This is a genomic window from Acidovorax sp. SUPP950 (assembly GCF_030158935.1).
Lineage (GTDB): Bacteria > Pseudomonadota > Gammaproteobacteria > Burkholderiales > Burkholderiaceae_C > Paracidovorax.
The window spans coordinates 443,937-499,871 of sequence record NZ_BQXE01000003.1 but is presented as its reverse complement, the minus strand read 5'-3'; the positions used below and the strand labels follow the sequence as shown (position 1 = coordinate 499,871).

Genomic DNA, 55,935 nt, shown 5'->3' with positions numbered 1-55,935 from the left:
CCACGGCCGCATCGCCCTGCGCAGCCACTACGGCGTGCACCTTCAGCGATTGCACCGCCACCCCAGCGCGCGCCAGGTGCTCCGACACCACCCCGATGGCATCCGCCCGCCCCGCCGCCACCGGCACGCGCAGGTAATGCCGCGTGCGCACATCCCCGATGGACTTCACCGCCCGGTCCTGCTGCGCATGCGGATGGAACGCCAGGTGCGGCACGCGGTGCGCGGCGCTGCCGTCGGCCGCCAAGCGCGCCACGTCCACCAGATCGGCCACCACAGCCGACGCGGTGGGCTCGGACCCTGCGCCCGCGCCGTAGTACATCGTCACGCCGCAGGCATCGCCCTTGACCAGCACCGCGTTCATCGAGCCGTCCACCTGCGCCAGCAGGTGCCGTGCGGGCACCAGGGCGGGGTGCACACGCAGCTCCACGCCCTGGTCGTCGCCCTCGCCCGCCTCCAGATTCCGGCGCGCCATGCCCAGCAGCTTGATGCGAAAGCCCAGCGCTTCGGCGCACGCCACGTCGATCGCCTGCAGCCCGCGGATGCCCTCCACGTGCGCCCGCTCGAAGCGCACCGGCATGCCGAACGCGTTGGCCGCCAGCAGCGTGGCCTTGTGCGCGGCGTCCACGCCGTCCACGTCGAACGACGGGTCGGCCTCGGCATAGCCCAGCGCCTGCGCCTGGCCGAGCGCCGCCGCGAAGTCCAGCCCCTCGTCGCGCATCTGGGTCAGGATGAAATTGGTGGTGCCGTTGATGATGCCGGCCACCCACTCGATGCGGTTGGCCGTGAGGCCCTCTCGCAGCGCCTTGACGATGGGGATGCTCACCGCCACCGCGCCCTCGTAGGCCACCGCCACGCCGCGCTGCTGCGCCGCCGCGAAGATCTCGTTGCCGTGCACCGCCAGCAGCGCCTTGTTGGCCGTCACCACGTGCTTGCCGTGCGCGATGGCCGCCAGCACCCAGTCGCGCGCCGGGCCGGTGCCGCCAGCGGCCTCCACCACCACGTCCACGCCGGGGTGGGTCGCCACGCGCAGCGGGTCGTCCGTCAACTCCACGCCCTCGGCGCCGTCCAGCACGGCCGCGGCCCGCGCCAGGTTGCGCGCCGCCACGGCCACGATCTCGATGCCCCGGCCCGCGCGCCCCGCAATGGCGGCCTGGTTGCGGCGCAGCACCCGCCAGGTGCCGGCGCCCACCGTGCCGATGCCGATCATGCCCACGCGCAGCGGACGCTGCGTGGGGATGGGCGCGCGGGCCTCGCCGGGGCCGGCGGACCAGGGACTCAGGTGGGGGTCGTTGAACATGCTCACTCTCTCCAGAAACGGGCCACAAAACGGCCAACAAAAAACCCAGCTGCCAGGCTGGGTTCGTTCGGGGAGGGAATGACACCAGGTGGCCGCCGGGACGGCCACCCTGCACCAGGGCTAGGTCGCCGCGGTGGTAATGGTGGTAATCATTCGTGCGTTCATCCGGGCCCGCGCGGTGGCGGGCGTCACCGCGGCGCGACCCGGGCGGGCAACGCGAGCGACGGTGGCAAAGGAAGAACGGCACGACATGGGCGGCAAGTGTACAGGACGCGACGCACGCCCCACAACCACCGCCTCGATGCTATTTAATTGATAGCACAATGCCCTAGTATCGATTGCGCTGGAGGCCATTTCGGCTCCAATGCGCGGCGCCGGCCGCGCGGGCGGCACGGCGCCTGCCGTCAGGCCTGGAGCGTGGCGGTCAGGGTGATCTCGGGCACGCTCGCCAGGGCCTTGGACAGCGGGCAGTTCGCCTTGGCCTCGGCGGCGATCTTCTGGAACTGCGCCTCGTCCACGCCCGGCACCTTGGCCGTCAGCGCGAGGGCGATGCGGTCGATCTTGAAGCCCTCGCCCTCCTTGGCCAGCCGCACCTTGGCGGTGGTGTCGAGGGTCTCAGTGGAAATGCCGGCCTTCTCGCAGGCGAACGCGAAGGCCATCGTGAAGCAGGCCGCGTGCGCCGCGCCCACGATCTCTTCCGGATTGGTGCCCTTGCGGTCGTCGCCGAAGCGGCTGCCGAAGCCATAGGGGTGCTGCTTGAGCGCGCCGGTCTCGGTGCTGATCTGGCCCTGGCCGGTCTTGCCAGCGCCTTCCCAATGGACGGATGCGGATTTTTCGGACATGCGGTGCTCCTTGTGCGTGAACAACTAAACAAACAAGACGCGATCACAACATGCAAGGAACCGATCGCGGGTGGGTCCAGCGCCCCGACGCCTGACGCGATTTGTCCTACAGCACCCGCGGGCAGCCCTCAGCCGGTGCGCACCATGCCGATCGCATCGAACGGACAGCGCACCGCACACAGCGCGCACCCCGTGCAGGCCGGCGCATCGTGCAGCACCGACTGCTTGCGCCCCCACGGCTGCGGGCCCGGCACCTGCAGCGACAGGACATGCGGCGGGCACACGGCCACGCACCAGCCGCAGCCGGTGCAGCGGGCGGGGTCGATGCGGGGCAGGGCCTTGCGCGGGGCGTTCATCGCAAAACGAAGAAGAAAAGAAAACGGAGAAGAAGCGGAAGGAACGCGCAGGATCTTGCCGCTTCCTACCGTGCAGGCACAAGCAGGTAGCCCCCTTCGAATCTGGGAGACTGGGCATCCACGCGCACGCAGGTCCTCTGCCGACCCTGGTGAGTGCACTGCGCGACCTCCAGGCCCGCGCCCGCCTTTCTGAGCCGATCCATGTCGGCCAACAGCATCTGCCGCTCGGCGCGCAGTGCCTTCAGCTCTCTTTCGGTCGGAGACAGGTAGGCCATCGCCGCCGCGATCAGGACCACCACGGCCAGTGCCCCCGTGCAGGCATACGCCAGCATCTTCCACTGCAGCGTTTCCTGCGCCGCTGCGAAGGTCCTCGTGGCCTCGGCGGCCGCCGCGTTCGCCTGGGCCCAGGTGGCGGTCATCTTCGCCGCGGCTTTTTCCGCGGCCGGCTCGAGCACCGTTTCGATGGCGGTGCCCACCGTCACAGGCAGCCGGTCGCTGGCCCGCTTCAGCGCGTCCGAGGCCTGGCGCGACTGGACCACGGAGGCATCGGCCTTTTGCTGCAGCACCGCCGCCTGTTGCATCAGCGACTGCAGCATGTCGGACAGCTGGTGGATGCGCTCCACGCTGCGTTGTGCATCGTTCATCACAGAGACAGGCCTTTCCCCTGGGGCTTGTGCTCCAGGGCGCGCTCCTGCGCGATGCTGGCGCTCCGCTCGTCCGCCTGCTGCCGGTGGACCTGCAGTTCCTGGCGCAGCTCCCGGATGCTTTCGAGCGCGATGTAGTGCAGCGTCCCGTCCTGGCCCACAGACACCAGCAGCCCCGATGAGGACGTGCCCGACTTGCCGGAGAAAGCGGCCACCGCGTCCAGATAGCGCTGGATGAGGGCATCGGGAAACTCCTCGGCCTGCGCCTTTCCCACGGTCTCCGCCAGCGATTGCGTGAATGCTTGAAAGTCGAGTGGAGGGCTCTGGCCCCCCGCGAAGTCCAGGTAGGGGCAGACCCGGGTGCGCCAATCCAAGGGCCCCTTGGAGGACTCCACGTACCAATGGATGGCGCGGGACACCTGCTGCAGCGCCGGCTCGTTTTCAAGCGACAGCTTGAGGGTGTCGAGCTTGTCCGACTCCTTGTCGCTGTTGTTGGACGCCCGCTTGAACTCGATCAGCCGGACGACGCCTGGATAGCGGAGCAGCACATCCCCCAAGGGACCGTCGAGCGGCGTCTGCTGGAGCAGGTTCACCACCCCTGGCAACGGCTTGTCCGGAAACCGCCGCCCGATCACGAGCCCCAGGCTGTAGAGGAAATTGCCGATCAGGATGTTTTCGTAGGGGTCTTTCATTTCGTCTACCTCCCTGTGTTTTTTGGTCATTCAATTGACGCGGACTTTAACCAACGCGTCATACAACTTTTGATCAACTCGTTTCTTGGAATAACCTTCTAGCTCGGGTAAAAGCAGTCCTTCGGCCCACCACATGCCCACTCGATGCTTCCCATCACATCGCCAGATCTGGCGCCACCCGATACAACCGACCTCATCGAACCACTGTCCGCCTCACTGGCTTTTATCGGCGGCGGCGGTGGCAAGTTCTCATTCGACCCGGACGATAGCCAGCGCCCTCGCTCCCAATTCGTCGTTGTGCGGAACGGCGAAGGCGCTGCGATGGGAACCGACACTGTTCAGTTGCTGACTCACTGGTGCCAACTCCTAGCAGCGCTTGAGCGTGGCCGTGCATCAGTGAGAGTTCGTTCCTGCCTTTTCGAGCGAAACGCTGTTGGGCGCCGTCCGTTTCCCCCAGGAGTTTTCTGATGGATGCCAGTGCACTGCGAGCCACCTTGGAATCCTTGCTGGGACTGCCGCGCGAACAGACGGTGGTGGAGTTCAAATCCAATTTGTCCGACGCCGAAAGGATCGGTGCTTACCTTTCAGGGCTTGCCAATACAGCAGCGTTGCAGGGACGAGATCGAGCCTGGCTGGTGTGGGGCGTCGAAGATGGCAGCCATCGGGTGTGGGGTACGGGGTTTGACCCGTTCCAGCAGAAGGTTGGCAACCAATCGTTGTCAATGTGGCTGCAGGTGATGACGAAACCCCGCGCCGACTTCACTTTTCATGAGTTGAGGTACGAAGGTCTCCATGTAGTGATGTTGGAGATACACCCTGCACGTGGGGCACCTGTCGCTTTTCAGCATGTGCGCTATATCCGCTTGGACAGCCATTTGGTGAAGTTGGCGGAATTTCCCAACCATGAGTCCCGCTTGTGGGGTGCGCTAGGTATAGCGGAGGATTGGACTGGGGTGGTGATGCCAGAGGCGTCGCTGGATGACTTGGACCACCGGGCCATTGATGCGGCGCGATTGCGCTATACCGAGTACTTGGTACGAAGTGAGCCAAATGGTGAACGCCATGAGGCCATCCGCTCCGAAGTTGCGGGCCTGGAGGTTTCTACCTTGCTGAACAAGGCGCGCGTGACCAAACAAGGGCGTGTGACACGTGCAGCCCTGCTGCTGCTGGGCAAGGATGAATCCGCACATCTGCTGGGCCCAGCAGATGCAAAGATGACCTGGATTTTGCGAGATGCGTTCAATGACACGGTCACTTCACAGCCATTTGGAATCCCCTTCCTTCTGGCGACCGAACAGTTGTGCGCTCGCATTCGAAATGTGACGCTGGACCACATGCCCGATGGGTCGCTGTTTCCCACGCCAGTGCCACAGTACGATAGTTGGGTACTTCGCGAAGCGCTGCACAACTGCGTCGCCCACCAAGACTATGTTCTGGGCGGCAAGATCAACCTGGTGGAGCACCCAGACCGGCTGGTGTTCAGCAACCTGGGGCAGTTCATTCCGGAAAGCGTGGCGTGGATGTTGGAACACCAGTCCCCGCCGGAGCACTACCGCAACCAATGGCTCATCGATGCGATGATCCGGCTGCGAATGATTGACCAGGCGGGCAGCGGCATACGTCGCATGTTCACGACCCAGCGCCAGCGGTTTTTTCCGTTACCCGACTACGAGTTTGGTCAGACTCCACAAGGGTTTCCACGTGTGGAGTTGACCCTGCAGGGACGGATGCTGGATTCCAAATTTGCGCGGGTACTGATGGCGCGCGCAGATCTGGGCTTGGGCCAGGTACTGCTGCTGGACAGGCTACAGAAGGGCCAAACTCTTTCAGCAGCAGAGGCCAAGAGCTTGCGTGATCTGGGGCTGATTGAAGGGCGCGCCCCAAGGTATTTCATCTCAGCCAAGATGGCCGATGCCTTGGGGCAGAAGGCGAAGTACATCCACCAGCGCGGCCTGGATGACCGGTACTACCAAAAGCTGGTGCTGGACTATCTGCAGCAGTATGGGCAGGCCACCAGAACGGATTTGGATGCCCTGTTGCTTCGGAAGCTACCCGACGTTCTGACTGAAGAGCAGAAAGCCAATAAGGTCAAAAATCTGATGCAAAGCATGAAGCGGGCTGGGCTGATAAAGCCTCACGGCGCGCGCTCTGCGGCCATTTGGCGTCTGTGCCAATCCATGGATAACTGAACCACGGCCCATGGTGTTTAACCATGGGCCGTGGTTCTAAGTCATTGATTTTTATATTGTTTAATGCTGTTTCAAGCTGCTATTTAGACAAGATATCCGGTGTCCTTAGACATCAATATTCCCCGCCCGCAACGCATTCGTCTCGATGAAGTCCCGCCGCGGCTCCACCTCGTCGCCCATCAGCATGGTGAACACCCGGTCCGCCTCGATCGCATCGTCGATCTGCACGCGCAGCAGGCGGCGCACTTCGGGGTCCATCGTGGTTTCCCAGAGCTGCTCGGGGTTCATTTCGCCCAGGCCCTTGTAGCGCTGGCGGCTGGTGGTGCGTTCGGCTTCGGAGATGAGCCAGGCCATGGCCTGGCGGAAGTCGGACACTTTTTCTTCCTTCTGCTTCTCGCCTTCGCCGCGCAGGGCCTTGGCGCCCTCGCCGACCAGGCCGCGGAAGGTGCTGGCGGCTTCGGCCAGGGCGGCGTAGTCGGCGCCGTGCACGAAGTCCTGGGTGATCAGGCTGCTCTTGACGTTGCCGTGGTGGCGGCGGCTGATGCGCAGGATGGGCTTGTCGGTGCGCACGTCGAACTCGCCGGCCACTTCAGCGGGGATGCCGTTGGTGGTCAGCTCGCGCAGCTTGGCCTGCAGCTGCACGGCGCTGGCTTCGGCGTCGGCCACGGTGTCCAGGTTCAGGCTCACGCCGTCGGCGATGGCGCGCAGGGCCTCCTTGTCCATGAAGGCGGACAGGCGGTGGATGACGGCCTCGGCGAGCTGGTGCTTTTGCGCCAGGGCGGTGAGGGTGTCGCCGGTCAGGGTCTGCGGGCTGGCGCCGCCGGTGGTCACGCTGGCGTCCTTGAGCGCGATGCGCAGCAGGAAGGTGTCGAGCGCGGGGGCGTCCTTCAGGTACAGCTCTTCCTTGCCGGCCTTGACCTTGTACAGCGGCGGCTGCGCGATGTAGATGTGGCCGCGCTCGACCAGCTCGGGCATCTGGCGGTAGAAGAAGGTCAGCAGCAGGGTGCGGATGTGGGCGCCGTCCACGTCGGCGTCGGTCATGATGATGATGCGGTGGTAGCGCAGCTTGGCGGCGTCGAAGTCGTCCACGCCGCTCTTGCCGGATTCGACCGCGGCCTTGCCGATGCCGGTGCCCAGGGCGGTGATGAGCGTGACGATTTCATTGCTGGTCAGCAGCTTTTCGTAGCGCGCCTTTTCCACGTTCAGGATCTTGCCGCGCAGCGGCAGGATGGCCTGGAACTTGCGGTCGCGGCCCTGCTTGGCGGAGCCGCCGGCGGAGTCGCCCTCGACGATGTAGATCTCGCACAGCGCGGGGTCTTTTTCCTGGCAGTCGGCCAGCTTGCCGGGCAGGCCCATGCCGTCCAGCACGCCCTTGCGGCGCGTCATTTCGCGCGCCTTGCGGGCGGCTTCGCGGGCGCGGGCGGCCTCGATGATCTTGCCGCACAGGATCTTGGCGTCGTTGGGGCGCTCTTCCAGGTAGTCGGTCAGCGTCTTGGCGACGATGTCCTCCACCGGCGCGCGCACTTCGCTGGACACCAGCTTGTCCTTGGTCTGGCTGCTGAACTTGGGCTCGGGCACCTTCACGCTCAGCACGCAGCACAGGCCTTCGCGCATGTCGTCGCCGCTCACCTCGACCTTGGCCTTCTTGGCCAGTTCGTGCGCGTCGATGTACTTGCCGATGACGCGGGTCATGGCGGCGCGCAGGCCGGTCAGGTGGGTGCCGCCGTCGCGCTGCGGGATGTTGTTGGTGAAGCACAGCACCTGCTCGCTGTAGCCGTCATTCCACTGCATGGCCACCTCGACGCCGATCTCGGTGCCGGGAATGCCGCCGTAGGTTTCGGCCGGGCGCGCGCCCGTGGCGTAGAACGCGGTGGGGTGCAGCACCTTCTTGTTGGCGTTGATGAAGCCGACGAAGCCCTTCACGCCGCCGGCGCCGGAGAAGTCGTCTTCCTTGCCGGTGCGCTCGTCCTTCAAGCGGATGCGCACGCCGTTGTTCAGGAACGAGAGCTCGCGCAGGCGCTTGGCCAGGATCTCGTAGTGGAAGTCGTTGTTCTCTTTGAAGATCTCGGTGTCGGGCAGGAAGTGCACCTCGGTGCCGCGCTTGTCGGTGTCGCCGATGACCTTCATGGGCGAGATCTCGACGCCGTTCACGGTCTCGATGATGCGGTTCTGCACGAAGCCCTGGCTGAACTCGAGCACGTGCACCTTGCCCTCGCGGCGCACCGTCAGGCGCAGCATCTTGCTGAGCGCGTTCACGCAGGAGACGCCCACGCCGTGCAGGCCGCCCGAGACCTTGTAGCTGTTCTGGTTGAACTTGCCGCCCGCATGCAGTTCGGTCAGCGCGATCTCGGAGGCCGAGCGCTTGGGCTCGTGCTTGTCGTCCATCTTCACGCCGGTGGGAATGCCGCGGCCGTTGTCGGTCACGCTGATGGAATTGTCCGAGTGGATGGTGACGACGATGTCGTCGCAGTGCCCGGCCAGCGCCTCGTCGATGGAGTTGTCCACCACTTCGAAGACGAGGTGGTGCAGGCCCGTGCCGTCGGACGTGTCGCCGATGTACATGCCGGGGCGCTTGCGCACGGCCTCCAGGCCTTCCAGGATCTGGATCGCGCCTTCGCCGTAGCCTTCGCTGGCGCCCGCCTGCTGGGTGTCGATCTTTGTGAAGGGCTGCGCTTCGCCCGCGCCGTCGGAGGAAGGCTCGGGCAGGGTGTTCTCAGCGGTCATGGATGGCCTTGGGGTCCGTGGAAACCGGGGGGTTTCCTGAATGTTCAATAAGGGTCAAATCAGCCTCCAGCGCATATTCTTCTAGGGCATTTAGCTACAAAAAGCATAGCATTCACCCCCGGCACTGGAAGGCGGGTGCGTCAGATGCGCATGGGCATCACGACGTACTTGAAGGTCTCGTTCTCGGGGATGGTCAGCAGCGCCGAGCTGTTGCCGTCCGACAGCTCCACCTTCACCATGTCCTGGCCCATGTTGGCCAGGGCGTCGATGAGGTAGGTGACGTTGAAACCGATCTCGATGGTGTCGCCGCCGTAGTCGATGTCGAGTTCGTCCACGGCCTCTTCCTGCTCGGCGTTGTTGGACGCCACGCGCAGGGTGCCTGGCTCCAGGTTCAGGCGCACGCCCTTGAACTTGTCGCTGGTCATGATGGCGGTGCGCTGCAGGCTGGCCAGCAGCGGGGCGCGGCCCAGGGTCACGCTGTTCTTGTGGTTCTTGGGGATCACGCGGTTGTAGTCGGGGAACTTGCCCTCGACCAGCTTCGTGACGAACTCCATGCCGCCGAACGTGAACTTCGCCTGGTTGTTGGCGAACTGCATCTCGATGTGCGGCTGGTTCTCGCCGCCCGCATCCGACAGCAGGCGCTGCAGCTCCAGCACGGTCTTGCGCGGCAGGATGACTTCCTGCTTGGGCACTTCAACGTCCAGCGTGGCGCTGGCGAAGGCCAGGCGGTGGCCGTCGGTGGCGACCAGGCTCAGCTGCTGGCCTTCGGCCACGAACAGAATGCCGTTCAGGTAGTAGCGGATGTCCTGCACCGCCATGGCGAACGACACCTGGCCCAGCAGGTCCTTGAGCACCTTCTGCGGCACGCTGAAGGCGGGGCCGAAGGCGGCCGACTCCTGCACCAGGGGAAAGTCCTCGGCCGGCAGCGACTGCAGCGTGAAGCGGCTCTTGCCGCCCTTGAGGATCAGCTTGGACTGGCTCGACTCCAGGCTCACGGTCTGGTCGCCAGGCATGGTCTTCAGGATGTCGATCAGCTTGCGGGCGCCCACCGTGGTGGTGAAGTCGCCCGTGTCGCCGCCCAGCTCGGCGGTGGTGCGGATCTGGATCTCCAGGTCGCTCGTGGTCAGCTGCAGCGCGTTGCCCGTCTTGCGGATCAGCACGTTCGCCAGGATGGGCAGGGTGTGCCGGCGCTCGACGATGCCGGACACCGATTGCAGAACCGCGAGAACCTTGTCTTGTGTTGCCTTCAGGACAATCATGTCGTCAACCTTTGGTGGTTTTGGGAAACGTGCCAGGACGGCGGCATGGGCCATGCCCCCTCATGCCGTCCAGCACGCCATTTTGCCCGTGAACCGGGCGCGCTCCGTGGGGGTGCGGGGCCACTTCGGCATCAACCCTTGAGCGTCTGTTCCAGCACGTGCAGCTGCTGGTTCAGTTCGGTGAGCTGCTGGCGCTCGCCGGCGATCTTGCGCACCGCGTGCAGCACCGTGGTGTGGTCGCGCCCGCCGAACAGCTCGCCGATCTCGGGCAGGCTCTTTTGCGTGAGCTCCTTGGCCAGGTACATGGCGATCTGGCGCGGCCGGGCGATGCTGGCCGGGCGCTTCTTGCTGTACATGTCGGCGACCTTGATCTTGTAGTAGTCGGCCACCGTCTTCTGGATGTTTTCCACCGAGATCTGCCGGTTCTGGATCGACAGCAGGTCGCGCAGCGCCTCGCGGGCGAGCTGGATGGAGACTTCCTTCTGGTTGAAGCGCGAGTACGCCAGGATCTTGCGCAGCGCGCCTTCCAGCTCGCGCACGTTGCTGCGCACGTTCTTGGCGACGAAGAAGGCCACTTCCTCGGGCATGTCGGCGCTTTCGGCGCGGGCCTTGTTGATCAGGATGGCCACGCGCATTTCCAGCTCGGGCGGCTCGATGGTCACCGTGAGGCCGGAGTCGAAGCGCGAGACGAGCCGCTCGTGGATGTTGGCCAGGCCCTTCGGATAGGTGTCCGAGGTCATCACGATGTGGCTCTTCTTGGCCAGCAGCGCCTCGAACGCGTTGAAGAACTCTTCCTGCGTGCGGTCTTTATTCGCGAAGAACTGCACGTCATCGATCAGCAGCAGATCGAGGGAGTGGTAGTGCTCCTTGAACTCGTCGAACGTGCGCCGCTGGTACGCCTTAACCACATCCGACACGAACTGCTCGGCATGGATGTAGAGAACTTTCGCGTCGGGCTTGTCGGCCAGCAGCTTGTTGCCCACCGCGTGCACCAGATGGGTCTTGCCCAGGCCGACGCCGCCATAGATGAAAAGGGGGTTGTACAGGTGGCCGGGCGAGCCCGCCACGTGCATGGCCGCCGAGCGCGCCATGCGGTTGGCCGTGCCCTCGACCAGCGTCTCGAACGTGAGCGCGGCGTTCAGGCGCGAGCGGAAGGCACCAGCCACCGGCTCGTCACTGGGCGCCGCGGCGGGCGTGGGCTCGGACGACACCACCTGCCCCGTCGGCGTGGATCGCACGTAAGTGCGGGCAACGGTCTCACGCTGAGCGAGCGCTAACTCAAGCGACACCGGCTGGCCGTAGAGGCCTTCCAGCAGGGCCGCGATGCGGCCGGCGTATTGCGCACGGATCCAGTCGAGCTTGAAGCGGTTGGCCACCAGCAAGGTGACCTTGGAGAAGTCGGGAGCGACCTGGGCGGTGAGCGGCTTGATCCAGGTGTTGAACTGCTGCTCCGGCAGGTCTTGCGCAAGCTGCTCGACGCAGGCTTGCCACAGTCCTTGTCCGGCATCGGCGCCTGGGTCGTTGTCGGGGCTGCGGGAAGGTTCCTCGGTCATTGATGGCGGTTCTTGTTGTGGATAGGAGGAACGAATCAGGGCCGCAGATTGTACCTTTTCAAAGGGTTATCCACAACCTCGGCCAGGGCGTCCACGGCGCGCGCCACCCGCGCCGCAAACCCCCTGTACTGCCGCCTCGCCATTGCCACGCCGGCACAAGCCTGCAATAATCGCCGGTTTCCCTGAATGCGTTCAGGGCAATAACGCCCGGGCCAAGCGCTTTGATCTTGATCGAAGTGCCGCATCCGGAGGGCCTGGAACCCGCATCTTGCGAGTTGCGCCCGGAACCGAACCCTCAAGGACATTGACCATGAAACGTACTTACCAGCCTTCCAAGACGCGCCGTGCGCGCACCCACGGTTTCCTCGTGCGCATGAAGACGCGCGGCGGCCGTGCCGTCATCAACGCACGCCGCGCCAAGGGCCGCAAGCGCCTGGCCGTCTAAGGCCGCCACGGCACTCGGCCCGGTTCCGGGCGGGAACCCTCCCATGCAACGGCTGAAAACCCGTCCGCAGTTCCAGGCCGCCATGGCCGGGGGAACGGTCTCCCGCACCGCACACTTCGCACTGCACCGACTGGGGCTCGCTCCCACCGGCGCAGCGGCCGCATCGCCTCCCGCACCTCCCACAGGGCCCGGCCCCTTGCCTGATGCGCAAGGGCCGCAGGCCCTGTTTGGCATGGCCGAGCCGCCCGGCGTCTGGCTGGGCGCCATGGTGCCCAAGCGCTGGGCCCGCCGCGCGGTCACCCGCAACACCATCAAGCGGCAGATCCATGCCGTGGCCGCCTCGTTCGAGTCCCAGTTGCCGCAGGCCGCGCACGTGGTGCGCCTGCGGGCGACGTTCGACCGCAAGCAGTTCACCAGCGCCACGTCCGATGCCCTCAAGCAGGCGGTTCGCGCCGAGCTGCTGCAGCTGTTCGGCTACGCCGTGCGGCGCAGCGGCGGCGCTGCTGCAACGGCCGCTGGGGCACCGACGGCGGCGGCGCCCCAGCCCGCCCCGGCGCCTGTGTCATGATGCGCGCGCTGCTGATGGCGCTGGTGCGTGGCTACCGGCTGGTGCTGAGCCCCTGGCTCGGATCGGCCTGCCGTTTCGAGCCCACGTGTTCGGCCTATTCGCTGCAGGCACTTGAACGCCATGGCGCCGCAGCCGGAACTTATCTGACGCTGCACCGTCTGGCACGGTGCCAGCCCTGGTGCGATGGAGGGCATGATCCGGTGCCCGAAGAACCGCCCCGCGCATTGCGGCTGTTCTCGCGCCTGTCTCCTTCCACGTCCTCCACCCCCTCCTCACCGAAGAAGTCTTCATGAACGACATTCGCCGCACCATCCTGTGGGTGATATTTGGCTTTTCCATGGTTCTGCTATGGGACAAGTGGCAAGTGCACAACGGCCACAAGGCCACCTTCTTCCCCGGTGCAACGCCTGCCGCCGTGGCGCCCGCGTCTTCGGCGCCGGCCGCCTCTGGCACCGCCGGCGCTTCCACCGTGCCGGCCCCCACGGCCGCGGCGGCGCCCGCGAATGCGCAGCAGGTGCCGGGCGGCGTGCCGCAGCCGGCGGCGGCGGCCCAGCGCCAGCGCGTCACCTTGACCAGCGACGTGCTGCGCCTGACCTTCGACAGCGAAGGCGGCTCGCTCACGCATGGCGAACTGCTCAAGTACCCCGACATGGCCGACAAGTCCAAGCCGTTCATGCTGCTGGACGAAAGCGCGCACCGCGTGTACGTGGCGCAGACCGGCCTGATCGGCGGCGCCTACCCCACGCACAAGACGGCGATGTCGGTGGTGGCCGGCAACCGCGAGCTGCAGGACGGCCAGAACGAGATCAGCGTGCGCTTCGAATCCGCCGACCTGGGCGGCGTGAAACTGGCCAAGACCTGGACCGTGAAGCGCGGCGCCTACGACGTGGCCGTGAAGCACGAGATCGTGAACACCGGCACCGCGCCCGTGTCGCCCCAGCTGTACCTGCAGCTGGTGCGCGACGGCAACAAGCCGCCGGGCGAGTCGTCGTTCTATTCGACCTTCACCGGCCCCGCGGTCTACACCGAAGCCAAGAAGTACCACAAGGTCGAGTTCAAGGACATCGAGAACGGCAAGGCCGAGATCGACAAGTCCTCCACCAACGGCTACGTGGCCATGGTGCAGCATTACTTCGCCAGCGCCTGGCTGCTGGGCAACGACGTGCAGCGCGACCTGTTCGTGCGCAAGGTGGACACCAACCTGTACTCGGTCGGCATGATCACCCCGGTCGGCGAGATCGCACCGGGGCAGTCCAAGACGGTGGACGCGCGCCTGTTCGCCGGCCCGCAGGTCGAGACGATGCTGGAATCGCTCACCCCCGGCCTGGAACTGGTGAAGGACTATGGCTGGCTCACCATCCTGGCCAAGCCCCTGTACTGGCTGCTCGACCAGCTGCACAAGGTGCTGAACAACTGGGGCTGGTCCATCGTGGCGCTGGTGTTCCTGCTGAAGATCGCGTTCTACTGGCTCAATGCGAAGGCGTACGCCAGCATGGCCAAGATGAAGGCCATCAACCCCAAGATCATGGAGATGCGCGAGCGCCTGAAGGACAAGCCGCAGCAGATGCAGCAGGAGATGATGCGCATCTACCGCGAGGAGAAGGTCAACCCGATGGGCGGCTGCTTCCCCATCATGATCCAGATCCCCGTGTTCATCGCGCTCTACTGGGTGCTGCTGTCCAGCGTGGAAATGCGCAATGCGCCGTGGATCGGCTGGATCAAGGACCTGTCCTCGCCCGACCCGTTCTTCATCCTGCCGCTGCTGATGACCGCCAGCTCGCTGCTGCAGACCGCGCTGAACCCCGCACCGCCCGATCCACTGCAGGCCAAGATGATGTGGTTCATGCCGCTGATCTTCAGCGTGATGTTCTTCTTCTTCCCGGCGGGCCTGGTGCTGTACTGGCTGACGAACAACATCCTGTCGATCGCGCAGCAGTGGATCATCAACACGCGCATGGGCGTGCCGCCGCAGTTCAACCTGCCGAAGTTCCGCTGACCCGCAATGCAGCGCGGACGCGCTGCGTTTGCGACACATTCCACGGCCGCTATACAGCGGCCGTTTTTCATTGGGTACGATGCTTGCTTGCCCCCTGCGGCATCTTTCATCCACTTTCGTTAACCGACGAGGAGACTTGGCCAATGAAACAGCAGCGTACGACTTTCAAATGGAGCGCACTGGGCATCGCGGTCCTGCTGGCAGCAGGATCGGCCCATGCCGCAACGATGCGGTGGGCCGGAGCCAACGACATCCTGACCGTGGACCCCCACGCCCAGAACCACCAGACGACGCATGCCTTCCTGCAGCAGGTGTACGAGAGCCTGGTGCGCTATGACGAGAAGTACCAGATCCAGCCCGCGCTCGGCACGAAGTGGACCCAGATCTCCCCCACGCAGGTGCGCTTCGAACTGCGCAAGGGCGTGAAATTCCACGACGGTGCGCCGTTCACGGCCGACGACGTGGTGTTCTCGCTCACCCGCGCCATGACGCCCCCCTCGAACATGCAGTCCGCCGTGCAGAGCATCAAGGAAGTGAAGAAGGTCGACGACTTCACCGTGGACCTGATCTTGAAGGGCCCCAATCCCGTGCTGCTGCGCGAGCTGACCGAGGCCCGCATCATGAACAAGGCCTGGGCCGAGAAGAACAACTCGACCAAGGCGCAGGACTATGCCGGCAAGGAAGAGAACTTCGCCTCGCGCAACGCCAACGGCACCGGCCCCTTCATCATGGTGGGCTGGCAGCCCGACGTGAAGGTCACGCTCAAGAAGAACCCGGACTGGTGGGACAAGCCCAAGGGCAACATCGACGAAGTCGTGTTCACCCCCATCAAGTCGGCGGCCACGCGCTCGGCCGCGCTGATTTCCGGCCAGGTCGATTTCGTCGTCGATCCGCCCACGCAGGATCTGGCGCGCATGAAGTCCAGCCCCGACATCACGCTGATCGAAGGCGCCGAGAACCGCACCATCTACCTGGGCCTGGACCAGTTCCGCGACGAACTGCCGGGTGCCGGCACGCCGGGCAAGAACCCGCTCAAGGACAAGCGCGTGCGCCAGGCGCTCTACCAGGCCATCGATTCGGCCGGCATCCACAGCCGCACCATGCGCAACCTGTCGGTGCCTGCCGGCACCATGGTCGCGCCGATGGTCCACGGCTGGAGCAAGAGCCTGGACGAGCGTGCCGCCAAGTACGACGTCGAAGCCGCCAAGAAGCTGCTGGCCGACGCAGGCTACCCCCAGGGCTTTTCGCTCAAGCTCGACTGCCCCAATGACCGCTATGTGAACGACGAAGCGATCTGCCAGGCCGTCACCGCCATGTGGACGCGCATCGGCGTGAAGACCACGCTGCAGGCCGCCCCCATGGCCCAGTTCGTCAGCCGCGTGATGAACAACGACGTGAGCGCCTATCTGTTCGGCTGGGGCGTGGCGACGTTCGACTCGCTGTACTCGCTGGATTCGTTGATGGCCACCAAGGCCGGCAAGACGGCTGCGGGCACCTACAACGGCGGTCGTTTCAGCGATGCCAAGCTCGACGAAATGATCAGCCAGATCAAGGTGGAGATGGATGCGCCCAAGCGCGACGCGCTGATCGCCGATGCCCTCAAGCTGGTCAAGGATGAGTACTACTACCTGCCCCTGCACCACCAGATCCGCCCCTGGGCGATGCGCAAGGGCGTGGAGACGCTGCACCGAGCGGACGACCGCCCGATGCCCAACTGGACCACGATCAAGTAAGCCCTCCGATCGGACCGAACGCAAAGCCCGCCCTGGCGGGCTTTGTCTTTTTGCGGGCGCGGTTCCGCGCCCCGTGCAGGCGGCCGCGGCATGCGAACAGCGCAGCTATCATGCCCCGTCCCCACCCCCTTCCCCATCGCATGCTGCCCCGCCACTCCGACCCCATCGCCGCCATCGCCACCGCACCGGGGCGCGGCGCCGTGGGCATCGTGCGGGTGTCCGGCCAGGGTCTGGGACCGCTCACCGAGGCGCTGTGCGGGCGCGCCCTGCGACCGCGCGAAGCCACGTACCTGCCCTTTCGCGATGCGGCCGGCCAGTCCATCGACCAGGGGCTGGCGCTATATTTTCCCGCGCCCCACAGCTACACGGGCGAGGACGTGCTGGAGCTGCAGGCGCACGGCGGCCCCGTAGTGTTGCAGTTGCTGCTGGCGCGCTGCCTGGAAGCCGCCGCCCAGGCCGATGCGGCCAGCGGCCAGGCACGCCTGCCCGGCCTGCGCCTGGCGCAGCCGGGCGAGTTCACCGAACGGGCCTTCCTCAACGACAAGATCGATCTGGCGCAGGCCGAAGCCATTGCCGACCTGATCGATGCGAGCACCGAAGCCGCGGCGCGCAGCGCCAGCCGTTCCCTGGCGGGCGCGTTCTCGCACGAGATCCACCGCCTGCGCGATGCGCTCATCCACCTGCGCATGCTGGTGGAGGCCACGCTCGACTTTCCCGAAGAAGAAATCGACTTCCTGCGCAAGGCAGACGCCAGCGGGCAGCTGTCGAATCTGCAGCAGACGCTGGCCGCCGTCATGCAGCGCACGCGCCAGGGCGCGCTGCTGCGCGAGGGCATCAAGGTGGTGATCGCCGGGCAGCCCAACGCCGGCAAGAGTTCGCTGCTGAATGCCCTGGCCGGCGCCGAGCTGGCCATCGTCACGCCCATTGCCGGCACCACGCGCGACAAGGTGCAGCAGACCATCCAGATCGAGGGCGTACCGCTGCACGTGATCGACACGGCGGGCCTGCGCGAGAGCGACGACGAGGTGGAGAAGATCGGCATTGCGCGCGCCTGGGACGAAATCGCCGCGGCCGACGCCGTGCTCTTCCTGCACGACCTCACGCGCGCCGATGCGGCCGACTACCAGGCAGCCGACGCCGACATCGCCGGCACCATCGCCCGGACGCTGCCCGGCCATGTGCCGGTGATCGACGTCTGGAACAAAACCGATCAGGTACCGGGCCACAGCGCTGCCGCCATGCCGGGCCGGCCGGCGGCCCACCTCTCGGCCCGCACGGGCGACGGGCTGGACGCACTGCGCCGCCTGCTGCTGGACGTGGCCGGATGGCAGTCGGCCCCCGAGGGCGTCTACATCGCGCGCGCGCGGCATGTGCAGGCGCTCCAGGCAGTGGACGGCCACCTGATGGAGGCCGCGGCGCAGCTGCATTCGCCGGGCCCGGCGCTCGATCTGCTGGCCGAGGACCTGCGGCTGGCGCAGCAGGCCCTCAGTGCCATCACGGGGGAATTCACCTCCGACGATCTGCTGGGCGTGATCTTCTCCAGCTTCTGCATCGGGAAATGAAGCACCCGCGGGACGGTGGCGTTTTGTAAGGAGTGGTAAAGAGTGCTTGTGCACCGAACGCATCGGGCTTAACTTCCGCGCCACTATGAATGCTGTGCTGTCATCCCACACCCCAAAAATGGACCTCACGGGTCTCGTGCAGGCCATTGCCCAGGCGCCAGCGGAAGACAGCATGATGAACCCGCTGACCACGGAGCAATGGGACCTGCTGTCGGGCTACCTGCTGCCCATGTCGCTCACCACCGGCCACACCCTGTTCACGCAAGGCGCCAGCGACCGCACGGTGTACTTCGTGGAAAGCGGCAGCCTCAGCGTGCATTACGAAGACGAAAAAGACCGCCTGCGCCTGGCGATCGTCGGCCCCGGCTCCGTGGTGGGCGAAAGCGCCTTCTTCTCGCACAAGCCCCGCACCGCCACCGTGCAGGCAGGCGCTCCGTCCAAGCTCTGGAACCTGACGGCGCTGCGGTTTTCCGAGCTCTCCAACCGCCAGCCGGCCGTGGCCCTCAGCCTGGCCATGGCCATGGGTTCGGTGCTGTCCAAGCGCCTCGGCAACCGCCGCCGGCGTGTTGCTGCGACCTGACACCTGAGCCCCCCATCGGGCCCGTGCCGGGGCCGGCGGACGCGGGAAAGCCATTGGCTCCCGGAGCGCGCGTTACACTCGTTTTCGAACTTTTGGCGCTATCCGAAAAAGGCACGGCATGTCACTTTTCAGTTGGTTCAACCGCAAACCCCCTGCGCCCCGGCAGCGCCCGGCGGTGGAGCCCTCCGGTCTGCTGAATGCAGACGCCACGGTGCCCCTGGTGCCCGGACGCGGCCCCGGCAAACCGACGGCCGAGCCTGCGGCCGAACACGCGGCCAACCGCAAGAACGAGCGCATGGAGCGGCGCGAACTGCTCTATACCGTGGTGCGCGATGCCATGGTCCGCGCGGGCGTGCTGTCCGCGGGCTACAAATTCAAGGTGCTGTCCCTGGACCAGCGCGGCCGCCAGTTCCTGGTGATGATGGATCTGGCCCGCGAATACGGCGGCGAGACCGTCCGCCTGAGCGAGATCGAGGCGCTCATCGCCCAGACCGCCAAGACCCGCTTCGACATTCTGGTGACCGCCGTGTACTGGCGCATCAATGACCACGTGGCCGTCGGCATGCCCAGCAAGGGCCTCGCGCCCCACGGCGTGGCCGGCCCTTCCGTGCCGCACGTGCCGGCCCCGGTGGCGCGCCCTCCGGTGCACGCGCCGGCCCCCGCACCCGTGGCCGCCCCGCCCATCGATCCGCTGCTCGCGCCGCGCAGCGCGCCCCTGGTGCCACCGGCCCCGCCGGCCCGCGCCCCTGCCAAGGCGTTCGACCCGATCGAGGCCGACGAAGTGGCAGCTTTCAAGCGGGCCCTGGACAACGCCGCCGCAGCCAAGCCTCCCGCACCGGCACCGCGCACGGGGGTGTCCACGCGCTCGGGACCGCTGCTGCCTTCGACGCCCACCGGCTTCGAAGACACGGAAATGCCGGGCAGCGACGCCCGCTCGCCCGATCTGAGCAACACCCAGTACGGCGACCTGCGCTGAGCCGTACCAGCGGCGGCACGGGCCTCATCACCCCAGCCGCCGCCGCGTGTCGGCCTGCAGCGGATCAGTACACGTCGCGCCGGTAGCGGCCCTCGGTGATGAGCGCATCGACGGCATCGGCGCCGAGCAACTCCACCATCGCCGCGTCCACGCCGGCCGCCATGCCTTCGGCGCTGCCGCACACATAGACCACCGCGCCCTGCGCGATCCATTCGAGCAAGGGGCCCGCCGCATCGCGCAGCCGGTCCTGCACATGGCGATGGGCCTCCCCGTCGCGGGAGAAAACCCGGTCCAGTCGTTCGAGAAAGCCCTGGTTCTGCCAGCCACCGATTTCTTCGGCGCACAGGTTGTCGTGGGCCCGCTGGCGCTCGCCGAACAGCAGCCAGTTGCGCCGGTGGCCCGCACGCACCCGGGCCCGCAGGTGGGAGCGCAAGCCCGCCAAGCCCGATCCATTGCCGATGAAGAGGCAAGGTGCATCGCCCGGGGCGGCATCGAAGCGCGGATTGGCCACCAGGCGCAAAGCCACTTCGGCACCCAGCGGGGCATGGGCGGTGAGCCAGCCCGACGCCAGCCCCAGCCCCTGGGCATGCCGCTCCTGGCGGACCAGCAGCTGCAGCGCGCCGTCGCCAGGCAGGGAGGCCACGGAGTAGGTGCGGGGCGCCAGCGCCACCAGCGCATCGGCACAGGCCTGGGCATGGACCTCTGCCGCGCCCGACGGCAGCGGGGGCAGCGGGGGCAGCACACTCACCGCCAGGGCCTCGGCCAGCGTGGTCCTGACGCCCCCATGCTGCACCGGTGCAGCGCCATCGGCACCCACGGCTTGCAGCCAGGCCACGACGGCCTCGGGCGCGTGGCGCGGCAGCACCTCCACCAAGGCGCCCGGATGCCATTCGGCCGGGGTGCCTGAGGTGAGCGACACCTCAAACAAGGGGTGGCCCAGGCTGCCCGGATTGAGGCAATCGCGCCGTTCCAGGCGCCACGGCGCGTAGACGGGCGCCATACCGCCTTCCGCCAAGGCTCCCTCCAGGGCCAGATGCGCCACGCCGTCCAATGCGGCCAGGGCCTCGCTCCAGCGGGCCAGGGCCGCAGGATCTGCGTCGTCCACTTCGATGAGCGGAAACAGCGGCCCGGCGCCCGCCCGGCGCAGGCCTTCGTCCAGGGCGTGGCCGAAGCCGCAAAAGCGCGTGTAGTTGCGGTCGCCCAGCGCGAGCAGGCCGTAGCGCACACCCTGCAGCGAGTTTGGCGGCTGTTGCGTCAGCAACCGGGCGAAGCGGCGGGCGTTGTCGGGCGGCTCGCCCTCGCCGAAGCTGCTGGCCACCAGCAGCACGCGGCGGTGCCCGGCCAGCATCGCGGGCGTGAGCGCCTGCAGCGATTGCACGGCCACACCCAAGCCGGCGCGCTGCAATGCGGCCGCGCTCTGCAGCGCCATGCGCTCGGCTTGGCCGGCCTGACTGGCGTAGGCGACCAGCAGCGTGTCGGCGCCCTGCGCCGCGCCGCCTGCCGCCAGTGGTGCGGGCTGCCCGTGGGCGGTGCGCGCGGCCTCCGTGGCACGGCGCTGGCGACGGCGCCCCAGGTAGAGCATCCAGCCGGTGACCGCGAAGAGCGGCATGGCCAGGCTGCCCACCATCACCGCCACCCGGCCGGGCAGGCCGAAGTAGGTGCCCATGTGCAAGGGATAGATGGTGGCGAGCGCGCGTGCCGCGGTGCTGCGCTGGGCATGGCGGTCGTCCACCGGCACCTCGCCGGTCAAGGGCTCGATGGACATCCGGTTGCGCTGGCGGTCATGCGTTGCATCCGCGGCCAGCCAGGTGAACTGCACGGCCTGCGTGGGCCGCGCCGGCAGGCGCAGGCTGGCCTGGGTCCAGGGCCCTGCCCGCTGCTCGAACGTGCGCCAGGCGCGCGTGAGGTCCAGCGGCGCGGCCTCAGCGGCATCGGGCCCGGCCTTGTCGCCCGCGCGCGGGGCAGGGGCTGCCGTGCGCGCTGGGCGCGGAATGCCGGCCCAGCCGTCCACCGTGTCGCGCACCGCATCGAACGCCCAGTAAAGCCCGGTGGCCGTGAGCATGAGGTACACCACCAGCGCCCACGTGCCGACCACCGCATGCAGCGCCCACAGGAACGAGCGGCCCTTGAGCGCCGGATCGAACGTAAGCCAGGTGCGCCAGCGCAGCGGGTGGCGCGGCCAGCGCAGGTACAGGCCCGAGAGCGACAGCGCAAGCAGGCACAGCGCGAGCACGCCCGTGGCCACGCGGCCAGAGTCGCGCGGTAGCAGCAGCCAGCGGTGCAGCGCCTCGATCCATTCGAAGGCGTCTTGCCCCTTCAGCGCCGGCTGCAGCGCGCCGGTGTAGGGGTGCACGTAGACGGTGTCGCCCCGGCGCTCGCCGGGACGCGCCTGGAAGATCACCCGCGCCGCCGCGCCGGGTTGCGATTGCACCGTGAGGGTGCTGATGCGCGGGTGGCCGGGCACGCGCGCCACGGCATCCATGATCTGCTGCGGGGTGAGCATGGGCCCGGCGTGCGGCGTGACCTGGCGCACGCCGGGGTTGAGGGCGTCCAGGATTTCCTCATGGAAGGACAGCAGCGCCCCGGACAGGCCGATGACCACGAGCACGGTCCCCGCCGTGATGCCCAGGAACCAGTGCACCTGGAACCACGCCTGCCGCAGCGAGGGCAGCGACAGCCGGCGCCATGGAGCGCGCCAATCCGCCAATTCTCCGCCCTGCGGCTGGCAAGCCCCGTCAGGGGCCAATGCACCAGCGCTCTGGGCCAGCGGCTGGGATGTGGCGCCGTCGCGGTTCACAGGCCCGCCCCTTCGCCAGGTCCGGCGTGCGCCAGAGCCAGGCCGGAGGCGGAAAGAGAGACAGCCCGCAGGCCGGAGCAGCGCGGGTCGAACGGGACAAGGCGGGACATAGCGGACGAAACCCAGGAAAGAAGCGAACGAGAAAAAGCCATTCCATCTGCAGCAGCGCCAACGGCCCACGCCGCGGCGGTCTCCAGCCGAACGCCGGAACGAATCCGCCGGATGAGAATGATTGCTAATTTTATCGCCCCAGCCCACCCTGGGGCCGTGGCGGGCCCGGCCAGCGGCTTTCCGTCCCCGGGCTCAGTGGCCGGCGAAATCCACCAGCGTGTACAGCGGCAGGCCCGCGTCCCGCAGGCGCTGCGAGCCACCCAGCTCGGGCAGGTCCACGATGGCCGCGCCCTCGGTCACCGTCGCGCCCAGCCGCTCCAGCAGATTCTTGCCCGCCATCATCGTGCCGCCCGTGGCGATCAGATCGTCGATGAGCAGCACGCGGTCGCCGGGCTTCACGGCATCGGCATGCAGCTCCACGGTGGCGCTGCCGTATTCCAGTTCGTAGGTTTCCTCGACCGTGGTGAAGGGCAGCTTGCCTTTCTTGCGGATCGGCACGAAGCCCACGTTCAGCTCGTAGGCCACGACCGCGCCCAGAATGAAGCCGCGCGCATCCAGCCCGGCCACCACATCGGGCCGCAGGGCCCGGTCCATGTAGCGGTGTACGAAGGCATCGATGAGCACGCGGAACACCTTCGGGTCCTGCAGCAGCGGAGTGATGTCCCGGAACTGCACGCCCGGCGCGGGCCAGTCGGGCACCGTGCGGATGTGCTGGCGAAGGTATTCGTTGACGCTGAGGGCTTGCATGGCGCGGTGGAGAAGGCTGGAAGGAAAAGGCCGCCCGCGCACGGCCGCACAGGTGCCGCCACGCCAGGGGGAGGGAAAGAAGGGAAGGAATGCAGTGTATCGGCGGGGCAGCCGCCTGCGGCTGCCAGGCGTTCACACCCGCAGCAAGGCGTCTTCCGCCAGCGCCAGCGCCGTGGGGTGGCCCGAGAGCACCAGCGTGTCGCCTTCGGCCAGCACCGTGGCATCGTCCGGCTGGGACATGCGGCCGTCCTTGTGGCGCAGGTTCACCACCCGAACACCCATCGCCTGCAGGGCCAGCGGCCCCAGCGCCTGGCCCAGCGGCCGCACCCCGGGGGGCAGCGTGACGGACGCCAGCCGCTCCTGGTCGCGCTCGGACACGGTGTCGTCGTCCGCCCCGTGGAAGTAGCCGCGCAGCAGGTTGTAGCGGGCGTCGCGCTGGTCCTGCACCAGGCGCAGCACCCGCCGCATGGGCACGCCGACCAGCGCCAGCGCATGGCTGGCCAGCATCAGCGAGCCTTCGATGGCCTCGGGCACCACCTCGGTCGCGCCGGCGGCCTGCAGTTTGTCGAGGTATTGGTCGTCCTGCGTTCGCACCACCACCGGCACCTGCGGCGCGTGCTCGCGCGTATTGGCCAGCACCTTGAGCGTGGCGGGAATGTCCAGGTACGTCACCGCCACGGCACTGGCGCGCACCAGCCCGGCCGCCATCAGGGCCTGCAGCCGCGTGGCATCGCCGTACACCACGGAATCCCCGGCCGCCGCGGCCTGGCGCACCCGGTCGGGGTCCAGGTCCAGCGCCATGTAGGGAATGCCTTCGCGCTCCAGCATCCGCGCCAGGTTCTGGCCGCAGCGCCCGTAACCGCAGATCAGCACGTGCTTGCTGGTGTTGATCGACTTGCGTGCGATGGTGGTCATCTGCAGCGACTGCTGCAGCCAGTCGCTGGCGACCAGCTTCATCACGATGCGGTTGCTGTACAGGATGAGGAACGGCGTCGCCAGCATCGACAGCACCATCGCGGCCAGGATGGGGTTCATCAGCGCGGGCTGCACCAGCCCGTGCTCCTGCGTGAGCGACAGCAGCACGAAACCGAACTCCCCCGCCTGCGCCAGATACAGCCCGGTGCGAAGCGACACGCCCGTGGTGGCGCCCATGCCGCGCGCCAGCACCAGGATCACGCCGGCCTTGACCAGCAAGGGCACCACCAGGAGCAGCAGCACCAGCGCCCAGCGCTCCAGCAGGATGTGCCAGTCCAGCATCATCCCCACGGTGATGAAGAACAGGCCCAGCAACACGTCGTGGAAGGGACGGATGTCCGTGCCCACCTGGTGGCGGTATTCGGTTTCGGACACCAGCACGCCGGCGATGAAGGCCCCAAGCGCCAGCGACAGCCCCGCCGTCTCGGTCAGCCAGGCCAGCCCCAGCGTGATGAGCAGCAGGTTCAGCATGAACAGCTCGTCGCTCTTGCGGCGCGCCACCAGCGTGAGCCACCAGCGCATCACCCGCTGGCCACCCGCCAGCAGCACGCCCACCAGCACCGTGGCCTTGAGCAGCGCCAGGCCCAGCGCGACGAACAGCTGGTCCGGCCGGGAGCCGAGCGCCGGGATCAGCACCAGCAGCGGCACCACGGCCAGATCCTGGAACAGCAGGATGCCCAGCACGCGGCGGCCGTGCTCGCTCTCCAGCTCCGCCCGCTCGGCCATCAGCTTGACCACGATGGCGGTGCTGCTCATCACCAGCGTGCCGGCCAGGGCCAGCGCCGTCTGCCAGCCCATGTCCCAGATGCCGCCCACGTAGCGCGACAGCAGCAGCACACCCGCCATGGTGACCGCCATGGTCAGCGCGACCTGCATCAGCCCCAGGCCGAACACGAACTGGCGCATGGCGCGCAGCTTGGACAGGCTGAATTCCAGGCCGATGGCGAACATGAGGAACACCACGCCGAACTCGCCCAGGTGGCGCACGCCTTCCGAGTTCTGGGCCAGCGCCAGCGCATGGGGCCCGATCAGGATGCCCGCCGCCAGGTAGCCCAGCATCGGCGGCAGCTTGAGGCTGCGGCACGCCACCACCCCCAGCACGGCAGCCAGCAGGTAGAGCAACGTCAAGGCAAGTGAGGACATGCACGGATGCTAGCCCAGGCGCGGCGCAGGCCCATGGTCCGGCCGATAGAATCCGCGCATGCTTTCCGCCCCCGCCGCGCCTGCGCCCTTCCATGCCGACCAGGCGCTGCGCCTGGCCCGCGAAACCTTCGATATCGAGGCCGCCGCCCTGGCCGGCCTGTCGGCCCGCGTGGACGCGAGCTTCGCCAGTGCCGTCGAGCGCGTGCTCGCCACCACGGGGCGCGTCGTGGTGATGGGCATGGGCAAGAGCGGCCACATCGGCCGCAAGATCGCCGCCACCCTGGCCTCCACCGGCACGCCCGCCTTTTTCGTGCACCCTGCGGAAGCCAGCCATGGCGACCTGGGCATGGTCACGCCGGGCGATCTGGTCCTGGGCATTTCCAACAGCGGCGAAAGCGCCGAGCTCACCGTGCTGCTGCCCGTGCTCAAGCGCCTGGGCGTGCCGCTCGTGGCCATGACCGGGGGGCTTCAGTCCACCCTGGCGCGCCATGCCGATCTGGTGCTGGACTGCAGCGTGGACCGCGAGGCCTGTCCGCTCAACCTGGCCCCTACCGCCAGCACCACCGCGCAGCTGGCCATGGGCGACGCCCTGGCCGTCGCCCTGCTGGACGCCCGCGGGTTCCGGTCCGAAGACTTCGCGCGCTCCCACCCCGGCGGGGCCCTGGGCCGCAAGCTGCTCACCCACGTGAGCGACGTCATGCGCTCGGGCGAAGAAATCCCGCGCGTGGCGCCCGGCGCATCGTTCAGCGAACTCATGCGCGAGATGAGCGCCAAGCGCCTGGGCGCCTCGGCCGTGGTGGACGATGCGGGCCGCGTGCTCGGCATCTTCACCGACGGCGACCTGCGCCGGCGCATCGAAGCCGGCGCGGAACTGCGCGGCGCGACCGCGCGTGAGGTCATGCACCCCGGCCCGCGCACCATCGCCCCCGACGCGCTGGCCGTGGACGCCGCCGAAATGATGGAGCGCCACGCCATCACCAGCGTGCTGGTGGCCCATCCCGACGGCCTTCTCATCGGCGTGGTGCACATCGGCGACCTGATGCGCGCGAAGGTCATCTGATGGACCAGCCCCTCGCCCACGCCACGGCCGGGGCGGCAACGCCCGCCAGCCAGCCGCTGCCGCCCCTGCGGCCCGCCCTGCAGTTCGATGCGCAACTGCTGCTGCGCGCGCAGGGCGTGCGCGTGGCGTTTTTCGACGTGGACGGCGTGCTCACCGACGGCGGCCTGTACTTCAGCGAAGCCGGCGAGACGCTCAAGCGATTTCACACGCTCGACGGCCACGGCATCAAGCTGCTGCAAAAGGCCGGAATCACCCCCGCCGTGGTGACGGGCCGCGATGCCTCCGCGCTGCGCCTGCGCCTGAAGAACCTGGGCGTGGTGCATGCCCGCTTCGGCACCGAAGACAAGCGTCCGGCCGCCGAATCCATCCTGGCCGAACTGGGACTCGACTGGGCGCAGGCCGCCGTGATCGGCGATGACTGGCCCGACCTGCCCCTGATGCGCCGCTGCGCCCTCGCCTGCGCGCCCTGCCATGCCCACATCGAGGCCCGTGCGGTGGCCCACCACGTCACCGCCGCAGCGGGCGGGGCCGGCGCGGCGCGCGAGTTCTGCGACCTGCTGCTGGTGGCCAGTGGCCGCTATGCCCAACTGCTGGAGGCCTACACCGCATGATCGCCACGCTGCGCCGGGGCTGGGACCGGCTGTCCATCTACCTTCCCGTGGCCCTCATGGGGCTCATGGCGCTGGGCACGTGGTGGCTGGTGCGCAACGCGCCCACACCGGTCAAGCCCGTGCAGGAGCGCCCGCTGACGCACGAGCCGGACTATTTCATGAAGACCTTCTCGGTCAAGAGCTTCGATGCCACCGGCCGGCTGCAAAGCGATGTCCGCGGCGATTTCGCGCGCCACTACCTGGACACCGACACGCTGGAGATCGACAAGGCCCACATGCGCTCGGTCGCGCCCGATGGCCGCCTGACCATCGCCACAGCCGACCGCGCGCTCACCAATGCGGACGGTTCCGAGGTGCAACTGTTCGGCAACGCCATCGTCACCCGCGAGCCCCTGGTGCGTCCCGGGCGCGAGCCGCTGCCGCGCCTTCAGTTCCGGGGCGAGTTCCTGCACGCGTGGCTGAACGACGAACGGGTGCAGTCGAACCAGCCAGTCACGCTGACGCGGGGCAAGGACCAGTTCACCGCGGACACCATGGACTACAACAACCTCAGCCAGATCATGCAGTTGCAGGGCCGCGTGAAGGGCATGCTGATGCCGCCACCCGGCAAGTGACCGGCACCGGACGGCGCACGATGCCTAACCCCCCCTCAGGAGCCCCCATGCCTTCCAGCCCCCTGGTGTTCATCACCGGCGCATCCAGCGGCATCGGCCAGGCGCTCGCACTGCGCTATCACCAGGCCGGGTACCGGCTTGCGCTGGTGGCCCGCCGCACGGCAGACATGCAATCGTGGGCCAGCGCAAGCAACATCCCGGCAGATAGCTATCAAATTTATAGCGCCGATGTGGCGCAGCCCGACAGCATCGTGGCGGCGGGCCAGGACTGCATGGCCCGGCAAGGGGTGCCCGATGTCGTCATCGCCAACGCGGGCATCAGTGTGGGCATGGACACTGCCGTGCGCGAGGACATCGACGTGATGGCCCGCACCTTCGCCACCAACAACATCGGCATGGCGGCCACGTTCCAGCCGTTCGTGGATGCGATGGCCCAGCGCGGCAGCGGGGCGCTCGTGGGCATCGGCAGCGTCGCCGGCATCCGGGGCCTGCCCGGCCACGGCGCCTACTGCGGCAGCAAGGCGGCGGTCATCAGCTACTGCGAAAGCCTGCGGGGCGAATTGCGTTCGTCGGGGGTGCGGGTGGTCACGCTGTGCCCGGGGTACATCGACACCCCGCTCACCCGGCAGAACCGCTACGCCATGCCCTTCTTGATGCAGCCCGGGGACTTTGCCGACCGCGCGTTCGCCGCGATCCGCGCGGGCGCGAGCTACCGCGTCATTCCCTGGCAGATGGGCGTGGTGGCCAAGTTGCTGCGTGTGCTGCCGAACGGGCTTTTCGACCGCCTGCTGTCGGGCCGCCCGAGAAAGCACCGGCAAAAAAGCGGGGCTCCGCACTGACCGGGCACGGGGCCCGCCTCAGGGTTCCAGCCGGCGGCTCCCACAAAAAAGGCCCCTGACAAGGGGCCTTTTTTGGTTGCGCGAGAAGCCTTCACGGATGGGAACAGCCCTCGCTGCGGGAGAGGATCAGTAGCCGCCGTTGCCACCACCACCGTAGCCGCCACCGCCACCACCGCTGCGGCCACCGCCGCCGCCATTGCGCGAACCGGAACCATAGGGGCTGCGGAAACCGCCATCGCCGCGACCACCGCCGCCGCCATAACCACCGCCGCCGCCTTCGCCACGGCCACCACCACCGTAGCCACCGCCGCCGCCATCACCGCGGCCGCCACCGTAGCCACCGCCACCGCTGCGACCACCGCCGCCGTATCCACCGCCGTAGCCGCCACCACCACCACCGCCGCCAAAACCGCCGCTGCGGGGGGGACGGGGTTCCATGGGACGCGCCTCGTTCACCACGATGCTGCGGCCGCCCAGGGGCTGGCCGTTCATGCCCTGGATGGCGGCTTGCGCTTCAGGGTCGCTGCCCATCTCGACGAAGCCAAAGCCCTTGGAGCGGCCCGTGTCGCGCTCCATCATGACTTTGGCGCTCGTCACGGCTCCGAATTGGCCGAAGGCCTGCTCCAGGTCACTGTCACGCACCGAGTACGGCAAATTGCCGACGTACAGTTTGTTGCCCATCACGGGACTCCTCAAAAACACATTGATAAAGCGATGGAGTCCCGAAAACGCAGCCAGTGAATCACAAAGATGTCCCATGCGCGAAACTGACGGATCCCCGCAAACGTCGACGCGAAAAATATCTCGCCGATGCATTATGGGCCATAAATTCCGCAAAAAAGCAAGGTGCCGGACACGGGCCAAACGCGCTGGCTCAGCCATGAAAAAAGGGCCCCGAAAGGCCCTTTTTTGAAATGCTGTCAGCGTGAGCTTAGTAGCTGCTGCGGCCACCGCCGTAGCCACCACCGCCACCACCACCGCCGAAACCACCGCTGCGGCCGCCACCACCGCCGTAGCCGCCGCCACCGCCGTTGCCGCCACCGAAGCCGCCGCCACCGCTGCGGGGGGGACGGGGTTCCATCGGACGGGCTTCGTTGACCACGAGGTCACGGCCGCCGAAGTTTTGGCCATGCGCGCCTTGGATGGCGGCTTGCGCTTCGGCATCGTTGCTCATTTCGACGAAGCCGAAACCCTTGGAGCGGCCGGTGTCACGTTCCATCATGACCTTGGCGCTCACCACGTTGCCGTACTGGCTGAACGTTTGTTGCAGGTCGTCGTCGCGGAAAGAATAGGGCAGGTTGCCCACGTAGAGTTTGTTGCCCATGAAGGACTCCTAAAAAAACAAGAAAACGCGATGGAGCCCGACGCAATCAACAAACCTGTGACGACTTCAAAGACGCGAAACCGACCAATCACCGCTACTTGCGTTCCTGCTTGGCAGAAAGGCAAGGCCCATTATTAACCATCTATTCGGGGTCCAAGCACGAAAATTGGCGCGCCTGCAACGTTTTCGTTGGGTATTTACCCGAAGGCTGGAAGCGCATCGTTACAATCGGCCCGTCTTTGGGGAGTAGCCCGCCCGGCGCACAGACCGCACGGGGGCATGCATCAACAAACTCGGGCCTGCGCGGCCTGTGGTGCATGCGGTTCCATCGGAACTGGGCGAGACCATTGACTGCACACCGATCCCAAAGGCCGGCGTCGGGGTGCAGTCAATGCTCTGCGACCTGTCCGGCCGGACAACTCCCTGCCCCCCAATGGAAGCCTTTTTCGTTTCGACCGCCATCGTCGCCCTCGCGGAGATGGGCGACAAGACCCAACTCCTTTCCCTCGTTCTCGCGGCGCGTTTTCGCAAGCCCTGGCCGATCGTGCTCGGCATCCTGGTCGCCACGCTGGCCAACCACGCGCTGGCCGGCGCCGTGGGCGCCTGGGTGACGACCGTCGTGGGCCCTCAGGTGCTGCGCTGGGGTCTCGGGCTGTCGTTCATCGCGATGGCGGTGTGGATGCTCATCCCCGACCGGCTGGACGACGACGCATCGGGCGGCGCGCCGCGCTTTGGCGTGTTCGGCACCACGCTGATCGCGTTCTTCCTGGCCGAGATGGGCGACAAGACCCAGGTCGCCACGGTGATGCTGGCCGCGCGCTACAGCGCCTACTGGTGGGTGGTGGCCGGCACGACGCTGGGCATGATGCTGGCCAACGCGCCCGTGGTCTGGCTGGGCGAGCGCATCACGCGGCGGGTGCCGATCCGCGCGGTGCACATGGTGTCGGCGGTGATCTTCCTCGTGCTGGGGCTGATCGCGCTTTTCGCACCCGCGGCCTGAACGCGCACGGGCCCATGGCCGGCGGGCCCGGGCTTTGGTATAGTGCCCCTCGCGCCGATTTGCATAGCTTGCGGGCGCTTTATAAATACCGCTAAAGACCCGTCCGCCAAGTGACAGACACACCGACCCGGCCTCGTTTTTAGCGACGCCGGGTTTTTTCATGTCCTTCATTGCCACGCCCCAGTCCCTGCATTTCGCCGACGCGCTGCCGCTGCAGGGCGGCGGCGCCATCCGCGACTACACCCTTGCCTTCGAGACCTACGGCACGCTCAACGCCGACCGCTCCAACGCGGTGCTGGTGTGCCATGCGCTGAACGCCTCGCACCACGTGGCGGGCGTGTACGAGGGCCAGCCCAGGAGCGAGGGCTGGTGGAACAACATGATCGGCCCCGGCAAGCCGGTGGACACGAACCGCTTCTTCGTGATCGGCATCAACAACCTGGGCTCGTGCTTCGGCTCGACCGGCCCGATGGACACGCACCCGGACACGGGCGAGGTGTACGGCGCCGACTTCCCCGTGGTCACGGTGGAGGACTGGGTGAACGCGCAGGCCCGCCTGCTGGACCGCATCGGCGTGCAGCAGCTCGCGGCGGTGCTGGGCGGCAGCCTGGGCGGCATGCAGGCGCTGTCGTGGACGCTGCAGTACCCCGAGCGCGTGCGCCATGCGGTGGTGGTGGCCAGCGCCCCCAATCTCACGGCGGAGAACATCGCCTTCAACGAAGTGGCGCGCCGGGCCATCGTGACCGACCCGGATTTCCACGGCGGGCACTTCTACCGGCACGGGGCGATCCCGCAGCGCGGCCTGCGCATCGCGCGGATGATCGGCCACATCACGTACCTGTCGGACGACGTGATGAACGAGAAATTCGGCCGCCAGCTGCGCCAGACGGTGATGGAGGAGACGCTGCCGGCGGGCACCGCCGGCGGTGCGCCGGCCGCGCCTGGCACGCCCGGCGCGGGGCCGGGCTACCGCTACAGCACGCAGGACATCGAGTTCCAGATCGAGAGCTACCTGCGCTACCAGGGCGACAAGTTCAGCGAGTATTTCGACGCCAACACCTACCTGCTGATCACCCGCGCGCTCGATTACTTCGACCCCGCGCTCGCCTACGGCGGCAACCTCACGCTGGCGCTGGCGCGCGCGACGGCCCGGTTCCTGCTGGTGAGCTTCACCACCGACTGGCGCTTTTCACCCGCGCGCAGCCGCGAGATCGTGAAGGCGCTGCTCGACAACCGCCGCGACGTGAGCTACGCCGAGATCGACGCACCGCACGGCCACGACGCCTTCCTGCTCGACGATGCGCGCTACATGGGCGTCGTCGGCTCGTATTTCGACAGCATCGCCAAGGAGTTCGCATGACCGAGAAAGCCACCATGCATGCGATTTCCCGGCTGGTGCCGCACGGCGCGCGGGTGCTGGACCTGGGCTGCGGCGACGGCGCGATGCTGTCGTACCTGCAGCGCGAGCGCGGCTGCACGGGCTACGGCATCGAGATCGACGACGCCAACGTGCTCGCCTGCGTGCGCCGCGGGGTGAACGTGGTGCAGCTCAACCTGGAGGAAGGGCTGGCGATGTTCGGCGACAACTCGTTCGACCTGGTGCTGCAGATCGACACGCTGCAGCACCTGCGCAACACCGAGGTGATGCTGCGCGAGACGGCCCGCGTGGGCCGCGCGGGCGTGGTGGCGTTTCCCAATTTCGCCCACTGGCCCAACCGGCTGTCGGTGCTGCGCGGGCGCATGCCCGTCACGCGCCGGCTGCCCTACCAGTGGTACGACACGCCCAACATCCGCGTGGGCACGTTCAAGGATTTCGAGGTGCTGGCGCACAAGAACGCCCTGCGCTTGATCGACGCGTTCGGCCTGCAGGACGGGCGCGAAGTGCGCTTCCTGCCGAACGCCCTGGCGGGCACGGCGGTGTTCCACTTCGAGCACGCCTGACGGGCGCGGGGCTGCGGCCCGGAGGGCGACTTGCCGAGGCACGGGGCTGCGTCGGGCGCTGTCCCACGTGCCCAAGCTCCCCCGCACCGGGTCGCCAACACCGTGGAAGTGTCACGAGCACTACAAAACACCCGAACATCCGATTGCTATTATTAATATAGCAATACGCCCTAGAAAAACATGCCCTGGAGGCATTTTTCGCCCCCGAAATCGCTGCTGCCAAGCAGACTAAATCCCTCAGTACATAGGGTTTTCCCTTAAAGGAATGCCTTCATCCTGCCAAAGTTACGGTTGCTTACGATGGGGTCGGCGTCTTCCGCAGCGCACCCGCCCCGTCTCCCTTCCCTGCGACCGAACCCCAAAAACCGCCATGACTCCACCCGTCCGCACCCGATCGGTCGCCCGCCGCGTCACCCTGCTGGCCCTGTCCCTGGTGGCGCTGGCCCTCATTGCGGTGGGCATCGCGATCTCGCTCATCACCACGAAGGCCGCGCGCACGCAGATCACCGAAGGTGTGCGCGATGCGGTCGATGCGGTAGGCCAGTCGCTCAACGCGGTGGACGAGGCCAACCGCGAACTGGTGCGCCGCTCGGCCCAGGCGTTCCAGCGCGGCTTCGACCCCAGCATGCAACTGGACGAGGCCAGCGGGCAACTGACGAGCTTCGGCGTCGCGGTGAACGACGACTACGGCACGGTGGACAAATTCAGCCAGGACACGGGCGGCGTGGCCACGGTCTTCGCGAGGAAGGGCGAGGACTTCATCCGCATCACCACCTCGGTCAAGAACGAAAAGGGCGAGCGCGCCCAGGGCACCCTGCTCGACCGCGCCAGCCCCGCCTACGCGCCCGTGCTCGCGGGCCAGCCCTACACGGGCCGCACCATGCTGTTCGGCAAGCCGTACATGGCGCACTACGCGCCGGTGAAGGATGCGGCGGGCAAGGTGATCGCCATCCTGTTCGTGGGCAACGACCTGTCGGCCTTCCAGGAGCAGATGCAAAAGCAGGTGGCCAGCATGCAGTTCTACGAGCACGGCGGCATGTACGTGATCGATCCGCGCAAGCGCCCGCAGGATGCGGTGTTCGTCGCGCACCCCACGGCGCGCGGCAAGAAGGTGCTGGAGGCCTATCCGGGCGCGGCCGATTTCCTCGCCGCCCTGAACGCCAGCGCCGACGGCTCCGTGCCGCAGGCCGCCGCGCTGCTGCCCGCCCAGGGCGCGGACCCGTGGGCCCTGAGCGCCCGCACCGGCTCGGGCTGGCAGGTGGTGGCCGAGGTGTCCGACCACGAAGCGCTGGCCAGCCAGCGGCGTGCGATGGGGGCGGTGTGGCTGGTGATGGCCGTCGCCCTGGCGGTGGTGGGCGCGGGCATCTTCGCAATGGTGCGCCGCGGCGTGAGCGAGCCGCTGCGCGAGCTGACCGGCGCCGTGACGCTGGTGGCGCAGGGCGACCTCACCCAGGCGTTCGAGACGCGCCGCGCCGACGAAATGGGCGCCCTGGTGCGCGAGGTGGAGGGCATGCGCCAGCGCTACCTGCAGGTGCTGCAGCAGGTGCGCACTGCGGTGGACAGCATCACCACCGCCAGCGCCGAGATCGCCACCGGCAACCAGGACCTGTCGGCGCGCACCGAGAACGCCGCCAGCAGCATCGCCCAGACGGCGCAGAGCATGGAGCAGCTCACGGGCACGGTGCACCAGTCGGCCGATGCCGCGCGGCAGGCCAACCAGTTGGCCGGATCGGCCGCCGAGGTGGCCCAGCGCGGCGGGCGCGTGGTAGGCGAAGTGGTGTCCACCATGGCCGAGATCAACGCCAGTTCGCGCAAGATCGCGGACATCATCGGCGTGATCGACGGCATCGCCTTCCAGACCAACATCCTGGCGCTCAACGCCGCCGTGGAAGCCGCCCGTGCGGGCGAGCAGGGCCGCGGCTTCGCCGTGGTGGCGAGCGAGGTGCGCTCGCTGGCCGGGCGCAGCGCCGAGGCGGCGCGCGAGATCAAGGCGCTCATCGGCAGTTCGGTGGCCCGGGTGGAGGCCGGCACCCGGCTGGTGGAGGACGCCGGGCGCACCATGGGCGAGATCGTGGGCTCGGTGCAGCGGGTGGGCGACATCATCGGGGAGATCACCGCCGCGGCGTCCGAGCAGTCGAACGGCATCGTCACGGTCAACACGGCCGTCAATCAGCTCGACCAGATGACGCAGCAGAACGCCGCGCTGGTGGAGGAATCGGCCGCGGCGGCGCAAAGCCTGCGCGACCAGGCGTCGCAGCTGGCGGATGCCGTGCAGGTGTTCCGCCTGACCACGGCGCAGGCCACGCCGCTCGCTCAGCCCGCACGTCCCGCCCTCGCCGCGGGCTGAGCGGAACGCGCCCCCGCGCGAGCGGCGCACCAGCGGCGTCGCCACTCGCGCTGCGCTGCCGCGCCCAGCCGTCCCACCCGCGCCAACCGGCCGGCCAGTGTGGTGGTATATGCTGCGGCCCCCGAGCTGCCCTGGCCGGCACGCCCCGCCGCACCCGACATGCCCACATTTGCCATCGATCTGCCCACGCTGCTGGCGATGACCGTCATCGGTTCCGTCGTCATGGCCGCCTGCCTGGTGCTGGTCGGCCACGAGCGCCGCCGCGACGGCCTGGGCCTGTGGGCCGCCGCGCTGGTGCTGCAGTCGCTGGCCTACGTGCTGCTGGCCCTGCGCGGCCGCGTGCCGGACATGCTCTCCATAGTGGCCGCCAACGGCCTGCTGTCCAGCGTGTTCGCCTGCCTGCTGGCGGCCGTGTGCCAGTTCCACCGCCGGCCGCTGCCCTGGGGGCGGCTGATCGGGCCGGTCGTGCTGACCCTGGCGCTGTTCGTGGCGTTCCTGCAGGACTACGAAATGCGCCTGATGCTGGCGGGCGTGGTCTTTCCCGCGCAACTGGCCCTGGTGCTGTGGACGCTGTGGCGCTATCCGTCGCCTGGGCGGGGCGCCGGCCTGGTGGCGCTGGGCATCGTGCTGCAAATGTCGGTGCTGGTGGTGCGCGCCGTGGCCGCGGCGACGGGCGCCATGCCGCTGACCGGGCTGCTGCAGGGCGGCTGGCTGCAGCACGCCACGTTCCTGTCCACCTTCATCGCCGTGCAGGCCTCGTCGTTCGGCTTCATCTTCATGGCGCGCGACCGCGCCGACGACACCAACCGCCGCATGGCCGCGCGCGACCCGCTCACGGGCGTGGCCAACCGCCGCGCGGCCATCGCCGCGCTGGACCGCGACATCGCCCGGGCCATCCGCACGCGCGAGCCGCTGTCGCTCATGATGGTGGACATCGACCACTTCAAGCGCATCAACGACGGGCTGGGCCACCTCGTGGGCGACCAGGTGCTGTGCCGCGTGGTCGATGCCATGGGCGAGCGCCTGCGGGCGCAGGACATGATCGGGCGCTATGGGGGCGAGGAGTTCCTCGTGGTGCTGCCCGACACGCCGCTGCACGGCGCGCGGCAGCTGGCGATCCAGCTGTGCCGGGCGATCGAGCAGACGCGCTTCGACCTGGGCGGGCACACCGTGCCGGTCACCCTGAGCATCGGCGTGTTCGGCGGACGCATCGAGGAGGGTGACAGCTGGGACATGCTGATCGCCGCCGCCGACCGCGCCATGTACGAGGCCAAGCGCAGCGGACGCAACCGCGTTGCCGTCGCGGGCGATCTGCGCGGGGTGGTGCCCGCCTCCGCACTGCACGACAATCCGGAAACCCTTCCTCCACCGGAGCGGTGAACTGCAACGCACCGGCGCGCCCGCCGGATGCCGCGGCCGGTGGCAGGATCTTTTCCTGGAATGCCCCCGAGGAACCGCCATGAACGCCCGCACCGCCCCCGACCTCCTGCAACCCGCCGAAGCCCTGGCCCACGTCAGCCGCCAATGGGACGGCGACATCCTGCGCCAGCTCACCGAATACATCGAGATCCCCGCCAAGTCGCCCGGCTTCGCCCCCGACTGGGAGCAGCTCGGATACCTGGACCGCGTGCTGCGCAATGCCGCGAACTGGGTCGAAGCGCAGAAGGTGGCGGGCCTCACGCTCGAGATCGTGCGCCTGCCCGGCCGCACGCCGGTGCTGTTCTTCGAGGTGGCCGCCACGCAGCCCCAGTCGAGCCAGACCGTGCTGATGTACGGCCACCTGGACAAGCAGCCCGAGTTCGAGGGCTGGCGCAAGGACCTGGGCCCCTGGACGCCCAAGTACGAGGACGGCAAGCTCTACGGCCGCGGCGGCGCTGACGACGGCTACGCGGTGTATGCCAGCATCGCCGCCGTGCAGGAGCTCAAGCGCCAGAACGTGCCGCACCCGCGCATCGTCGGCCTGATCGAGACCTGCGAGGAAAGCGGCTCGGGCGACCTGCTGCCCTACATCGACCTGCTGCGCAGCCGCATGGGCGAGGTGGCCCTGGTGATCTGCCTGGACAGCGGCGCCGGCAACTACGACCAGCTGTGGCTCACCACCAGCCTGCGCGGCATGGCCAGCGGCACGCTCAAGGTGGAGATCCTCACCGAAGGCATCCACTCGGGCGATTCGTCGGGCCTCGTGCCCTCGTCGTTCCGCATCATGCGGCAGGTGCTGGACCGGCTCGAGGACAGCGCCACCGGCCGCCTGCTGCCCGCCAGCTTCCACTGCGACGTGCCCGCCGACCGCCTGGCGCAGGCCCGCGCCACCGCCGGCATCCTGGGCGAGGAGGTGTACAAGCGCTTTCCCTGGGCGCACTACGACTGCGGCGGCTCCACCACCTTCGCGCTGCCCACCACCACCGACCCGGTGCAGGCCCTACTCAAGCGCACCTGGGAGCCCACGCTCAGCGTGACCGGCGCCGAGGGTTTTCCGGCCCTGAAGGACGCGGGCAACGTGCTGCGCCCCTACACCGCCTTCAAGCTCAGCCTGCGCCTGCCCCCGCTGGTGGACGCCGCGCAGTGCGTGCAGGAGATGAAGGCGCTGCTGGAGGACAATGCGCCCTACCAGGCCAAGGTCACCTTCGAGGGCGGCGGCGCGGCCAGCGGCTGGAACGCGCCCGACACCGCGCCGTGGTTCGAGGGCGCGCTCAATGCCGCCAGCCAGGCCCACTTCGGCGCGCCGTGCGGCTACATCGGCCAGGGCGGCACGATTCCGCTCATGAACATGTTGAGCCAGGGCTTTCCGAAGGCGCAGATGATGGTCTGCGGCGTGCTGGGCCCCAAGAGCAACGCGCACGGCCCCAACGAGTTCCTGCACGTGCCCTACGCCAAGAAGCTCACCGCCGCCGTGGCGCAGGTCATCGCCAGCCTGCCGCCCGCAGGCGCCCAGGACGGCACGGCCGCCGCCGCGGCCGCCTGAAGCCGCTGCCCGCCGCCACCGTGGCCGCGGCCATCGCCAGAACCCGCCCGCGCTCCGGCGCGCGGCGCACGGGCTGCTGACGCCGGCCGCGCCCACCCCTTTTCCCGGGCGCGCCACCACATGGCGCGCCTTTTCCGACAGGCCCTAGCCCCCTTCGCATGGTCGATCCCGACGCTCCCTCCACCCTCAGCCCCTTCACCGCCGCCGATGGCGAAAACCTCGCGCTGCAGGACTGGCCGCTGCCGCACGCCGACGCACGCGCCACCGTGCTGCTGGTGCATGGCCTGGGCGAGCACGTGGGCCGCTACGACCGGCTCGCCCGGCGGCTGAACGCCTGGGGTTTTGCCGTGCGCGGCTACGACCAGTACGGCCATGGCGAATCGGGCGGGCTGCGCGGCGCCCTCACGCCCCCGAACCGGCTGATGGTGGACCTGGCCGACATCGTCGATGCCACCCGGGCCCGCATGCCACCCGACCAGCCGCTGGTGCTGCTGGGCCACAGCCTGGGCGGGCTGGTGGCCGCCAGCTTCGTGGCGCAGGCGCTGCGCCCCGTGGAGGCGCTGGTGCTTTCCTCCCCCGCGCTGGACCCGGGCCTGAGCTGGACGCAGAAGTTCCTGGTGGCCACCCTGCCCCGCGTGCTGCCGAACCTGCGCCTGGCCACCGGGATCGACCCCGACCACCTGTCCCACGACCCCGCCGTCATCGCGGCCTACCGCGCCGACCCGCGCTGCCACGACCGCGTCGGTGCCGGGCTCGCGCGCTTCATCGCCTACACCGGCCCGGCCGTCGTGGCCCGCGCCGCGCAGTGGAGCGTGCCCACGCTGCTGATGTGGGCGGGCGCCGACCGGCTGGTCAACCCCGCCGGCAGCCGGGCCTTCGCCCGCGCCGCTCCGCCGGGCGTGGTGCACGCGCAGGAGTTCGCCCTGGCGTACCACGAACTGTTCAAGGAAAGCCCGGAGCACGCCGCGCCGGTGTTCGCGGCCTTGCAGCAATGGCTGGACGCCCGCTGCCCCGCGCCAGCGGCCTGGAGCAAAATCGGGCTCCAGCACAATAACCATTAGGGCATAGTGCTACATTTTTTATAGCAACCTGCAGAAACCCCGCCGGGGCCGGGTCACAGGAAAGCGGGAGGCCCCTTGTCGGCCTTGCTTTCCACCGGGTTGGCCAGCAGCCACTTGGCCGGGTACTGGCGCATGAACTCCCGCGCCTTCTCCGGCCGGGCCGACAGCCAGGCGCCGTAGGCGCCTTCGTTGAGCAGGGCCGGCATGCGCTTTTCGCTGCCGGGCGGCTGGTAGCGGTGGATCAGCGCATGGCTGTTGGCGTTCACGGTGAGCACGGTGTAGCTGACCAGCTCCTCGCCCTCGGGGCCGGTCCACCGGGCCCACAGCCCCGCCGCTCCCATCGGCAGGCCATCGACGCGCGCGATGCGCGTGGGCACGGCGTTGCCGCTGCGCCAGTCGTCCTCGAAAAACGCCGCCATGGGCACGATGCAGCGCTGGCCTTTCAGCCACGCCTCGCGGAACGGCGTGGCGGTGGAGACCGTCTCGGAGCGCGCGTTCACCAGCTTGGGGGCGCGCAGCCGCCCGTCGGAGGCCGATTTCACCCAGTGCGGTACCAGCCCCCACTGGGCGTGCACCAGTTCGCGCGCCAGCCGGGGGGCGCCGTCCGCATCGGGAGCGGCATCGGAACCGGCATCGGGATCTGCCCCCGCCGCCGATCCGGTATCGCCCGGCGGGGGCGCCACGGCGCGGATGAAAAAGCCGGGCTTGCGGGGCTTCACGTAGCGTTCGCCGCGCGTGTCCGGCGGCTCCACGCCGAAGGCCTCGCGGTAGGTTTCGGGCAGGGGCAGGGTCTCGTAGCGCGTGGTCATCCGGGGATCGTACCTGCGCCCTCGCCCGCCGCTTCGCACAGGGGTGCCCACACGGCCTGGTCGCGCCCCTGCGCCTTGGCCGCATAGAGCGCGCGGTCCGCCCGCTCCAGCGTCTGCTCGATCGACTCGCCCACCACGTGCTGCGCCAGGCCGATGGAGACGGTCAGGTGGATCGGCGCCGAGCCCGGGTGCGTGAGCCGCAGCGCCGAGACGGTTTGGCGCACCCGCTCCAGCAGCGCGCTGGCATCGGCGGGCTGGGTGTTGCACAGCATCAGCACGAACTCCTCGCCGCCCCAGCGCGATAGCACGTCGGAGTCGCGCACGCTGGCTTTCACCGAGCGGGCGAAGGCCTGCAGCGCGCGGTCGCCCGCCGCATGGCCGTGGGTGTCGTTGATGGCCTTGAAATGGTCCAGGTCCAGCTGCACCAGCACCAGCGAATGCCCGCTGCGCGCGGTGCGGCGCTGCTCCAGCCGCATGAGCTCGATCATGTGGCGGCGGTTGAGCAGCCCGGTCAGCTCGTCGTGCGTGGCCAGCTCGCGGATGTGCTCCAGCGCCTCGGCCAGATCGTGCTTTTGCTGGCGCAGCTGCTGGCGCGTGGCCTGCACCCGCGTGGTGAGGAAGGTGCTGCCCACCAGCACCACGAGGATCATGATCGCGTAGGCGGCGGCCATCGCGGGGCCCTGGTGCAGGTCCTCGCGCAGTTCCAGCAGCACGCCCCCGGCCCCGAACGCCGCGAGCGAATAGAACAGCACCCCCACCATCTGCCGCGTGGACAGACCGAAGATCCCGAACATCAGGATCACCGCCAGGATCGGCAGCGTGATGCCCCGCGCCGGCCCCGCGATCACGAAGGCCGCGGCGTTGCAGGCCACGGCATAGAGCATCTGGAACAGCGTGAGCGAAGGGTCGCGAAAGCGCCGCGACACCCCGCTGCGGATCAGCGCGAAGACCCCGATCAGGCCCGAGATGCAAAACAGCGTCCACCAGCGGACCCATTGCGCATCCGCGATGCCCGCCCGCGCCACGATGTGCATCGCCACCACGCAGCACAGCATGAGCAGCCCCGCCAGTCCCGCCATGGCCGATCGCACGCGCAGGCGCCGTTCCGTGCCCAGCAGCCCATCGAGCACGCGGGACGGGGTCGGGAACAGGGCGCGGTCGCGCCATCTCGCAAGCCGTGGCGGCAAGGGGTCTCCTTGGAGTGGGTCGCAGGCCAGGCCGGCCATCGGGCGGCCCACGGCGCCGCCGGGTGGGCCAGCACCGATGGTGCCTGCGGAATTCTAGGAGTCCTGTCGCCCGCGCGCCCACCCGGCATGGGAGGGTTTATACCCATCCCTCTTGCTCCGCCTTACGGCCACCCGTACCAAGGACTTCGCGCAATCGAACCAGCGATGCAGGCAGATCGGCTTGCAATTGCAGCCGTGCCAGCAACGCGCGGTCAAAATCGTTCAACGGCGAGGTGGCGGCCTGTGCCCAATCCTCCGGCGCCATGCGATCAGGCGTCCAGGCCAGCCCACGCTTGGACCAGAGCGCACCTGCTGACATGGCAATGGCGATGCCGGCCGGGTCCGGATCGCAACTGATGGCCGCGGGGGCGGGGGCGTTGTCGAGCAGCCATCCCATGGCAGTAAGCCAGCCAGTGGGCGGCTGGCCTGGTAACCACACCACGCATGTGCCGGCCTCCGGCTGAATGGCCTGGCGCTCAAAACTCGCCCGATTCTCGATGAGCCAATATCGACGGGGTCCTTGCGCGGTAGTACCCGCATTGAACGCCGCCGTCGGCACGCCACAAAAACCGGCAGCAGAGACATCAATGCGGCCTTGCTGCGTCTGCAGAGACAACGCTCCACCCAGCCAAAGAAGCGGGGAAAAGCGGACAATGCCGAACGATTCGAGCGCAAGATGTTCGGCCATCCATGCCCATTCCGACACGGCAATTCCCTTTGTGTGGTCGCGCGCCCGCAAGGCAAAGTCCCTGTGGGTACCGAAACGCTGCTCGGCCTTCCACTGCGCCAGTGCTTGAAGCAAGCCGTATCGAGCTTGCAGCGTAGCCATCGGCAGCGACCCTTTCAAACAGCTATTGACGGCGGAAGCAGACCAAGAGCAGACCCGCTCCAACGCATGCAGAGAGGCCAGCACGCCGTCGCGCGATGCCGCGCGATCTGCCGCGTTGCGAAGGCCCACCGCCTGTTGGAGGGCAGACACATCAAACCAGACCACACGCTCCGGATGCCAAAGCCCACGGGTGAAACGCTCCTTCACCTTCAAAGCCCCCACAGACAAGAGAAGCTCGCGCAGTTCATCAGCCAAGTCCAATTGCTCACGCCCGGCCCGCTCCAGCAATGACTGCCATTGCCGCTCCGCTGCATCCGAGGCCAGCCAGCGCCGCAGCAAGTCCCGTTGCGCCGGACGCAGTTCGGGAAGTCCTACAAAAGGACCGCTGGCCTGCCGCGTCTGTCGGTTACGTCCGGTCGGGATGGTCTGCAAAGCAGTCATTGCATGCCTGGAATCTCTGTGCGTTGCGGGATACGACTGCCAATGCCTACGCCCGCACCGGCTCCAGCACCGGCACGCCGCGCCGCTTGGCCACGGCGATGGGTGGGGCCCAGCGCGAGCCCTGGGGTTTCTTGCTGGTCACCAGGGTGATCTCGGCGGGCTCGAAGACTTCCAGGTTGTGGGTGATGGGCGTGGTCAGCACGTATTGCGCCTGGGTGGAGCGCAGGAAGTGGCCGACCAGCTGGATGTTGCGCACGTCCAGGTGGGCGAAGGGCTCGTCGATGAACACGAAGCCGCCCGAGCCGCTTTCCTCGTCCTTGAGCAGGCCCACGAGCAGGATGAGCGACTTGATGACCTGCTGGCCGCCCGAGGCCTCGCCGTCGTTCATGCCGATGCTGCCCTTGCCGTCGAACGCGAAGTGCACCTTCAGGCCCGCCTGCGCGAGCACGGTGTCGTCGTTCTCCAGCAGCGGCAGGTCGGCCGCCACCTCCACGCCGGCGAGGGCACCCAGCTCCTGGATGTTCTTGCGGTAGCGCCGCACGGTGCTGCGCAGCACCTCAATGTAGCTCTCGCGCGCGTTGTGCACGGCGGTGCCGGCCTGGGCATTCTTGGCCTGGTGGTCCGACAGGCTCAGGGTCTGCTCGCGCACGGTGGTCTCCATGCGGCGGTGGCGCTCCTCGACCGTGGCGTCCTGCTCCCAGGTGTTGTGCTCCAGCTCCTGCTCCACGGACTGCAGCCGCAGGCGGGCCTGGGTGTCGTTGACGTATTCGTCCACCAGGGCCTCGCGCGTGGCCGGGGCGATCCAGCGCGGCGGAAAGCCGTGGCGCTGGCGCTGGCTGTGTCCGGCCGCGGCCACGTGGTTGCGCCGGCGGGCGGTCCATTCGTGTGCGGCGCGGTCGCTGTCGCTGCGGGCGCGCTGCAGCTGCTGCTCCAGGCGCTGGTGCTCGTCGGCGAAGGCGCGGTGGCGGTCGTGGGCGCGGGTGGCCTCGGTGTCCAGGCGCTGCCAGCGCTGGGCGGCGGCGATGCGCGCCTGCCTGGCCGCGGGCAGCACCTCGCGCGCCTGGGCGAACTCGTCGCTGCGGCGCGCCAGTTCCTCGGCGGCGCTGTGGCCTTCGAGCGCGCGGCGGGTGTCGGTGATCTGCCGCTTGAGCGCCAGCACGCGGTCCAGCACGGGCGCGAGCTGCGCATCGATCTGGGCCGCGTCGCGCTCGGCGGCGGCGCGGCGGGCGTGCACGGCCGCGGCGCCGAACTGGTGCTCGCGCGGCTCCACCCACATGGAGCGGGCGCCGCGCCCGTCGTGCATGTAGGCCTGCGGCGTGATCCAGGTGCCGCCCAGGCGCTTGCCCTCGCGCGGATCGGCCACGCAGCGCAATTGCTGCATCTGCTGCACCAGCCAGCGCGGCACGGGCGCGGTGAAGCGCACATGGGACAGCAGCGTGCCGGGATCGCCCTTCAGGGCCTTCTCGCCCGGGCCGACGAGGTAGTGGCGGTAGCGCTCGCGCTCGCCGATCTCGTAGGCCTCGGCCAGGTCGCTCTCCTTGTCCAGCAGCACCACCCAGCGGTGGCCGCGCAGCACGCCTTCGATGGCGGCGCGCCATTGCTCGTCGGCCACCTCGACCACCTCGGCCACGAACCGGTGGCCGATGCCCTGGGCCACCAGGCGCTTGCGGAACTGCTGCACCTCGTGCGGCAGCGGCGGCAGGTGCTGGCCTTCCAGGGCCTGGAGGGCCTGCTGCGCGAGCTTGCGCCGCTGCTGCAGGGCCGACCGCTCGTCCTGCGCCTCGGCCTCTTCGGCCTGCAGCCGGGCCAGGTGGGCTTGCAGCTCATCGGCGTTGCTGCCCTTGTCCACCAGCGCCAGCAGCTCCTGCTCGCGCTTGGCGAGTTGCTCCAGCGGCGATTCGTGGCGCGTGGCGTCGTCCAGCGCGGTGCGGGCCTCGTCGCGCTCGGCCAGCAGCCGGGTGGCGTCGGACTGGGCGCGGGCGCTTTCTTCGATCAGCGTGAGCAGGCGCTTGTTCTGCACGGCCTGGTCGGCCAGGGCGCTGCGGTGCTGGGTCTTTTGGCGGCGCAGTTCGCGCGCCTGCCTGGCCAGGGCCTCGCGCTCGCCGTGCCAGGCCAGCACGGGCAGCACCTCGGTGGCCAGGCGCTCGCGCTCGGCCACCTTGAACTGCCAGCTCTGGTAGCTGGCCACGCGGTTCTGCAGCTCGGCCAGCTGCGCGCGGCCGTGGTCGAGCTCGCGCTCGGCCTGGGCCATCTCGCGCACGAGTTGCTGCTGGTGCTCGCGCGCCTGGTCGTAGGCATCGAGCACCTGCTGGTCGCCGAACACGTCGAACACCAGGCGCAGCAGCTCGCGCGGGCTGAATTCGCACAGGCGGTCGGTCTGGCCCTGCTCCAGCGAGAGCACGCGGGCGATGGCGGGCGACAGGCCCGCCGCGCCCAGCACGCGGCCCCAGGCCTCCACGCCCATGAACCCGAGGTCTTTCTCGGGCGTGTCGCGCAGTTGTTCGATGCCCACGTCGCCGTCGAGCAGGCAGTAGCGGCGCTGCCAGTCGCCGCCGTTGCGGTCGATGCGGCAGGCCAGCGTGACCTGGTCGCCGTACAGCAGGCGCCGCGCGAACGGGCGGCTGGAGGTCTGGCGGCCCTGGGGCCGGTTGTCCACCACGGCGCGCAGCCAGGCGGTCTGCGCGCCGGCGTGGCGCGCGTAGGTGCGGTAGTCGCGCGGGGCCGAGCAGCGCAGGCCCAGCAGAGTGCGCATGGCATCGAGCAGCGTGGTCTTGCCCGAGCCGTTGGGCCCGGCGATGGTGATGATGGACGCATCGAGCGGCAGGGCCACGCGCTGGCAGTAGTCCCAGTGGACGAGTTCGAGGGTTTGCAGGTGGAACATGGGGGCGCGGGGTTCGTCGTCGGTCAGGCAGCGGGCGCCGGGGTGGGGTCCGTGGCGGGCGTTGCAGCGCCCGGCGTGGCGGCGGCCTCGCTGCGCTCGCGCGCCAGCACGTCGGCCAGGGCGCCGTCGAGGATGCGCGGGGCCATCACGTCGTAGTCGAGCAGCACGTCCAGCAGCGGGCCTTCGGCGATCTCGTCCTGGCGGCGCAGGATGAAGCCGTGGCGCTCCAGCAGCTTGAGGTTGGCATCGAGCCGCATCTTCTTGCCCAGCTGGTTGCCGTAGTCCTCCAGCAGGGTCTTGTACGACAGCACGGGGCTCACCAGCCGCGCGGACGGCAGCGGCTTGGCGCCGGGGAACATGTCGTTCTGGCCCTCGTCGGCCTGCTCCACGCGGCTGGTCTGGCGCTCGCGCTTCGGTAAAACGATCAGCGCCCACAGCACCACCAGCAGCGCCTGCGCGTCGCGCGGCAGGTCCAGGTTGTTGTTGGCGTTGACGCCGGCCTCGCCCAGCACGGCGGTCTGCGCGGGCGGCAGCAAGGCCACGCTCACGTGGTCGGCGTAGATGCTGTCCATGAAGCGCAGGCCCACCTGGGCCAGGCGCTGCTCGACCAGGGCGAAGAGTTCGGCATCGACCAGCGCGCGCTTGACGCGCGGGTGGCTGCGCGGCAGCCAGCGGCGCGTGAGGAGTTCGGCAATCAGCAGGGCGGCATCGTCCATGGGGGTCTTCAAAGGGTCTCGGGGCCGGGGTTCGGCGAAGGATCGGGCGCGGTGGCGGCCTTGGCCGGTGCGTCGGCCGGCACGGCGGTGGCGGGCACCATGCGGCCCTGGCTCAGCAGCTCCACCTGGGGATGGTCGATGGCCTCGGTGGCGGCCTCCCACTGCACGCGCCAGGGCAGGCGCGCCAGCGCGCCGGTGGCGCCCGGCAGCACGCCGGCCTGGGGGTCGCCCAGCAGGGGCAGCAGCTGGGCCTTGTAGGCCACCTGGGCGTAGCGGGCATCGGCGGGCGTAGCGCCCAGCAGCGCCGCGGCCACGCCGTGCGGCGCTGCCTCGCCGTCCGCATTGATCGACCAGGCCTGCAGCAGGGCCGACAGGTCGCCCAGCTCGCTCGGCAAGGCCACGGCGGTGAGGTTGCCGGCCGGCGCCGGCTGCGCGCCGGGCAGTTCCTCGGCTGGGCCGGCGACGGGGCGGTCGCGTTCGAACTCGGCCTCGGTCACGTCCAGCAGCTCGTGCGGGGCCAGGGCCGACAGGCCCGCGGGCACGCCCAGGGCGCCGTCCAGCAGCGCATGCGGCGAGCGCACGGTCTGCAGCCAGCGCTTGACGTCGGTGCTGGTGATGCCGGTGGTGCCCAGGGTCACGCGCTGGCGGTCCACCTGCTGCAGCGCGCGGTTGAACTGGCTGGCCATGGCCAGCAGCCGCGACTGGGCCTGCCCCAGCCCGCGCGCGGCGCGCTCCAGCGCGATGTGGCCGTGCGCGTGGCCGATGATGGCGGTGATGGCCTCGGAGGCGCGGTCGATCAGCACCGCCGCGCGGTCGTAGCGCTGGCGCGCGGCGCGCAGGCGGAACTCCGACCCGCTGGCGATGGCGTCGGCGAATTCGCCGTGCAGCCGGGTGAGCTGCGCCTGCAGCAGCTGCACCTGGCCCGCATCCAGCGCGCCGAGCTGGTTGGCGCCCACCACCTGGCCGAGCAGCGCGGCCAGCTCGCCGCCATCCTCGTCCCCGCCGCCGTCGCTGGCCAGGGGCGCCAGCAGGCCGGCCACGCGCTGCGCGAGCGGCGGCAGCGCATAGGTGCGGGCGCTGTCGTCCCAGGCCAGCAGGCCCACGTCGCGAAAGCGCTTGAGCACGGTGTCCAGCGCCTCCGGGCGCAGGGCGTGGAAGATCTCGTCGATGCGCTCGCGCGCCAGCGTGGCCTCGCCCTGGCGCGCCAGCTGCAGGAAGGCCCACAGCCGCAGCTGCACCAGCGCCGCCGGGCCGTGGAACAGCCCGCTCAGCGCCTGGGTGACGGCCTGCTCGCGCGCAATGCGCCACAGCAGGGCCGAATCGCCCGCCGCATCGGCATCCCGGAAAAAGTCGAACAGCCCGCCCTCGTTCTCCGCCCCTCCAGGCCACGGCGCCTCGGCCGCCAACACAGTGCTCTCCATGCCGTCCTGTTCAGTGTTCCGTCGTCATTCGAAAGCCAGCTGCGCCAGCGCGGCGACCGAGGCGGTCTCGGCCCGCAGCACGCGCGCGCCCAGGCTGGCCGGCGCGAAGCCGTGGGCCAGTGCCAGGTCTTCCTCCTGCGCGGTCAGCCCGCCCTCGGGGCCATGCAGCACCTGCACGCGGCCGGCGCTGCCGACCGCCTCGCGCAGCGGGCGGGAACCGTCCCGCAGCGACAGCACGAGGCGCGCCAGGCCGCCCTCCCCCGCGTGGGCGTCGGCCGCGTGCGCGCGCAGCCAGTCGGCCAGGGCCAGCGGGGCATGCACCTCGGGCACCCGGTTGCGCCCGCACTGCTCGCAGGCCGCCACGGCGATCGCCTGCCAGTGGGCCTGGCGCTTTTGCGCGCGCTCGCCCGACAGTTTCAGCACGCTGCGCGCGGCCGCCACCGGCTGGATGCTGGCCGCGCCCAGTTCGGCGGCTTTCTCCACGAGCCAGTCCATGCGCTCGTTGGCCGGCATGCCCACCACCAGGTGCACGGCGCGCGCGGCCTCGCGCTCCACGGGGTCGTGCGCGCCGACCTCCACGTCCACATCGGAGCGGCCCATGCGGGTGATGGTGGCGGCGTATTCGCCCCCGCGCCCGTCGAACAGCGTGATCGCGTCGCCGGGCTGCAGGCGCAGCACCTGCACGTGGCGCGCGGCCGAAGGCGGCAGCGCCAGCGCGGCGCCGCCCGCCAGGGGCAAGGGGCAATGGAAACGGGGCATTTGCTACTATTTTTATAGCTACACGCCCTAGTACTGATTGCGGCGGTAGCGGTTTTGACTCAAACTCTTCCGAAAGCGAAGCCGGTGGCTTCCTGCGTGCCTTCGATCTCGTCCACCAGCCGCAGCAGCGGCTTGAGTTCGCGGTAGCGGCTGGCCGTCGCGCGGATGTAGCCGATGAAACGCGGCGTGTCCGCCAGGTACTTGGGCTTGCCGTCGCGCAGCGTGATCCGCGCGAAGATGCCGGCCACCTTCAGGTGCCGCTGCAGGCCCATCCATTCGACCGCGCGGTAGAACTCGCCGAAGTCCGCGCCCCAGCCGCTGGCGCTCGCCGCACCGACCAATCCCGACTTTCGCGCTTTTTCCCAGTAACGCACGGTAATGTCGATGACGAAATCCTCTTCCCAGCTGATGAACGCATCGCGCAGCAGGCTGGCGATGTCGTAGGTGATGGGCCCATACACGGCGTCCTGAAAATCCAGCACGCCCAGCGGCCCGCCCGCCGGGGGCGCCATGAGGTTGCGCATCATGAAGTCGCGGTGCACGAACACGCTGGGGGCTTCCAGATTGTTGGCGACCAGCACGTCGAAGGTCTTGGCGAGCACGCCCTGCTGCGCCTCGGTGAGCGCCACGCCGCGGTGGCGCGCCAGGTACCAGTCGGGAAAAAGGGCCAGTTCGCGCCGCAGCAGGGCCTCGTCGTAGGGCGGCAGCACGCCGGGGCGCGAGGCCTGCTGCCATTGCAGCAGCACGTCGCTGGCCTGCAGGTACCAGGCGTGCGCTGCCTCGGGCGCCGCGGGGTCGAGCCGCTCGATGACCGTCTGCGCGCCCAGGTCGGACAGCAGCATGAAGCCGTGGGCCTCGTCCCAGGCCAGCACCTCGGGCACGTGCAGGCCCGCGTCGGCCATCAGGCGCTGCACGTGGGCGAAGGGGCGGCAGTCCTCCTTGTCCGGCGGGGCATCCATCACGATGCGGGGGGTGCCGTCGGCGGCGTCGATGCGCAGGTAGCGGCGAAAGCTCGCGTCCGCCGAGGCGGGGCGCACGCTCGCGGGGCTCAGGCCGTGCGTGGCGGCCAGCGGCGCCAGCCAGGCCTCGAACGCGGTGCGGCGGGCGGCGTCGGGCCAGGCGACGGCGGGAAAGGCGGGAGCGGCAGCCGCGGCGCCGGCCGGGGCCGGATCGGCCACGATGGGGGAAGGAGGGTGGCTCATGGATAATCCGATTTTACAAACCCGGCCTGCCCGGACCGGGTGGCCTGCGGTGCCTGCTCCGCGCCGCCGACCGGCTGATTCCATGGACATCCCTTCCTTGCCCGATCCGTTCCGACCGACGCCCCCCTTCCTGCCCGCCCGCCGCGGCGCTGCGGCCCGCCGTCCCTCGGCGCCCGCGTTCGAGCGCCGCGCAGTGGCCCGCCTGATCGCCTGGATGCTGTGCGGCGCGCCCCTGGCAGCGCTCGCCCAGTCGGAGGCCGAGCCCGGCGCGCCGGCCGTGCCCGAAGCGGCGCCCGCCCTGCGCGCCAGCCCCCTGCTGCAGGAGAAGATCCCCGAAGCCGTGCGCCCGCAGCTGCCGATCTTCGTGAAAGGCGACAGCGTGACCGGCCAGCCGGACATCAACGCCGTCGTCGAAGGCAATGCCGAACTGCGCCGCGGCGACACCATCATCCACGCCGACCGGCTGGAATACGCGGTGCCCGACGACCTCGCCAAGGCGCGCGGCCAGGTGCGCATCAACCGCGCGGGCAACGTGTACGAAGGCTCGGAGCTGGAACTGCGGGTCGACGCCTTCTCGGGCTATTTCGATGCCGCCAACTACCGCTTCCTGATGAACGGCGCCCACGGCGAGGCCAGCCGCGTGGACTTCATCGACCGCGATCGCTCCGTGGTGCACAACGCCACCTACACCACCTGCCAGAAGAACGACGAAACCACCTGGCAGCCCGACTGGGTGCTGCGCGCGCGGTCGATCCGCATCGACAACGAAGAGCAGGTGGGCACGGCCGACGGCGCGGTGCTGGAGTTCAAGGGCCTGCCCATCCTGCCCATCCCGCACATCACGTTCCCGCTGTCCGACCGCCGCAAGTCGGGGTTGCTGCCGCCCACCGTGGCCATCGACAACGTGAGCGGCGTCGAGTACGCGCAGCCCTACTACTGGAACATCGCGCCCAACCGCGACGCCACCATCACGCCCACCGTCATGTCCAAGCGCGGCGTGAACCTGGGCGGCGAATTCCGCTACCTGGAGCCCACCTACCGGGGCGAGCTGCGCGGCGATTACATGCCGAACGACAAGCTGCGCGACCGCGACCGCTGGGGCTACGGCCTCAAGCACAGCGGCACGTTCGATACGCCGCTGGGCGGCCTGAACTTCAACATGGACGTGAGCCGGGTCAGCGACGACAACTACTGGCGCGACTTCACGCGCAACGTGACCGGCATGACCCAGCTCACCCAGCGCCTGCTGCCCGGCGACGCCACGCTGTCCTGGGGCAAGGACGACATGTCGCTCAGCCTGCGCACCCTCAAGTGGCAGACGCTGCAGGACGTGAGCGCGCCCATCGTGCCGCCCTACGACCGCATGCCGCAGCTGCGCTGGGGCTACAACCCCACCATGCTGCCTTACGGCCTGGATGCCAGCGTGGAGGCCGACTACACCAGCTTCCATGCGGACCGCGCCCTCACCGGCCAGCCCAACGCCCAGCGCAGCTACGCCATGGCGCAGATCAGCCGGCCATTCCTCGCGCCCGCCGGCTTCATCACACCGCGCGTACAGCTGCACGCCACGCAATACCAGTTCGACAGCCCGCTGGCCAACGGCCAGCGCAACGCGCAGCGCACGCTGCCCACGTTCAGCCTGGACAGCGGCCTGGTGTTCGAGCGCGATGCGCGCTACTTCGGCCGCAACTTCCTGCAGACGCTGGAGCCGCGCGCCTTCTACACCTACACGCCCTACCGCGACCAGAGCCTGCTGCCGGTGTACGACACGGCGGCCAACGACTTCAACTTCGCCACCATCTACACCGAGAACGGCTACGGCGGCAACGACCGCCTGGCCGACAACAACCTGCTCACCCTGGGCGTGACCACGCGGCTGCTGGACCCGGACGACGGCGCCGAGGCGGCCCGCTTCGGCATCGCCCAGCGGGTGCGGTTCTCCGACCAGAAGGTCGTGCTGCCCGGCGAGTCCACCGTCAGCGAACGGCTGTCGGACGTGCTGCTGGGCGCGGGCCTGAACTGGACGAAGCAGTGGGGCTTCGACTCCACGGTGCAATACAACCCCAAGACGGGCCGCTCCATCCGCTCTACCGTGGGCGCGCGCTACAACCCCAGCGCCTACCGCGTCATCAGCGCCGCCTACCGCCTGCAGCGCGGCACCAGCGAGCAGATCGACGTGGGCTGGCAATGGCCCATCAACGACCTGTGGGGCGACAAGGGCCAGGACCTCGGCCCGGGCCGTGGGCAGGGCCCTGGCCGCTGGTACACCGTGGGCCGCCTGAACTACAGCATGCAGGACCGCAAGCTGGTGGACACCGTGGTGGGCTTCGAATACGACAGCTGCTGCTGGGTCGGCCGCGTGGTGCTCGAGCGCCTGCAAAGCAGCGTGACCACGGCCAACACCCGGCTGCTGTTCCAGATCGAGTTCGTGGGCTTTTCCCGTCTCTCGCTCGGCTCCAACCCCCTCACCAGCCTGAAGCAGAACATTCCGCGCTACCAGTACCTGCGCGAGCAGACCAGCACGCCCAGCCGCTTCACCAATTACGACTAACCCGACACCTGCCAACCACATGAACCATCGCGCTTTCACCCTGGGCCTGGTGTGCCTGGCCACCCTGGCCTCCCTCGCACCCGCGGGCGCCTCCGCGCAAGGACTGCGCGCCTCGGGCGCTGCCAGCGGCACCGGCGGTACCGGGCTGTCCTCGCGCGCCCTGCCGCCCGTCACCGTGCCCGACGCCCGCACCGGCGCAGACCGCAGCGGCATCCGCCAGGCGGACTACATCGTGGCCGTGGTCAACACCGCCCCCATCACCAACAACGAGGTGCAGACCCGCGTGGCCCGCGTCGAGCAGCAGCTGGCCGCCCAGGGCGGCGAGCGCCCGCCCCGGGACGTGGTGGCGCGCGAAGTGCTCGAGCGCGTGATCAATGAAAAGATCCAGGTGCAGATGGCCAACGAGAGCGGCATCAAGGTGGACGACATCGCCGTCTCCCAGGCCGAGCAGTCGGTGGCGCGCCAGAACAACGTGAGCCTGGAGGAAATGCACCGCCGCCTCGCGATCGACGGCATCAGCAAGGACCGCTTCCGCGAAGAACTGCGCAACCAGCTGCTGGTGCAGCGCCTGCGCGAGCGCGACGTCGAAGCCCGGGTGCGCGTGAGCGACCTGGACGTCGACCAGTACCTGCGCGAGCAGCAGTCCGCGTCCGATCCGGCCAAGGTCGAACTCAACCTGGGCCACATCCTGGTGCTCGTGCCCGAGAACGCCAGCCCCGAGGTCGTGGAGCAGCGCCGGCTGCGCGCGCAGCAGGCGGCCGACAAGGTGCGCGCCGGAGACGATTTCGGCCAGGTGGCGCGCGAGTTCTCCGATGCGGCCGAAGGCGCCTCCGGCGGCCTGCTGGGCCTGCGCCCCGCCGATCGCTACCCCGAGCTCTTCGTGCGCTCGACCCAGCAGACGCCCGTGGGCGGCATCGTCGGCCCCGTGCGGTCGCCGGCCGGGTTCCACGTGCTGAAAGTGGTGGAAAAGACCAATGCCGCCGCCCCCACCGTGGCGGTGCAAAGCCATGCGCGGCACATCTTGCTGCGTGCCAATCCGCAGCTGACCGAGACCGCGGCGGCCGCACGGCTGGCCGACTACCGCCGGCGCATCCTGGCGGGCCAGGCAGACTTCGCCACGCTCGCGCGCGAGAACTCGCAGGACGGCAGCTCCAAGCAGGGCGGCGACCTTGGATGGGCCAGCCCGGGCCGCTACGTGCCCGAGTTCGAGGAAGCGCTCAATGCGCTCAAGCCCGGCGAGATCAGCGAGCCCATCGTCACGCGGTTCGGCGTGCACCTGATCCAGTTGCTGGAGCGCCGCGAGGCCAAGCTCACCCAGCGCGAACAGCGCGACATGGTGCGCGACGTGGTGCGCGAAAAGAAGCTGGACGAGGCCTACGCCACCTGGGCACAGGAAGCCCGGGCCCGCGCGTATGTGGAATACCGCGATCCGCCGCAATGACGCGCCGCCTGCCCACGCGCCTTCGCCGCGCAGCGCCATGAAGCACATCCCGCGCAAGCGCTTCGGCCAGCATTTTCTGTCGGACCACGGCATCATCGATGCCATCGTGCGCGCCATCGGCCCCGAGCCGGGCCAGCCCATGGTGGAGATCGGTCCCGGCCTGGCAGCCCTCACGCAGCCGCTGGTCGAGCGCCTGGGGCGCCTCACCGTGATCGAGCTGGACCGCGACCTGGCAGCGCGGCTGCGCCTGCACGGCCAGCTGGACGTGGTCGAATCCGACGTGCTGAAGGTGGACTTCGCCCAGGTCGCCCAATCGCTGAACGCGCCCAAGGTGCGCGTGGTCGGCAACCTGCCGTACAACATCTCCACGCCCATCCTGTTCCATCTGCTTGAGCAGGTCGATGTCATTCAGGACCAGCATTTCATGCTGCAAAAGGAAGTGATCGACCGCATGGTGGCGAGCCCCTCCACGGGCGACTACGGGCGGCTGTCGGTCATGCTGCAGTGGCGCTATGCGATGGAGGATGTGCTGTTCGTGCCGCCGGAGAGCTTCGATCCGCCGCCGCGCGTGGACAGCGCCGTCGTGCGCATGGTGCCCCATGCCTCGCCGGCCCCCGTATCACCCGCCCTGCTGTCCGAACTGGTGCAGGTGGCCTTCAGCCAACGCCGCAAGCTGCTGCGGCACACGCTGGGCCGCTGGCTGCAGGAGCGCGCCTTCCCGGGCACCTTCGATACCCAACGCCGGGCCGAGGAAGTGCCAGTGCACGAGTACGTGGCCCTGGCTCAGTCACTGCACCCTGCCTGAGCGCAGGCGGTGCAATGCGGGGACCGGGCCACCCGGCCCCGTGCACTGAAAAGAGTCAAACGCGGCAAGCAGTGGCCTGAGGGCCCTGCCTGTCGCGCATGACCGCCTGAGGTCAGGCGGCGGCGAGCCAGTAACCCGCGTTGAACGGGCTGCTCATGCGCAGCGCCAGGGGCGATACGTCAACGAGCTTGTCGGTCGGCATTTTTTCCGCGGAAGGATCGACTGCGATTTCAATGGGCTGCGCTGCGGCGGTCTCGTTAGCCTCGTTCGCCCGTTCTGCCTGGCTGGTGGATGCAGAACGGGCTACAGAAAAGAATAGAAACACCGGAACGGTATCTTTCGATCGCTCCAGTAGTCCGCCGCTTCGCGGAAGATGTCGAGCAACTGCTCGCGTGCTTCCTTGTCGAACTTCACCGTGGTCGGAATCTGCTCCAGCACCACGATGAAGCCCGGTTGCGGGCCCGATTTATGCAATGGGTCCGTCATGCAGTCGTACAGCGCGTCGAAGTTCTTTCCGAAGTGCGCCGGGAACATGAACTGGCCTGCGATCAGGTCCAGCACGTCCTGTTTGGTTTGTGCGTGTGCAAGGTTGGCGTACAGGAAGTGTTGGCCGAGCGCCTTGGCCGACTCTTGCAGGTCTTGCACGCGAAAAGCGCGAATAGACTGCACGATGTTGGGGCGCACGCCACGCAATGGGTTTTCCTGATCGTTACGAAGTGGCATTTCCATCTCCGCTGCTCTTTCTTTATGTAGTCACCAATGAGGAATATCCGGAAGTTCGGTCCAGCGGCCCGCCACCAAGGCGGGGGGCCGACAGGCGGGCAACCGATCGCGGCAATGCCGGCGAGCGCTTTTGGCGTCCAGCGTCATTCAACAATTTTTCGAAAGCTCGCGTAGTGGTCGCCGGTGTAGTAGCAGGCATCGGGAACGCGGGGCGCTCCTCCGCACACGATGCGCCGGGCACCACGGTTCTTCGCACCCGGCGTTCTGACGGTGTATTCGCGGTAATAGCCCCGTTTTTCCAGGGGCAGCAACCGTTCGCGATTGCCGAACACCGAACCATCCTTGTCGTAAGGAAATGGTCCACCTTCGCGGATGAGCCCGTAGGTCGCCCGCCCTTGCGGGGGCAACTCGGCCAGTGCGATGGTGGTCACTCCGTCGGAAGACGGGGGTTTTCGGGCCTGTCCCGTGGTCGGGACCAGAACGAACGCGGCACCCAGTACGCACGCAAGACCTGTCTTGTACGCCTGGATGGCGATAGCCTTCAGCATCAACTACACCTTTCAGAAACTACGGGTTTACCCGAAATTTCGAGCCGTTAGTTTGACTTAATCGCCCCCAAAAAGCAAGCGCCTGCCCAATAATTGGGCAGGCGCTTTCAAGGCCAAACGCGTCTAAAAGTTAGCGCTTGCTACGTCATCACCGCTCTACCGGGAGGCATTTGCATCGGCCACCGTGAGTGCCGTCATGTTGACGATGCGGCGCACGGTGGCGCTGGCTGTCAGGATGTGCACCGGTTCCGCCGCGCCCAGCAGCACGGGGCCGATGGCGATGCCACCGCCGGCCGCCGTCTTGAGCAGGTTGTAGGAAATGTTGGCCGCGTCGATGTTGGGCAGGACCAGCAGGTTGGCGCTGCCGGCGAGCGTGCTGTGGGGCATGACCACGGCGCGCTGGGCCGCATCCAAGGCGACATCGCCGTGCATCTCGCCATCCACTTCGAGCCACGGCGCCTGGATGCGCAGCAGGTCGAGGGTCTGGCGCATCTTGACGGCGCTCGGCTGGTTGCTGCTGCCGAAGTTGGAGTGCGACAGCAGCGCGGCCTTGGGCTTGATGCCGAATCGCATCATTTCCTCGGCCGCCATGACGGTGATCTCGGCCAGCTGTTCGGCCGTCGGGTCGTAGTTGA

Annotated in this window: 48 protein-coding genes and 1 riboswitch (2 of these 49 running past the window's edge); of the genes, 23 read left to right on the top strand and 25 right to left on the bottom strand. The window is 68.5% G+C overall.

Annotated elements, in window-relative coordinates; translation table 11 throughout:
* From AVME950_RS16095 to AVME950_RS16075, 5 genes are all read right to left on the bottom strand, one after another.
* Positions 1-1,297 carry the 5' portion of a homoserine dehydrogenase gene (locus tag AVME950_RS16095; RefSeq protein ID WP_284430585.1) on the bottom strand. The gene continues 128 nt to the left of window position 1, outside the view, so only the first 1,297 of its 1,425 coding nucleotides appear in the window; it begins with the start codon at positions 1,295-1,297; the stop codon falls past the left edge of the window.
* Between the two features lie 404 nt (positions 1,298-1,701).
* Positions 1,702-2,139: an OsmC family protein gene (locus tag AVME950_RS16090; RefSeq protein ID WP_284430584.1), complete on the bottom strand. Its 438-nt coding sequence runs from the start codon at positions 2,137-2,139 to the stop codon at positions 1,702-1,704.
* Positions 2,140-2,267: 128 nt separating this feature from the next.
* Positions 2,268-2,495 (bottom strand): ATP-binding protein, encoded by a 228-nt coding sequence (locus AVME950_RS16085; protein WP_272566411.1) that lies wholly within the window; start codon positions 2,493-2,495, stop codon positions 2,268-2,270.
* A 65-nt stretch (positions 2,496-2,560) separates the two neighbouring features.
* A complete protein-coding gene (locus AVME950_RS16080) occupies positions 2,561-3,139 on the bottom strand; it encodes a hypothetical protein (protein ID WP_284430583.1) in 579 nt (192 codons plus the stop codon).
* Positions 3,139-3,831, bottom strand: coding sequence for a hypothetical protein (locus tag AVME950_RS16075; RefSeq protein ID WP_284430582.1), 693 nt, complete (start codon positions 3,829-3,831; stop codon positions 3,139-3,141). Before AVME950_RS16075 ends, AVME950_RS16080 begins: the two co-directional genes overlap by 1 nt.
* 467 nt (positions 3,832-4,298) lie before the next feature.
* Here AVME950_RS16075 and AVME950_RS16070 point away from each other — a divergent pair, with 467 nt between their 5' ends.
* Positions 4,299-6,020 (top strand): RNA-binding domain-containing protein, encoded by a 1,722-nt coding sequence (locus tag AVME950_RS16070; RefSeq protein ID WP_284430581.1) that lies wholly within the window; start codon positions 4,299-4,301, stop codon positions 6,018-6,020.
* Positions 6,021-6,125: 105 nt separating this feature from the next.
* Here AVME950_RS16070 and gyrB read toward each other — a convergent pair whose 3' ends face one another.
* The 3 genes from gyrB to dnaA form a co-directional block, all read right to left on the bottom strand.
* Positions 6,126-8,744, bottom strand: a complete 2,619-nt coding sequence (gene gyrB, locus AVME950_RS16065; RefSeq protein WP_284409883.1) for a DNA topoisomerase (ATP-hydrolyzing) subunit B — start codon at positions 8,742-8,744, stop codon at positions 6,126-6,128.
* A gap of 140 nt (positions 8,745-8,884) precedes the next feature.
* Complete coding sequence (dnaN, locus tag AVME950_RS16060) at positions 8,885-10,003, bottom strand: DNA polymerase III subunit beta (RefSeq protein WP_284397642.1); 1,119 nt, start codon at positions 10,001-10,003, stop codon at positions 8,885-8,887.
* Positions 10,004-10,134: 131 nt separating this feature from the next.
* The gene (gene dnaA / locus AVME950_RS16055; RefSeq protein WP_272566399.1) at positions 10,135-11,556 is read right to left on the bottom strand and encodes a chromosomal replication initiator protein DnaA; all 1,422 of its coding nucleotides are present in this window, start codon (positions 11,554-11,556) and stop codon (positions 10,135-10,137) included.
* Positions 11,557-11,866: 310 nt separating this feature from the next.
* On the opposite strand from dnaA, the gene rpmH reads away from it, so the two are divergent.
* From rpmH to AVME950_RS16015, 8 genes are all read left to right on the top strand, one after another.
* Positions 11,867-12,001, top strand: coding sequence for a 50S ribosomal protein L34 (rpmH, locus tag AVME950_RS16050; protein WP_005798102.1), 135 nt, complete (start codon positions 11,867-11,869; stop codon positions 11,999-12,001).
* A 43-nt stretch (positions 12,002-12,044) separates the two neighbouring features.
* Complete coding sequence (locus AVME950_RS16045) at positions 12,045-12,569, top strand: ribonuclease P protein component (RefSeq protein WP_284430580.1); 525 nt, start codon at positions 12,045-12,047, stop codon at positions 12,567-12,569.
* Positions 12,566-12,862, top strand: a complete 297-nt coding sequence (yidD, locus tag AVME950_RS16040; RefSeq protein ID WP_284430579.1) for a membrane protein insertion efficiency factor YidD — start codon at positions 12,566-12,568, stop codon at positions 12,860-12,862. Before AVME950_RS16045 ends, yidD begins: the two co-directional genes overlap by 4 nt.
* Complete coding sequence (yidC, locus tag AVME950_RS16035; RefSeq protein ID WP_284430578.1) at positions 12,859-14,565, top strand: membrane protein insertase YidC; 1,707 nt, start codon at positions 12,859-12,861, stop codon at positions 14,563-14,565. The genes yidD and yidC overlap by 4 nt, the downstream gene beginning before the upstream one ends.
* 143 nt (positions 14,566-14,708) lie before the next feature.
* Positions 14,709-16,298, top strand: a complete 1,590-nt coding sequence (locus AVME950_RS16030) for an ABC transporter substrate-binding protein (RefSeq protein WP_272566396.1) — start codon at positions 14,709-14,711, stop codon at positions 16,296-16,298.
* Between the two features lie 140 nt (positions 16,299-16,438).
* Complete coding sequence (mnmE, locus tag AVME950_RS16025; protein ID WP_284430577.1) at positions 16,439-17,860, top strand: tRNA uridine-5-carboxymethylaminomethyl(34) synthesis GTPase MnmE; 1,422 nt, start codon at positions 16,439-16,441, stop codon at positions 17,858-17,860.
* 85 nt (positions 17,861-17,945) lie between these two features.
* A complete protein-coding gene (locus AVME950_RS16020; RefSeq protein ID WP_284430576.1) occupies positions 17,946-18,440 on the top strand; it encodes a Crp/Fnr family transcriptional regulator in 495 nt (164 codons plus the stop codon).
* Between the two features lie 118 nt (positions 18,441-18,558).
* Positions 18,559-19,416, top strand: coding sequence for a hypothetical protein (locus AVME950_RS16015; protein WP_284430575.1), 858 nt, complete (start codon positions 18,559-18,561; stop codon positions 19,414-19,416).
* A 64-nt stretch (positions 19,417-19,480) separates the two neighbouring features.
* On the opposite strand, the gene AVME950_RS16010 is transcribed toward AVME950_RS16015, so the two are convergent.
* From AVME950_RS16010 to AVME950_RS16000, 3 genes are all read right to left on the bottom strand, one after another.
* Positions 19,481-22,087 (bottom strand): sulfite reductase flavoprotein subunit alpha, encoded by a 2,607-nt coding sequence (locus AVME950_RS16010; protein WP_284430713.1) that lies wholly within the window; start codon positions 22,085-22,087, stop codon positions 19,481-19,483.
* A 429-nt stretch (positions 22,088-22,516) separates the two neighbouring features.
* Positions 22,517-23,071 (bottom strand): adenine phosphoribosyltransferase, encoded by a 555-nt coding sequence (locus tag AVME950_RS16005; RefSeq protein ID WP_092742468.1) that lies wholly within the window; start codon positions 23,069-23,071, stop codon positions 22,517-22,519.
* 132 nt (positions 23,072-23,203) lie between these two features.
* Complete coding sequence (locus tag AVME950_RS16000; protein ID WP_284430574.1) at positions 23,204-25,189, bottom strand: monovalent cation:proton antiporter family protein; 1,986 nt, start codon at positions 25,187-25,189, stop codon at positions 23,204-23,206.
* A 58-nt stretch (positions 25,190-25,247) separates the two neighbouring features.
* Here AVME950_RS16000 and AVME950_RS15995 point away from each other — a divergent pair, with 58 nt between their 5' ends.
* The 4 genes from AVME950_RS15995 to AVME950_RS15980 are packed head-to-tail and all read left to right on the top strand — an operon-like array spanning position 25,248 to position 28,313.
* On the top strand, positions 25,248-26,249 hold the full coding sequence (locus AVME950_RS15995) for a KpsF/GutQ family sugar-phosphate isomerase (protein ID WP_284430573.1): 1,002 nt from the start codon (positions 25,248-25,250) through the stop codon (positions 26,247-26,249).
* Entirely contained in the window at positions 26,249-26,860 is a 612-nt protein-coding gene (locus AVME950_RS15990; protein WP_284430572.1) for a KdsC family phosphatase, read from the top strand. Before AVME950_RS15995 ends, AVME950_RS15990 begins: the two co-directional genes overlap by 1 nt.
* Positions 26,857-27,474 (top strand): LPS export ABC transporter periplasmic protein LptC, encoded by a 618-nt coding sequence (gene lptC / locus AVME950_RS15985; RefSeq protein ID WP_284430571.1) that lies wholly within the window; start codon positions 26,857-26,859, stop codon positions 27,472-27,474. The genes AVME950_RS15990 and lptC overlap by 4 nt, the downstream gene beginning before the upstream one ends.
* 47 nt (positions 27,475-27,521) lie before the next feature.
* The gene (locus AVME950_RS15980) at positions 27,522-28,313 is read left to right on the top strand and encodes an SDR family oxidoreductase (protein ID WP_284430570.1); all 792 of its coding nucleotides are present in this window, start codon (positions 27,522-27,524) and stop codon (positions 28,311-28,313) included.
* Positions 28,314-28,439: 126 nt separating this feature from the next.
* Here the strand turns inward: AVME950_RS15980 and rbp (AVME950_RS15975) are convergent, their stop codons facing one another.
* Entirely contained in the window at positions 28,440-28,994 is a 555-nt protein-coding gene (rbp, locus tag AVME950_RS15975; protein WP_284430569.1) for an RNA-binding regulator, read from the bottom strand.
* A gap of 250 nt (positions 28,995-29,244) precedes the next feature.
* Positions 29,245-29,637 carry an RNA-binding regulator gene (gene rbp, locus AVME950_RS15970; RefSeq protein ID WP_284430568.1) on the bottom strand — a complete coding sequence of 131 codons (393 nt, stop codon included), beginning with the start codon at positions 29,635-29,637 and terminating at the stop codon, positions 29,245-29,247.
* A 224-nt stretch (positions 29,638-29,861) separates the two neighbouring features.
* Positions 29,862-30,059: riboswitch (yybP-ykoY riboswitch) on the top strand.
* An 11-nt stretch (positions 30,060-30,070) separates the two neighbouring features.
* Here rbp (AVME950_RS15970) and AVME950_RS15965 point away from each other — a divergent pair.
* From AVME950_RS15965 to AVME950_RS15935, 7 genes are all read left to right on the top strand, one after another.
* Positions 30,071-30,637 carry a TMEM165/GDT1 family protein gene (locus AVME950_RS15965; protein ID WP_284430567.1) on the top strand — a complete coding sequence of 189 codons (567 nt, stop codon included), beginning with the start codon at positions 30,071-30,073 and terminating at the stop codon, positions 30,635-30,637.
* 160 nt (positions 30,638-30,797) lie between these two features.
* Positions 30,798-31,997, top strand: a complete 1,200-nt coding sequence (gene metX, locus AVME950_RS15960) for a homoserine O-acetyltransferase MetX (protein WP_284430566.1) — start codon at positions 30,798-30,800, stop codon at positions 31,995-31,997.
* A complete protein-coding gene (gene metW / locus AVME950_RS15955) occupies positions 31,994-32,578 on the top strand; it encodes a methionine biosynthesis protein MetW (protein WP_284430565.1) in 585 nt (194 codons plus the stop codon). The genes metX and metW overlap by 4 nt, the downstream gene beginning before the upstream one ends.
* Before the next feature lie 370 nt (positions 32,579-32,948).
* A complete protein-coding gene (locus AVME950_RS15950; RefSeq protein WP_284430564.1) occupies positions 32,949-34,925 on the top strand; it encodes a methyl-accepting chemotaxis protein in 1,977 nt (658 codons plus the stop codon).
* A 159-nt stretch (positions 34,926-35,084) separates the two neighbouring features.
* A complete protein-coding gene (locus AVME950_RS15945) occupies positions 35,085-36,305 on the top strand; it encodes a GGDEF domain-containing protein (RefSeq protein ID WP_284430563.1) in 1,221 nt (406 codons plus the stop codon).
* A gap of 79 nt (positions 36,306-36,384) precedes the next feature.
* A complete protein-coding gene (locus AVME950_RS15940; RefSeq protein ID WP_284430562.1) occupies positions 36,385-37,887 on the top strand; it encodes a M20 family metallopeptidase in 1,503 nt (500 codons plus the stop codon).
* Positions 37,888-38,045: 158 nt separating this feature from the next.
* Positions 38,046-38,948 (top strand): alpha/beta hydrolase, encoded by a 903-nt coding sequence (locus AVME950_RS15935; protein ID WP_284430561.1) that lies wholly within the window; start codon positions 38,046-38,048, stop codon positions 38,946-38,948.
* Between the two features lie 53 nt (positions 38,949-39,001).
* On the opposite strand, the gene AVME950_RS15930 is transcribed toward AVME950_RS15935, so the two are convergent.
* From AVME950_RS15930 to AVME950_RS15895, 8 genes are all read right to left on the bottom strand, one after another.
* On the bottom strand, positions 39,002-39,757 hold the full coding sequence (locus AVME950_RS15930; protein WP_284430560.1) for an SOS response-associated peptidase: 756 nt from the start codon (positions 39,755-39,757) through the stop codon (positions 39,002-39,004).
* Complete coding sequence (locus tag AVME950_RS15925; RefSeq protein WP_349817238.1) at positions 39,754-40,944, bottom strand: GGDEF domain-containing protein; 1,191 nt, start codon at positions 40,942-40,944, stop codon at positions 39,754-39,756. Before AVME950_RS15925 ends, AVME950_RS15930 begins: the two co-directional genes overlap by 4 nt.
* Before the next feature lie 136 nt (positions 40,945-41,080).
* Complete coding sequence (locus tag AVME950_RS15920) at positions 41,081-42,253, bottom strand: hypothetical protein (protein ID WP_284430559.1); 1,173 nt, start codon at positions 42,251-42,253, stop codon at positions 41,081-41,083.
* A gap of 46 nt (positions 42,254-42,299) precedes the next feature.
* Positions 42,300-45,134: an ATP-binding protein gene (locus AVME950_RS15915; RefSeq protein WP_284430558.1), complete on the bottom strand. Its 2,835-nt coding sequence runs from the start codon at positions 45,132-45,134 to the stop codon at positions 42,300-42,302.
* Positions 45,135-45,157: 23 nt separating this feature from the next.
* Positions 45,158-45,850 (bottom strand): hypothetical protein, encoded by a 693-nt coding sequence (locus tag AVME950_RS15910; RefSeq protein WP_284430557.1) that lies wholly within the window; start codon positions 45,848-45,850, stop codon positions 45,158-45,160.
* An 8-nt stretch (positions 45,851-45,858) separates the two neighbouring features.
* Positions 45,859-47,271, bottom strand: coding sequence for a hypothetical protein (locus AVME950_RS15905; RefSeq protein WP_284430556.1), 1,413 nt, complete (start codon positions 47,269-47,271; stop codon positions 45,859-45,861).
* A gap of 24 nt (positions 47,272-47,295) precedes the next feature.
* Complete coding sequence (locus AVME950_RS15900) at positions 47,296-48,030, bottom strand: 16S rRNA (uracil(1498)-N(3))-methyltransferase (protein ID WP_284430555.1); 735 nt, start codon at positions 48,028-48,030, stop codon at positions 47,296-47,298.
* A 59-nt stretch (positions 48,031-48,089) separates the two neighbouring features.
* Positions 48,090-49,232 carry an aminoglycoside phosphotransferase family protein gene (locus AVME950_RS15895; RefSeq protein ID WP_284430554.1) on the bottom strand — a complete coding sequence of 381 codons (1,143 nt, stop codon included), beginning with the start codon at positions 49,230-49,232 and terminating at the stop codon, positions 48,090-48,092.
* A gap of 82 nt (positions 49,233-49,314) precedes the next feature.
* On the opposite strand from AVME950_RS15895, the gene AVME950_RS15890 reads away from it, so the two are divergent.
* From AVME950_RS15890 to rsmA, 3 genes are read left to right on the top strand one after another with little or no spacing between them, the layout of a single operon-like run.
* The gene (locus AVME950_RS15890) at positions 49,315-51,783 is read left to right on the top strand and encodes an LPS-assembly protein LptD (RefSeq protein WP_284430553.1); all 2,469 of its coding nucleotides are present in this window, start codon (positions 49,315-49,317) and stop codon (positions 51,781-51,783) included.
* Between the two features lie 19 nt (positions 51,784-51,802).
* Positions 51,803-53,224: a peptidylprolyl isomerase gene (locus tag AVME950_RS15885; protein ID WP_284430552.1), complete on the top strand. Its 1,422-nt coding sequence runs from the start codon at positions 51,803-51,805 to the stop codon at positions 53,222-53,224.
* 37 nt (positions 53,225-53,261) lie between these two features.
* Entirely contained in the window at positions 53,262-54,029 is a 768-nt protein-coding gene (rsmA, locus tag AVME950_RS15880) for a 16S rRNA (adenine(1518)-N(6)/adenine(1519)-N(6))-dimethyltransferase RsmA (protein WP_284430551.1), read from the top strand.
* A gap of 112 nt (positions 54,030-54,141) precedes the next feature.
* On the opposite strand, the gene AVME950_RS15875 is transcribed toward rsmA, so the two are convergent.
* From AVME950_RS15875 to AVME950_RS15860, 4 genes are all read right to left on the bottom strand, one after another.
* The gene (locus tag AVME950_RS15875) at positions 54,142-54,354 is read right to left on the bottom strand and encodes a hypothetical protein (RefSeq protein WP_217640151.1); all 213 of its coding nucleotides are present in this window, start codon (positions 54,352-54,354) and stop codon (positions 54,142-54,144) included.
* Positions 54,333-54,758 (bottom strand): barstar family protein, encoded by a 426-nt coding sequence (locus tag AVME950_RS15870; RefSeq protein WP_092742419.1) that lies wholly within the window; start codon positions 54,756-54,758, stop codon positions 54,333-54,335. The genes AVME950_RS15875 and AVME950_RS15870 overlap by 22 nt, the downstream gene beginning before the upstream one ends.
* 137 nt (positions 54,759-54,895) lie before the next feature.
* On the bottom strand, positions 54,896-55,300 hold the full coding sequence (locus AVME950_RS15865) for a guanyl-specific ribonuclease (protein ID WP_284409931.1): 405 nt from the start codon (positions 55,298-55,300) through the stop codon (positions 54,896-54,898).
* Positions 55,301-55,456: 156 nt separating this feature from the next.
* Positions 55,457-55,935 carry the end of an NADP-dependent malic enzyme gene (locus tag AVME950_RS15860; protein WP_284409933.1) on the bottom strand. The gene runs 1,834 nt beyond the window's last position, so the window shows 479 of its 2,313 coding nt (coding positions 1,835-2,313); its start codon lies off the right edge, out of view — the gene reads right to left on this strand; it ends in the stop codon at positions 55,457-55,459.

What these genes read in the sequence shown, in the direction of transcription:
- AVME950_RS16030 (WP_272566396.1), top strand. Translation starts at nt 14,709, where the DNA reads ATGAAACAGCAGCGTACGACTTTCAAATGGAGCGCACTGGGCATCGCG.
- AVME950_RS15965 (WP_284430567.1), top strand. Translation starts at nt 30,071, where the DNA reads ATGGAAGCCTTTTTCGTTTCGACCGCCATCGTCGCCCTCGCGGAGATG.
- AVME950_RS15900 (WP_284430555.1), bottom strand. Translation starts at nt 48,030, where the DNA reads ATGCCCCGTTTCCATTGCCCCTTGCCCCTGGCGGGCGGCGCCGCGCTG.
- dnaA (WP_272566399.1), bottom strand. Translation starts at nt 11,556, where the DNA reads ATGACCGAGGAACCTTCCCGCAGCCCCGACAACGACCCAGGCGCCGAT.
- AVME950_RS16090 (WP_284430584.1), bottom strand. Translation starts at nt 2,139, where the DNA reads ATGTCCGAAAAATCCGCATCCGTCCATTGGGAAGGCGCTGGCAAGACC.
- lptC (WP_284430571.1), top strand. Translation starts at nt 26,857, where the DNA reads ATGATCGCCACGCTGCGCCGGGGCTGGGACCGGCTGTCCATCTACCTT.
- yidC (WP_284430578.1), top strand. Translation starts at nt 12,859, where the DNA reads ATGAACGACATTCGCCGCACCATCCTGTGGGTGATATTTGGCTTTTCC.
- AVME950_RS15940 (WP_284430562.1), top strand. Translation starts at nt 36,385, where the DNA reads ATGAACGCCCGCACCGCCCCCGACCTCCTGCAACCCGCCGAAGCCCTG.
- dnaN (WP_284397642.1), bottom strand. Translation starts at nt 10,003, where the DNA reads ATGATTGTCCTGAAGGCAACACAAGACAAGGTTCTCGCGGTTCTGCAA.
- AVME950_RS15895 (WP_284430554.1), bottom strand. Translation starts at nt 49,232, where the DNA reads ATGAGCCACCCTCCTTCCCCCATCGTGGCCGATCCGGCCCCGGCCGGC.
- AVME950_RS15905 (WP_284430556.1), bottom strand. Translation starts at nt 47,271, where the DNA reads ATGGAGAGCACTGTGTTGGCGGCCGAGGCGCCGTGGCCTGGAGGGGCG.
- metX (WP_284430566.1), top strand. Translation starts at nt 30,798, where the DNA reads ATGTCCTTCATTGCCACGCCCCAGTCCCTGCATTTCGCCGACGCGCTG.
- rbp (WP_284430569.1), bottom strand. Translation starts at nt 28,994, where the DNA reads ATGGGCAACAAACTGTACGTCGGCAATTTGCCGTACTCGGTGCGTGAC.
- AVME950_RS15990 (WP_284430572.1), top strand. Translation starts at nt 26,249, where the DNA reads ATGGACCAGCCCCTCGCCCACGCCACGGCCGGGGCGGCAACGCCCGCC.
- mnmE (WP_284430577.1), top strand. Translation starts at nt 16,439, where the DNA reads ATGCTGCCCCGCCACTCCGACCCCATCGCCGCCATCGCCACCGCACCG.
- AVME950_RS15920 (WP_284430559.1), bottom strand. Translation starts at nt 42,253, where the DNA reads ATGACTGCTTTGCAGACCATCCCGACCGGACGTAACCGACAGACGCGG.
- AVME950_RS16085 (WP_272566411.1), bottom strand. Translation starts at nt 2,495, where the DNA reads ATGAACGCCCCGCGCAAGGCCCTGCCCCGCATCGACCCCGCCCGCTGC.
- rbp (WP_284430568.1), bottom strand. Translation starts at nt 29,637, where the DNA reads ATGGGCAACAAACTCTACGTGGGCAACCTGCCCTATTCTTTCCGCGAC.
- AVME950_RS15885 (WP_284430552.1), top strand. Translation starts at nt 51,803, where the DNA reads ATGAACCATCGCGCTTTCACCCTGGGCCTGGTGTGCCTGGCCACCCTG.
- AVME950_RS15995 (WP_284430573.1), top strand. Translation starts at nt 25,248, where the DNA reads ATGCTTTCCGCCCCCGCCGCGCCTGCGCCCTTCCATGCCGACCAGGCG.
- AVME950_RS15950 (WP_284430564.1), top strand. Translation starts at nt 32,949, where the DNA reads ATGACTCCACCCGTCCGCACCCGATCGGTCGCCCGCCGCGTCACCCTG.
- AVME950_RS15980 (WP_284430570.1), top strand. Translation starts at nt 27,522, where the DNA reads ATGCCTTCCAGCCCCCTGGTGTTCATCACCGGCGCATCCAGCGGCATC.
- rsmA (WP_284430551.1), top strand. Translation starts at nt 53,262, where the DNA reads ATGAAGCACATCCCGCGCAAGCGCTTCGGCCAGCATTTTCTGTCGGAC.
- AVME950_RS15930 (WP_284430560.1), bottom strand. Translation starts at nt 39,757, where the DNA reads ATGACCACGCGCTACGAGACCCTGCCCCTGCCCGAAACCTACCGCGAG.
- AVME950_RS15890 (WP_284430553.1), top strand. Translation starts at nt 49,315, where the DNA reads ATGGACATCCCTTCCTTGCCCGATCCGTTCCGACCGACGCCCCCCTTC.
- gyrB (WP_284409883.1), bottom strand. Translation starts at nt 8,744, where the DNA reads ATGACCGCTGAGAACACCCTGCCCGAGCCTTCCTCCGACGGCGCGGGC.
- AVME950_RS15915 (WP_284430558.1), bottom strand. Translation starts at nt 45,134, where the DNA reads ATGTTCCACCTGCAAACCCTCGAACTCGTCCACTGGGACTACTGCCAG.
- AVME950_RS16020 (WP_284430576.1), top strand. Translation starts at nt 17,946, where the DNA reads ATGAATGCTGTGCTGTCATCCCACACCCCAAAAATGGACCTCACGGGT.
- AVME950_RS16070 (WP_284430581.1), top strand. Translation starts at nt 4,299, where the DNA reads ATGGATGCCAGTGCACTGCGAGCCACCTTGGAATCCTTGCTGGGACTG.
- rpmH (WP_005798102.1), top strand. Translation starts at nt 11,867, where the DNA reads ATGAAACGTACTTACCAGCCTTCCAAGACGCGCCGTGCGCGCACCCAC.
- AVME950_RS15865 (WP_284409931.1), bottom strand. Translation starts at nt 55,300, where the DNA reads ATGCTGAAGGCTATCGCCATCCAGGCGTACAAGACAGGTCTTGCGTGC.
- AVME950_RS15910 (WP_284430557.1), bottom strand. Translation starts at nt 45,850, where the DNA reads ATGGACGATGCCGCCCTGCTGATTGCCGAACTCCTCACGCGCCGCTGG.
- AVME950_RS16005 (WP_092742468.1), bottom strand. Translation starts at nt 23,071, where the DNA reads ATGCAAGCCCTCAGCGTCAACGAATACCTTCGCCAGCACATCCGCACG.
- AVME950_RS16080 (WP_284430583.1), bottom strand. Translation starts at nt 3,139, where the DNA reads ATGAACGATGCACAACGCAGCGTGGAGCGCATCCACCAGCTGTCCGAC.
- AVME950_RS15935 (WP_284430561.1), top strand. Translation starts at nt 38,046, where the DNA reads ATGGTCGATCCCGACGCTCCCTCCACCCTCAGCCCCTTCACCGCCGCC.
- AVME950_RS16075 (WP_284430582.1), bottom strand. Translation starts at nt 3,831, where the DNA reads ATGAAAGACCCCTACGAAAACATCCTGATCGGCAATTTCCTCTACAGC.
- metW (WP_284430565.1), top strand. Translation starts at nt 31,994, where the DNA reads ATGACCGAGAAAGCCACCATGCATGCGATTTCCCGGCTGGTGCCGCAC.
- AVME950_RS16045 (WP_284430580.1), top strand. Translation starts at nt 12,045, where the DNA reads ATGCAACGGCTGAAAACCCGTCCGCAGTTCCAGGCCGCCATGGCCGGG.
- AVME950_RS15945 (WP_284430563.1), top strand. Translation starts at nt 35,085, where the DNA reads ATGCCCACATTTGCCATCGATCTGCCCACGCTGCTGGCGATGACCGTC.
- AVME950_RS16000 (WP_284430574.1), bottom strand. Translation starts at nt 25,189, where the DNA reads ATGTCCTCACTTGCCTTGACGTTGCTCTACCTGCTGGCTGCCGTGCTG.
- AVME950_RS16015 (WP_284430575.1), top strand. Translation starts at nt 18,559, where the DNA reads ATGTCACTTTTCAGTTGGTTCAACCGCAAACCCCCTGCGCCCCGGCAG.
- AVME950_RS15870 (WP_092742419.1), bottom strand. Translation starts at nt 54,758, where the DNA reads ATGGAAATGCCACTTCGTAACGATCAGGAAAACCCATTGCGTGGCGTG.
- yidD (WP_284430579.1), top strand. Translation starts at nt 12,566, where the DNA reads ATGATGCGCGCGCTGCTGATGGCGCTGGTGCGTGGCTACCGGCTGGTG.